Annotated in this window: 42 protein-coding genes, 1 tRNA gene and 1 other RNA gene (1 of these 44 only partly in view); 13 read left to right on the top strand and 31 right to left on the bottom strand. The window is 47.8% G+C overall.

The annotated features are described in order from the left end of the window. On the bottom strand, positions 1–1,479 hold the 5' portion of the coding sequence (locus BCT27_RS08300; RefSeq protein ID WP_102395538.1) for a chitinase C-terminal domain-containing protein. Its footprint begins 1,683 nt before the window's first position; the window shows 1,479 of its 3,162 coding nt (coding positions 1–1,479); its start codon is at positions 1,477–1,479; its stop codon lies off the left edge, out of view. Between the two features lie 354 nt (positions 1,480–1,833). Here BCT27_RS08300 and BCT27_RS08295 point away from each other — a divergent pair, with 354 nt between their 5' ends. The 8 genes from BCT27_RS08295 to BCT27_RS08260 all read left to right on the top strand — a co-directional run bounded on the left by BCT27_RS08295 (position 1,834) and on the right by BCT27_RS08260 (position 12,305). Continuing rightward, complete coding sequence (locus tag BCT27_RS08295) at positions 1,834–2,595, top strand: GntR family transcriptional regulator (protein ID WP_102318625.1); 762 nt, start codon at positions 1,834–1,836, stop codon at positions 2,593–2,595. Continuing rightward, positions 2,592–3,470, top strand: a complete 879-nt coding sequence (gene prpB / locus BCT27_RS08290) for a methylisocitrate lyase (protein WP_102395537.1) — start codon at positions 2,592–2,594, stop codon at positions 3,468–3,470. Before BCT27_RS08295 ends, prpB begins: the two co-directional genes overlap by 4 nt. A gap of 107 nt (positions 3,471–3,577) precedes the next feature. After that, on the top strand, positions 3,578–4,711 hold the full coding sequence (prpC, locus tag BCT27_RS08285; protein WP_102395536.1) for a bifunctional 2-methylcitrate synthase/citrate synthase: 1,134 nt from the start codon (positions 3,578–3,580) through the stop codon (positions 4,709–4,711). Between the two features lie 37 nt (positions 4,712–4,748). Further along, a complete protein-coding gene (locus BCT27_RS08280; protein ID WP_102395535.1) occupies positions 4,749–6,200 on the top strand; it encodes a bifunctional 2-methylcitrate dehydratase/aconitate hydratase in 1,452 nt (483 codons plus the stop codon). A gap of 136 nt (positions 6,201–6,336) precedes the next feature. After that, positions 6,337–8,217, top strand: a complete 1,881-nt coding sequence (locus BCT27_RS08275; RefSeq protein WP_102395534.1) for a propionyl-CoA synthetase — start codon at positions 6,337–6,339, stop codon at positions 8,215–8,217. Between the two features lie 404 nt (positions 8,218–8,621). Next, entirely contained in the window at positions 8,622–9,977 is a 1,356-nt protein-coding gene (locus tag BCT27_RS08270; protein WP_102390257.1) for a multiheme c-type cytochrome, read from the top strand. A 49-nt stretch (positions 9,978–10,026) separates the two neighbouring features. Further along, positions 10,027–10,587 carry a NapC/NirT family cytochrome c gene (locus BCT27_RS08265; RefSeq protein WP_102390225.1) on the top strand — a complete coding sequence of 187 codons (561 nt, stop codon included), beginning with the start codon at positions 10,027–10,029 and terminating at the stop codon, positions 10,585–10,587. Between the two features lie 380 nt (positions 10,588–10,967). Continuing rightward, on the top strand, positions 10,968–12,305 hold the full coding sequence (locus tag BCT27_RS08260; RefSeq protein ID WP_102395533.1) for a glycoside hydrolase family 18 protein: 1,338 nt from the start codon (positions 10,968–10,970) through the stop codon (positions 12,303–12,305). Positions 12,306–12,381: 76 nt separating this feature from the next. On the opposite strand, the gene gltS is transcribed toward BCT27_RS08260, so the two are convergent. From gltS to BCT27_RS08220, 8 genes are all read right to left on the bottom strand, one after another. Continuing rightward, on the bottom strand, positions 12,382–13,611 hold the full coding sequence (gene gltS / locus BCT27_RS08255; RefSeq protein WP_102395532.1) for a sodium/glutamate symporter: 1,230 nt from the start codon (positions 13,609–13,611) through the stop codon (positions 12,382–12,384). Positions 13,612–13,762: 151 nt separating this feature from the next. Further along, positions 13,763–14,209 carry a GNAT family N-acetyltransferase gene (locus BCT27_RS08250; RefSeq protein ID WP_102395531.1) on the bottom strand — a complete coding sequence of 149 codons (447 nt, stop codon included), beginning with the start codon at positions 14,207–14,209 and terminating at the stop codon, positions 13,763–13,765. Positions 14,210–14,273: 64 nt separating this feature from the next. Beyond that, entirely contained in the window at positions 14,274–14,780 is a 507-nt protein-coding gene (locus tag BCT27_RS08245; RefSeq protein ID WP_102395530.1) for a GNAT family N-acetyltransferase, read from the bottom strand. Positions 14,781–15,001: 221 nt separating this feature from the next. After that, positions 15,002–15,499, bottom strand: a complete 498-nt coding sequence (locus tag BCT27_RS08240; RefSeq protein WP_102395529.1) for an SHOCT domain-containing protein — start codon at positions 15,497–15,499, stop codon at positions 15,002–15,004. Between the two features lie 266 nt (positions 15,500–15,765). After that, positions 15,766–16,290, bottom strand: a complete 525-nt coding sequence (gene speG / locus BCT27_RS08235) for a spermidine N1-acetyltransferase (RefSeq protein ID WP_158240019.1) — start codon at positions 16,288–16,290, stop codon at positions 15,766–15,768. A gap of 239 nt (positions 16,291–16,529) precedes the next feature. Continuing rightward, positions 16,530–17,177: a YccT family protein gene (locus BCT27_RS08230; protein WP_102395528.1), complete on the bottom strand. Its 648-nt coding sequence runs from the start codon at positions 17,175–17,177 to the stop codon at positions 16,530–16,532. A gap of 79 nt (positions 17,178–17,256) precedes the next feature. Then, positions 17,257–18,444, bottom strand: coding sequence for a class I SAM-dependent methyltransferase (locus BCT27_RS08225; protein WP_102395527.1), 1,188 nt, complete (start codon positions 18,442–18,444; stop codon positions 17,257–17,259). A 173-nt stretch (positions 18,445–18,617) separates the two neighbouring features. After that, positions 18,618–20,036: a methyl-accepting chemotaxis protein gene (locus tag BCT27_RS08220; RefSeq protein WP_102318613.1), complete on the bottom strand. Its 1,419-nt coding sequence runs from the start codon at positions 20,034–20,036 to the stop codon at positions 18,618–18,620. A gap of 71 nt (positions 20,037–20,107) precedes the next feature. On the opposite strand from BCT27_RS08220, the gene yccX reads away from it, so the two are divergent. Continuing rightward, the gene (yccX, locus tag BCT27_RS08215; protein ID WP_102318612.1) at positions 20,108–20,380 is read left to right on the top strand and encodes an acylphosphatase; all 273 of its coding nucleotides are present in this window, start codon (positions 20,108–20,110) and stop codon (positions 20,378–20,380) included. A gap of 152 nt (positions 20,381–20,532) precedes the next feature. On the opposite strand, the gene BCT27_RS08210 is transcribed toward yccX, so the two are convergent. The 6 genes from BCT27_RS08210 to BCT27_RS08185 all read right to left on the bottom strand — a co-directional run bounded on the left by BCT27_RS08210 (position 20,533) and on the right by BCT27_RS08185 (position 26,192). Next, positions 20,533–20,862, bottom strand: a complete 330-nt coding sequence (locus BCT27_RS08210; RefSeq protein ID WP_074928001.1) for a TusE/DsrC/DsvC family sulfur relay protein — start codon at positions 20,860–20,862, stop codon at positions 20,533–20,535. A gap of 144 nt (positions 20,863–21,006) precedes the next feature. Next, positions 21,007–21,675: a Bax inhibitor-1/YccA family protein gene (locus BCT27_RS08205; protein ID WP_017011474.1), complete on the bottom strand. Its 669-nt coding sequence runs from the start codon at positions 21,673–21,675 to the stop codon at positions 21,007–21,009. A 210-nt stretch (positions 21,676–21,885) separates the two neighbouring features. Further along, on the bottom strand, positions 21,886–22,635 hold the full coding sequence (locus BCT27_RS08200; RefSeq protein ID WP_017011475.1) for an amino acid ABC transporter ATP-binding protein: 750 nt from the start codon (positions 22,633–22,635) through the stop codon (positions 21,886–21,888). A gap of 17 nt (positions 22,636–22,652) precedes the next feature. After that, positions 22,653–23,753 (bottom strand): amino acid ABC transporter permease, encoded by a 1,101-nt coding sequence (locus tag BCT27_RS08195; RefSeq protein WP_017017127.1) that lies wholly within the window; start codon positions 23,751–23,753, stop codon positions 22,653–22,655. Between the two features lie 3 nt (positions 23,754–23,756). Continuing rightward, positions 23,757–24,965, bottom strand: a complete 1,209-nt coding sequence (locus tag BCT27_RS08190) for an amino acid ABC transporter permease (protein WP_102390230.1) — start codon at positions 24,963–24,965, stop codon at positions 23,757–23,759. 84 nt (positions 24,966–25,049) lie between these two features. Further along, entirely contained in the window at positions 25,050–26,192 is a 1,143-nt protein-coding gene (locus tag BCT27_RS08185) for an amino acid ABC transporter substrate-binding protein (RefSeq protein ID WP_017011478.1), read from the bottom strand. A gap of 589 nt (positions 26,193–26,781) precedes the next feature. Between BCT27_RS08185 and BCT27_RS08180 the strand changes: the two genes are divergently transcribed. Together BCT27_RS08180 and BCT27_RS08175 are read left to right on the top strand one after the other, a co-directional pair. Beyond that, positions 26,782–26,872: transfer RNA gene (locus tag BCT27_RS08180), tRNA-Ser, on the top strand. 59 nt (positions 26,873–26,931) lie between these two features. After that, a non-coding RNA gene (locus BCT27_RS08175) (RtT sRNA) lies at positions 26,932–27,078 on the top strand. A gap of 80 nt (positions 27,079–27,158) precedes the next feature. On the opposite strand, the gene BCT27_RS08170 is transcribed toward BCT27_RS08175, so the two are convergent. The 6 genes from BCT27_RS08170 to BCT27_RS08145 form a co-directional block, all read right to left on the bottom strand. Next, positions 27,159–28,460 carry a hypothetical protein gene (locus tag BCT27_RS08170; RefSeq protein ID WP_198597531.1) on the bottom strand — a complete coding sequence of 434 codons (1,302 nt, stop codon included), beginning with the start codon at positions 28,458–28,460 and terminating at the stop codon, positions 27,159–27,161. 241 nt (positions 28,461–28,701) lie between these two features. Next, the gene (locus BCT27_RS08165) at positions 28,702–29,850 is read right to left on the bottom strand and encodes an iron-containing alcohol dehydrogenase (protein ID WP_102395526.1); all 1,149 of its coding nucleotides are present in this window, start codon (positions 29,848–29,850) and stop codon (positions 28,702–28,704) included. A 100-nt stretch (positions 29,851–29,950) separates the two neighbouring features. After that, entirely contained in the window at positions 29,951–30,847 is an 897-nt protein-coding gene (locus BCT27_RS08160) for a sulfite exporter TauE/SafE family protein (RefSeq protein ID WP_198597530.1), read from the bottom strand. 68 nt (positions 30,848–30,915) lie between these two features. Next, the gene (gene hpfG / locus BCT27_RS08155; protein ID WP_102390235.1) at positions 30,916–33,420 is read right to left on the bottom strand and encodes a (2S)-3-sulfopropanediol dehydratase; all 2,505 of its coding nucleotides are present in this window, start codon (positions 33,418–33,420) and stop codon (positions 30,916–30,918) included. Positions 33,421–33,571: 151 nt separating this feature from the next. Then, entirely contained in the window at positions 33,572–34,564 is a 993-nt protein-coding gene (gene hpfH, locus BCT27_RS08150; protein WP_241908533.1) for a (2S)-3-sulfopropanediol dehydratase activating enzyme, read from the bottom strand. A 374-nt stretch (positions 34,565–34,938) separates the two neighbouring features. After that, positions 34,939–35,919, bottom strand: a complete 981-nt coding sequence (locus BCT27_RS08145; protein WP_102395525.1) for a LacI family DNA-binding transcriptional regulator — start codon at positions 35,917–35,919, stop codon at positions 34,939–34,941. A gap of 693 nt (positions 35,920–36,612) precedes the next feature. Between BCT27_RS08145 and BCT27_RS08140 the strand changes: the two genes are divergently transcribed. Further along, the gene (locus BCT27_RS08140) at positions 36,613–38,427 is read left to right on the top strand and encodes a hypothetical protein (RefSeq protein WP_198597529.1); all 1,815 of its coding nucleotides are present in this window, start codon (positions 36,613–36,615) and stop codon (positions 38,425–38,427) included. 63 nt (positions 38,428–38,490) lie between these two features. Here BCT27_RS08140 and BCT27_RS08135 read toward each other — a convergent pair whose 3' ends face one another. Both BCT27_RS08135 and BCT27_RS08130 read right to left on the bottom strand, forming a co-directional pair. Further along, positions 38,491–40,821 carry an ATP-binding protein gene (locus BCT27_RS08135; protein ID WP_102395523.1) on the bottom strand — a complete coding sequence of 777 codons (2,331 nt, stop codon included), beginning with the start codon at positions 40,819–40,821 and terminating at the stop codon, positions 38,491–38,493. Next, positions 40,814–41,866 carry a cytochrome-c peroxidase gene (locus BCT27_RS08130; RefSeq protein WP_102395522.1) on the bottom strand — a complete coding sequence of 351 codons (1,053 nt, stop codon included), beginning with the start codon at positions 41,864–41,866 and terminating at the stop codon, positions 40,814–40,816. The genes BCT27_RS08135 and BCT27_RS08130 overlap by 8 nt, the downstream gene beginning before the upstream one ends. 288 nt (positions 41,867–42,154) lie before the next feature. Here BCT27_RS08130 and BCT27_RS08125 point away from each other — a divergent pair, with 288 nt between their 5' ends. After that, positions 42,155–47,008 (top strand): beta strand repeat-containing protein, encoded by a 4,854-nt coding sequence (locus tag BCT27_RS08125; protein ID WP_102395521.1) that lies wholly within the window; start codon positions 42,155–42,157, stop codon positions 47,006–47,008. A gap of 88 nt (positions 47,009–47,096) precedes the next feature. Here BCT27_RS08125 and BCT27_RS08120 read toward each other — a convergent pair whose 3' ends face one another. The 8 genes from BCT27_RS08120 to BCT27_RS08085 form a co-directional block, all read right to left on the bottom strand. Continuing rightward, positions 47,097–50,348, bottom strand: a complete 3,252-nt coding sequence (locus BCT27_RS08120; RefSeq protein WP_241908532.1) for an efflux RND transporter permease subunit — start codon at positions 50,346–50,348, stop codon at positions 47,097–47,099. A gap of 41 nt (positions 50,349–50,389) precedes the next feature. After that, positions 50,390–51,538: an efflux RND transporter periplasmic adaptor subunit gene (locus BCT27_RS08115; RefSeq protein WP_102395519.1), complete on the bottom strand. Its 1,149-nt coding sequence runs from the start codon at positions 51,536–51,538 to the stop codon at positions 50,390–50,392. Next, the gene (locus BCT27_RS08110; RefSeq protein ID WP_102395518.1) at positions 51,535–53,133 is read right to left on the bottom strand and encodes a class I adenylate-forming enzyme family protein; all 1,599 of its coding nucleotides are present in this window, start codon (positions 53,131–53,133) and stop codon (positions 51,535–51,537) included. Before BCT27_RS08110 ends, BCT27_RS08115 begins: the two co-directional genes overlap by 4 nt. 12 nt (positions 53,134–53,145) lie before the next feature. Further along, positions 53,146–54,501 carry an MATE family efflux transporter gene (locus BCT27_RS08105; RefSeq protein ID WP_102395517.1) on the bottom strand — a complete coding sequence of 452 codons (1,356 nt, stop codon included), beginning with the start codon at positions 54,499–54,501 and terminating at the stop codon, positions 53,146–53,148. Beyond that, positions 54,498–55,610, bottom strand: a complete 1,113-nt coding sequence (locus tag BCT27_RS08100; RefSeq protein ID WP_102395665.1) for an acyl-CoA dehydrogenase family protein — start codon at positions 55,608–55,610, stop codon at positions 54,498–54,500. The genes BCT27_RS08105 and BCT27_RS08100 overlap by 4 nt, the downstream gene beginning before the upstream one ends. Next, positions 55,607–56,239 carry a hypothetical protein gene (locus BCT27_RS08095; RefSeq protein ID WP_102395516.1) on the bottom strand — a complete coding sequence of 211 codons (633 nt, stop codon included), beginning with the start codon at positions 56,237–56,239 and terminating at the stop codon, positions 55,607–55,609. Before BCT27_RS08095 ends, BCT27_RS08100 begins: the two co-directional genes overlap by 4 nt. Beyond that, a complete protein-coding gene (locus tag BCT27_RS08090) occupies positions 56,239–56,997 on the bottom strand; it encodes a hypothetical protein (protein ID WP_102395515.1) in 759 nt (252 codons plus the stop codon). Before BCT27_RS08090 ends, BCT27_RS08095 begins: the two co-directional genes overlap by 1 nt. 134 nt (positions 56,998–57,131) lie before the next feature. Next, a complete protein-coding gene (locus tag BCT27_RS08085; RefSeq protein WP_017009302.1) occupies positions 57,132–57,401 on the bottom strand; it encodes an acyl carrier protein in 270 nt (89 codons plus the stop codon). Between the last annotated feature and the right edge of the window lie 270 nt (positions 57,402–57,671).

The following is a 57,671-nucleotide window of genomic DNA, read 5'->3' as shown; positions in this document are numbered from 1 at the left end:
CATTACTGCTTTATCATCTGGGTTACCCGCGCCCGCCATAGAGGTTGGGTATTCGTAGTCGATGTCGATACCGTCAAACTTGTAGGTACGAATCATTTCAACGGCAGAGGCCGCGAATTTCTCGATACCCGCATGGTTGATTGAACCGTCAGAGTTTGTGGTCATCGAGTAGAAGCCACCATCGGCGATACGGTCGCCGTTTTCAGCAAAGTGACCACCTGTTTCCGCCCAGCCACCGATAGAAATCAGTGTCTTAACGTCATGTTTTTGCTTGTACGTTGCAAGTGCACCGAAGTGACCTTTGAAGCCCAATGCAGGATCAACCTCAACGCCTGGCCATTCTTTGCCTGTTGCTGCGTTGTTTGGATCGTTGACGTTACCCACGTTCACTTTACCGTCAGAGCCAATGCTCACGAAGGCGTAGTTAATGTGTGTGAGTTGTTCCCAAGGAATGTCATCAACAAGGTATTGCGCTTGCGGGTCATCGCCTGAACGCCAGCTTGTGAAGTAACCGATGATACGGCGAGGGTGGTCTGCCCCCATGTCTTCACGGCCTTCAGCATCGTAAATCGTACAGTAAGGCACGTTTACGCCAGGTGTTTGGTAAAGACCTTCTGGGCGACAGTTAGACACGGTTGGAGCGCCAGTGACTTGCACTGAAACCGTGCTTGAATCGGTGGATGCGCCTTTGTCATCTGTCGCTTTTGCATACAGTGCGATGGTGCCTGCTTTGTTAGCAACCCAATCAAGCGTAAATGGCGCAGCGTTGGCGGAACCAATCAACTGACCCGCAGCATAAAAATCAACGTTGGCGACTGAGCCGTCGGCATCTGCTGCATCGGCGCTAAGCGTAACGGTTGCACCTTGGTCTACAGCAGCAGAAGAAACAGCCAGTGAAACAGTTGGGGCTTCATTGTCAGGAATGATGACATCAGCAGCAACGGTGAGGCTTAATGCTGTGCTTTCAGTCACTGCGCCTTTGTCGTCTTTTGCTTTAACAACAATGGAATGTACGCCTTCTGCAGCAGTCCAAGATGCGGTGTAAGGAGAAGAAGCATCTTTCGCAATAGAAGCGCCATCAATGAAGAATTCAACGTCTGTCACTGAACCATCAGCATCGGCAGCAGAGGCACGAAGGGTGACGACATCGCCAGCAGTCACTGAATCAGTGGCTGTTGGTGCGTCGAGTGAAACGGTGGGTGCCTGATTGTCTGGTGGTGTGCCGCCATCGCACACATCAATTTGTTTCCATTCTTTAAAGTCACCAGAAGACGTCGCTGGGCTGTTACCCATGGTCCACCAATTTGCGGTGTAAACCTTATCATTCTGCTGAACTTTAGAACCGCCACCGTAAGCTTTATCCGCTTGCCATGTTTCGATGTTCGTACAGTCGGTTGCAGCCTGCGCGTTGAAAGCAAACATACACGCGACGGCAACTGCCGATAGCGTGAGTCCTTTGCTCTTGCGTGATACATCCATTGTTCTATCCCTCGAAAAATTAAACTACTTATTGATTAGTATTTAAAAAGCGCCACTTAAATCGCGCTTCTAATAAAGTAGAGAAGTTTCAAGAATGAGACATGTCGAAAATGACCAGATTTAGATCTCTACTCACTAAGTGGAGGGAAAAGCTTCGTTGTCTTGGTAGCGATTCACAGTTTCACTTGCTGTGCAAAAGAAGAATTCATCAATTTTGTGCGTTCAAATAGCGCGGAAATGTTAATGCCCTGTAGACTAACGTCTAACTAAATTGTCGACAATCTGTGTTGTTAATTGACAAATTATGATCAATAATTGCTTCATTAGTTGAAATTGTCGACAAAAAGAGTTTCAATGCGACGCAGTGTTAACAAAATGTGTCGACATGATGAGGGTTGCAGATTGAAAGATGTTACGAAGTCGGAAGGGATTACTGAATGGCTCATTGAGGCCATCGTACTCGGCAAATTCGCGTCTGGAATGAAAATTTCGGAACCTGAACTATCTCGTGAGTTGGGTGTTAGCCGAGGACCTTTGCGTGAAGCCATGATGCGATTAGAAAGCATGGGATTGGTTGAGCGTGTGCCGCATGTTGGTGCGCGGGTTGTTACCATCAGTGCCGCTCAACTCGCAGAAATCTATGCGGTTCGAGAAGCCTTAGAAGGCATGGCGATTCGCCAAGCGTGCGCAAACATCACTCAAACCGAGATTGAATCACTCCGGCAGTTGCTTAAACGACACCAACAACACATCGATCATGTTGATGGGGCAACGTATTTTCATCAGCAAGGCGATTTTGATTTCCATTACCTCATTATCCAAGCGAGCCGGAACAAGAAATTGATCAGCTTGCTATGCGATGAGCTATATCACTTAGTCCGCATGTATCGCACCCAATCTACACGGACAGAATCTCGTCCAGAAAACGCCTTAAATGAACATGTTCAGTTGCTTAATGCATTAGAGGAAAGAGACGCCGAGCTTGCGGAAATGCTGATGCGTCGACATATCCGACGCAGCGGCCTACTCGCCGCAAAACGTCTGGAAGCCGAACATGCCAATCGTCGATTCAAAGAATCGGTAGTGAATCACTCAACGAAAGGGAAAGCATCATGAGTGCAGGGAAAAAATTTCGCGATGCGGTTGTGTCCAACAATCCGCTTCAAGTGATGGGTACCGTCAATGCCTATTGCGCCATGCTAGCGGAGCAAGTGGGGCATCAAGCTATCTATTTGTCGGGCGGTGGTGTTGCTAATGCGTCTTATGGATTGCCCGACTTGGGCATCACCACATCGAATGATGTGCTCGAAGATGCGAGACGCATAACAGAGGCTTCAACATTGCCATTGCTGGTGGATATAGATACCGGGTTTGGCGGGGCATTCAGCATTGCTCGTACGATCAGAGAGATGGAAAAAGCGGGCGTTGCGGCTGTGCACATTGAAGATCAAGTCGCTCAAAAGCGCTGTGGGCATCGTCCAAACAAAGCGATTGTGAGTCAGTTAGAAATGGTTGACCGCGTGAAAGCGGCTGTCGATGCAAGGCACGACGAAAACTTCGTCATCATGGCGCGCACTGATGCATTAGCCGTTGATGGCATGGATGCGGCGCTGGAAAGGGCGCATGCGTTTGTTGAAGCGGGTGCCGATATGATTTTCCCTGAGGCTGTTCATACGCTTGAGCAGTATCGTTGTTTCACGGATGCCTTGGACGTGCCGGTGTTGGCGAACATTACGGAATTCGGCAAGACACCTTTGTTTTCGAAACAAGAACTCGCGGAGGTAGGCGTGGACTTAGTGTTGTATCCACTGTCGGCCTTTCGCGCGATGAATCAGGCTGCCCTCAATGTTTATCAGCACATTTTAGAAGACGGTCATCAACGCAATGTTGTAGACACTATGCAGACGCGGGATGCGCTGTATGACTATTTGGGCTATCACGCTTACGAGCAGAAACTCGACAGCCTATTTTCAACGCTAAAAAATAATTGATTGCGCGTCACGTCGTTACATACGTTGAGCGGCGAAGAGAGAAATACGAAATAGAAAAGATGGATATAACGTGAATTAGAGACTCAGATAACGACAAGGAGTGGACAATGGTGGACAAGAATAAACCGTTGAGTGGCGAAGGGTTACGCGGACAAAGTGCAGGCACAACAGCCTTATGTACGGTGGGAAAAACCGGCACCGGATTAACGTATCGAGGTTACGATATTAGTGATCTTGCAACGCACGCTGAGTTCGAAGAAGTGGCGTATTTGTTGCTCAAAGGCGCATTGCCAACGCATTCTGAGCTTCGCGGATACAAAGACATCCTTGTTTCGCAGCGCGGTTTACCAGAACCCCTTTGCCGAGTCTTGGAACAAATCCCTGCAGATGCACACCCTATGGATGTAATGCGCACGGGGTGCTCCATGCTTGGTAACCTCGATATGGAAACGGATTTTTCACAACAAAGTGAAAAAGCGGACACCATTTTGGCGCACCTTCCCGCCATCATTTGTTACTGGTATCGCTTCCACCAAGATGGGACGCGCATTGACACAGCATCCAGCACCCAAGAAAGCTTGGGTGGGTATTTTCTGGAAATGCTGACGGGAAAGGCGCCTTCCGAATTGCACACACAAGTGATGCACTGTTCTTTGGTGCTTTACGCCGAGCATGAATTCAATGCATCCACTTTCGCTGCCCGCGTGTGTGCGTCAACGCTTTCAGATCTTCACTCTTGTGTGACGGCAGCCATTGGTACGCTCCGAGGGCCACTACACGGTGGCGCAAACGAAGCGGCGATGGCAATGATCGAGGATTGGCAAACCCCAGACGACGCTGAATCTCAATTGATGCAGATGCTAGCAAACAAAGAGAAAGTCATGGGATTTGGTCATGCCATCTATCGTGAATCTGATCCCCGCAATGCGCTGATTAAGTCATGGTCGAAGGAATTGTCGGCATCAGCATCAGACGCGAAACTCTATGACATTTCAGAGCGTGTTGAGCAGGTAATGAAGCGAGAGAAAGATTTGTTCGCCAATGCGGATTTCTTTCACGCGTCGGCTTATCACTTCATGGGCATTCCCACCGAATTGTTTACCCCAATTTTTGTTATGAGTCGAGTGACGGGCTGGTGTGCACATGTCTTTGAACAGCGTGACCACAACAGAATTATTCGTCCTAGTGCGGACTATGTTGGCCCTGAACATCAAGACTGGTTACCTATCGAACAACGCTAATTTTTCTATCCAACTTCATAAGGAAGGAACCTAATTCATGTCACAGAATGTTGATATTAACCAACGTCCAGAGCCGGATGCATTGCTCCAAACCATCGCAGACTATGTGTGTGAGACCAAGATTGATTCGGCTGAAGCGTATAACACAGCCAGAAACTGCCTGATGGATACGCTGGGTTGTGGACTTCTGGCATTGCGTTTTCCTGAATGTACCAAACACATGGGGCCGCTCGTGCCAGGCACAACGGTTCGACACGGTGCACGTGTGCCGGGCACATCCCATGAGCTCGACCCTATCACCGCTGCGTTCAACATCGGTTGTATGATCCGCTGGCTTGATTTTAATGACACTTGGCTTGCCGCTGAGTGGGGGCATCCATCAGACAACTTGGGCGGTATCTTGGCGACGGCTGATTACCTTAGCCGAGTTGCAGTCGCTGAAGGAAAAGCGCCATTAACAATGCGTGATGTGCTCACTGCCATGATCAAAGCACACGAAATTCAAGGCGTAATGGCCATAGAAAACAGTTACAACCGCGTGGGACTGGACCATGTTTTGTTGGTGCGCGTGGCATCAACGGCGGTAGTGACGCGTATGTTGGGTGGAAATCGTGATCAAGTGATTGATGCGTTGTCTCAAGCCTGGGTGGACGGCTGTTCATTGCGGACTTATCGCCATGCTCCAAATGCGGGTTCACGCAAATCATGGGCGGCGGGCGATGCGACATCTCGAGCTGTTCGCCTCGCCATGATCACCATGAAAGGAGAGATGGGGCTACCGTCTGTGCTGACCGCTGAGAAATGGGGCTTCTATGATGTCTTGTTTAAAGGTGAAGCCTTCAAGGTAAATCAGCCGTTCAACAGTTACGTCATGGAAAATGTGTTGTTTAAAATTTCGTTTCCTGCTGAATTTCATGCGCAAACTGCAGTGGAATGTGCTGTTACCTTGCATCCTCAAATCAAAGATCGATTAGATGACATTGACCGCATCGAGGTGACTACCCACGAATCCGCGATTCGCATCATTTCCAAAGTGGGTGATTTGGCGAACCCTGCTGATCGCGACCACTGCTTGCAATACATGCTGGCTGTGCCGCTGATTCATGGTGATTTGATTGCAGAACATTACGAAGATGATTTCCACCGCAATGACCCTCGCATCGATGCCCTTCGTGACAAGATGGTGATCCAAGAAGATACCCGCTACAGCGAGGAGTATCTTGACCCAGAAAAACGTTCTATTGCGAACGCAGTTCAGGTGTTTTTCACTGACGGCTCTTCAACCGAGCGCGTAGAAGTGGAATACCCTATTGGTCACCGTCGTCGCCGTGAAGAAGGGATCCCAGTGTTGGAAGCCAAATTCAAACGCAACCTTCAAACGCGCTTCCCTTCAGCGCAAACAGAAAAAATCTATGCGCTGTGCTGTGATCAGGACACTTTGATGACAACACCAGTGACTACCTTTATGGAAATGTTCTCTATCAACTGATACGTATCACGCTAGCCAATGTGTTAGCGACGTAGCGGTGACTTAGCGGTAAGACGTGACATTATCTTGCCGCTAAGGTTATTTCCTCATGGTCATCGTGGGGGAATAGACCCGCGTTCACCCAGAGGCAAGAAACATGACGACGTCCGCCTATCAACACGCTTTTCAGCAAGCCACTGACACTCCTGACTCTTTTTGGCTGCAACAAGCCAAACAAATCCACTGGTTTAAACCGCCAAACGTTGCGTTTGAAAAAGATGCCAACGGCATTGAGCGATGGTTTCCTGACGGTGAACTGAACACGGCGTATTTAGCGTTGGATTATCATGTTGAGAACGGGCGCGGCGATCACAGTGCACTGATTTATGATTCGCCCGTAACAGGAAAGAAAGAGCAATACAGCTATGCGGTTTTGCGCGATCAAGTCGCGAAGTGTGCAGGCATGTTGGCTGCGCTTGGGGTAGAAAAGGGCGATCGTGTGGTCATTTACATGCCGATGATCCCACAAGCGGCGATAGCGATGTTGGCGTGTGCGCGTTTAGGCGCGATTCACTCCGTCGTCTTTGGTGGTTTCGCGCCGAATGAATTGGCTGTGCGCCTTGAAGATGCTGAACCTAAAGTGCTTCTGACCGCATCATGCGGGATTGAAGTTAGCAAAGTGATTCCTTACAAACCTTTGGTTGATCGCGCTGTGATGGACAGTCGCTGGAAACCTGAACATGTGGTGGTGTTCCAGCGACAAGAACTCCCTGCAAATTTGGATAATGCGCGCGATGCGGATTGGTCAACCTTGATAGAGAAGGCGGCACCGCATGACTGTGTGCCAGTGAATGCCACCGACCCGCTTTATATTCTTTATACATCGGGAACGACGGGAAAACCTAAAGGCGTGGTGCGTGATAACGGCGGTCATGCCGTCGCCATGAAATACAGCATGTCTGCCATCTATGATGTAAAGCCCGGTGAAGTGTATTGGGCGGCGTCGGACGTTGGCTGGGTTGTCGGTCATTCCTACATTGTGTACGCGCCTTTTATTCATGGCTGTACCACTATCATGTTCGAAGGGAAGCCTGTGAGAACCCCAGACCCCGGTGCATTTTGGCGAGTGTGTGATGAGTACAATGTCGCTGTGCTGTTTTCTGCACCGACAGCATTTCGTGCCATCAAGAAAGAAGACCCTGATGGTGTTCATGTTCCGCAGTATCCGATGTCTGCATTGCGCCATATTTTTATGGCGGGTGAGCGTCTGGATCCGCCCACGCTTGAATGGGTGGAATCAAAAACAGGGCGTCCCGTGGTTGACCATTGGTGGCAAACTGAAACGGGCTGGGCGATAAGCGCCAACCCGATCGGGCTGGAAACCTTTGCCATTAAACCCGGTTCGTCCACCAAGCCTACTCCGGGCTTTCATGTCGAGATTTTGAATGAGTCTGGCCAGCTTCAACCTGCCAATACCCAAGGCTACATTGCGATTAAACGCCCATTGCCGCCAAGTTGTTTGAGCACGGTTTGGCGTAACCATGATCGGTTTGAGTCTGGCTATTTACAACAATTTCCAGGCTACTACGTGTCTGGTGATGGTGGCTACATGGACGAAGAGGGTTACTTGTTTGTGATGGGTCGAATCGATGATGTGATCAACATATCGGGTCACCGTTTATCGACAGGGGAGATGGAAGAGATCGTCGGGGCACATGAAGCGGTCGCAGAGTGCGCCGTGGTCGGTGTTTATGATGAACTAAAAGGGCAGGTGCCGTTAGGTTTGGTGGTGTTAAAAGACGGTTATGTGTCAGTCAGTGGTGATATTGAAGCTGCGCTGGTGGCGAAAGTGCGCAATGACATTGGCCCTGTTGCTTGTTTCCAACGTGCGATTGTTGTCGACCGGCTTCCTAAAACACGCTCGGGCAAAATCCTGCGCCGCATTATTCGACAAATTGCCGACGGCGAAAGTTACACCGTGCCATCGACCATTGATGATCCCGCAAGCCTTGAAGACATTCGTCAGTCTTTGAGTTAGCGGGCTAAGTTTTGTATTCAAATTCATGTGGTGGGGTGTTGGTTCTTCTGACCAACACCCCCTTTCTCTACTCTCCATTCTTCACTTTCGAATCTCATTCCTAGGCCCTCAAATTTATAAACAAGTATTTCAAATGTGCCTTTGTGATCCTACTGCCATTAAACCACTAAAAAAATGTGGGTATAGATAAGCCTTTCTACGCTTGGGTTGGAGAGTCAGCCAGTCTTCAATTGAACATAAAAACAGGTAGGAAAAAGCCTGAGCAATGTCAGTGTGTAGTGAGGTTCGATATGAGCATGAAAAAATATAACGAACACATGAGGTTAGTTAATCTTATGGTGTTTTTGATCTTTGCTGTGCTGTTTTTCAGCTCAGATGTAGTGGGGGCGCCGAAGGCGCTCGTCATGAAGCCCTTTGATCAACTTAGTGAGCAAAGTAAAGAATGTGCAGCCTGTCATAAGGAGAAAAACCCCTCGATTTACGCCCAATGGGGACGTTCAAAGCACTACGGTGCAAACGTTGGATGTTATGAATGTCACCAAGCTGATCCTGACGACAAAGACGCGATTGTCCATGAGGGACAAAGCATCGCGGTGATCGTTTCTCCCAAGGATTGCGGCAATTGTCACGTCAAAGAAGTCGAAGAGTTTGGTCAAAGCCACCATGCGAAAGCGGCACAAATTCTCGGCTCTCAAGATAACTTCCTTGCCGAAGTTGTGGAAGGCGCAATGACCATGCATGGGCAGTCTGCCGTTGCTGTTAATGGCTGTTGGCAATGCCACGGGGCGGAAGTCAAAGTGCTAGAAAATGGCGACCTGGACCCAACAACATGGCCAAATACAGGCATAGGGCGGATTAACCCTGACGGCTCACTTGGCGCGTGCTCAGCGTGTCACCAACGCCACGAGTTCGATATGGTGCAAGCACGCCGTCCTGAAGCGTGTGGGAAGTGCCACCTTGGCCCCGATCACCCACAAAAAGAAATCTATGAAGAATCCAAACATGGCATCAACTTCTACGCCCATGTCGATCAAATGAACTTAGGTAACGCGAAGTGGATTGTTGGTGAGGATTATGATGCCGCGCCCACCTGCGCAACCTGCCATATGTCAGCCACACGTGAATTACCAATTACACATGATGTTGGCAACCGTATCTCTTGGACACTAAGGCCCGCCATCTCAGAGAAAATCGATGCCAAAGACATTGCATCTGGCACGCCTTCAAAATCGTGGGAAGCACGCCGAGCGGACATGCAGAATGTCTGTCAGTCATGCCACACCAAATCGATGATTGAAAACTTCTATATCCAGTTTGATTCCTTGGTCGAGTTGTATAACGAGAAGTTTGCGCGTCCCGGAAAATCATTGATGGCGGTACTAACGCAAGAAAACATGCTGACTGAGATCAGCTTCGATGAAGAAATCGAGTGGACATGGTTCTACTTGTGGCATCACGAAGGCCGACGCGCGCGTCATGGTGCAGCGATGCAAGCGCCGGATTACGTGCAATGGCACGGCATGTTCGAAGTAGCAGAGCGCTTCTATGTTGAAATGGTGCCCCAGTTCCTCGAAGTGGTGGAAGTGGCTGAGCATAACGGCAATGTCGATGGAGCAAAGCGTGCGAGAGCCGTGCTTGATGAAGTGCTAGCGAGGCCTGAACATGCTTGGTTTAGTGGCAACGAACCGGAAGAAGTGAAGAAAGCCCGGCTGGATGCGCAAAAAGCGTTTAAAGCGCGCTACTTGAACGAGAGTCAATAACACCGTATGCAGGCTGACCTCACGCGCCAGCCTGCATTTAGGAGGCATTATGAATCAACCTCTAAGCCGGTGGCAGAGACTATGGCGATGGCTTAAACACCCGTTGTGGCTAGGCATTCCCATTGGCATATTTGTTCTTGTTTTAATGGGCGCTGGATTTCAGGGCGTGATGGTGGCTTCAAATCAGAATGCGTTCTGTTTTAGCTGCCACCTTTCCATGGACACCATCGTTCAGGAATACAAAGCATCACCACATTACGTCTCAGATGGCGACGTTTACGCTACCTGTGCAGACTGCCATGTTCCTCATCCATTTATCGACAAAATGAAAGTGAAGATCGCTGCCACTGCAGATATCTATTACATGATGACGGGAAAAATCACCAAAGAGAACTTCGAAGAACATCGGCCAGAATTGGCACAAATGGTGTGGGATGACATGGAAGCCGATAATTCCGCAAACTGCAGACACTGCCATGCTGGAGATAACTTTCTATTGTCCGAACAACCGCAACGGGCAAGGTTAAACCATGTCCAAATGGATAAGCGAGGCGAGACCTGCATCGATTGTCACACAGGCATTGCGCACAAACGCATCACTGTTGAGTAAATACCCCTAAGAAACGGCCATTCTTGGCCGTTTTTTTCAACTGATACATTAAGTTACGTTGTCTGATTAGGTGTTTCTTTGGTTGTGCTTATGAGCGACGCAATGATGATGAGATAAAGGTAAATACTCATTAGGTAAGTATTGAATCTGGTTTTTGGTTTATTTGTGATCGTATGGTATTTAAGTATTTTCAGAATGTATGTTTCTTGATGTTTATAGGTTTAATTTATATGGCTAAATAAAAGGCACGGTGAGTATTTAACGTTGACTGTGTTTTATATCGAAAAAATTAAACGTAGTAAATTTTTTCATCAATGTCTTAGAGACGCTTGTGTAGGAGTGTTTTAAAGTACTGGTGAGATTTCTATTGAGTTACGGATATGAATAAATCATTAGTCACACTTTTAATTTTACCTTTTCTATTGTCTGGTTGTGGTGGCTCTTCCGAGAAAAAAGCCACTTTCTCAGCGGCTAAATATAATCAAGACTCAGGAAAAATTGTTGGTACATATTTCACGAGTTGGTCTTCATACAATGGATACACGCCAATAGATATCCCTGGCGGTGATCTAACCCATATCTTTTATGCATTCTTAGCAACATGTGGTGGAGAAAAACCCAAAGAACAAATGAACAGCTCAGATAAAAAGCTTGAGCAAGTGTGCAATGGTAAGAAGTTAGGTGAATTAGTATTCACCGACAGGTCGGCTGCCCTAGGTTATTATCAGAGCAATGGAACACGTTACAAAGGTGATATTGAGGAATTTTCTTTATTGAAGAAAGAGTTTCCACATTTGAAGATAATGCCGTCTGTTGGTGGGTGGGATCTCTCTGGTCCTTTTCATGACCTTATTCAGACTGACGAGGGCATGAATCATTTTGTTAGCTCTACGGTTGAGTTTCTAAAAAGAAATCCCGTATTTGATGGTATTGACATTGATTGGGAATTCCCCGGAGGAGACGGAGCGACCACCCCAGATAGTGATCCTGAACTTGCTTTGACACCAAAAGAAAAAGCCTTTGAGAAGAAGCAGTTTACGGTTTTAATGTCTCGATTCCGCGCTGCATTTGATGTGCTCAGTCAAGAAACGGGAAGACACTACGAGCTCACGGCTGCTGTGAATGGTTTTGAAAAATTTGCTCAGCATATTGACTATGAAAATGTTAGTCAGTACATGGACTATTATCTTGTTATGACGTATGACTTTTTCGTAGTAGGTCGGAAAGACATTGGTCACTTCGCCAACCTTTATGCAGTCGAACCTTTTCCTGAAAGTGGCGCTGATATTATGGTTGAATATCTACTTGGACAAGGCGTGCCTTCAAATAAGCTTGTAATTGGATCTAACAATGCGGGGAGAGGTTGGGAAGGTGTACCTGAGTTTGGGAGTACCGGTGAAGCGACGTTTGGACCAAATCAAGCAACAGGTGCTATGGATGATGCATTTCCTACGTATAAAGACATCTTGAGAAAATATAAAAACAATCCGGATTTTATTGATAAATATGATGAGGTCGCAGAAGCTGCCTATTTGTATAGTCCGAATAGAGAGCAGTATATTAGCTATGATGACCCTCGGTCTGTGACAGCAAAAACTAAATATGTTGTTGAACAAAATCTCGGAGGGGTTTTTTCATGGGACATAAAATCTGATAACTATGATCTATTAAATGCGACCAATGCAGCGATTGGTAATTCAGTAATAAGCCGTGATTAAATGCATAGACTGTGAAGCAATGAGATAGAACAGCGACCCTTAAGGGTCGCTTTTTTTATGAGAAGTAAATGTCGAATTAAAAATTCGACAAGAAAAAGGGAATCATTAGGGCATTCACAAGGTCGATGAAAAACGCGCACACCAAAGGCACGATAATGAAGGCCAAATGTGAGTTACCGTAGCGCTGAGAAACCGCGGACATGTTTGCCATGGCAGTCGGTGTTGAACCTAAAGAGATACCGCCAAATCCACTACAGATAACTGCTGCATCGAAGTTCTTACCCATAGCAGGGAACACCACGTAAATATTGATAAGGATCGCGACCAAGAACTGCGCCGCTAGGATTGTGAAGATAGGTCCCGCGAGGTCAATCAGGGTCCACAGCTGCATACTCATCAAAGACATGGCTAAAAATGTGCCCAGTGAAATGTCAGCAAGTAGGGCGACCGCAGGTTTGCGTGATGGCCATTGAGTGCCTGTGAGCCTTGGCAGAGATTTAGGCACGAGGTTGGTAATGATGATCCCGGCAAACAAACAACTGACGAACAGCGGTAATTGCAAACCGAGTTGCGTAATTGCCTCATTGAGTCCAAAGCCCAAAATAATGCAGACGTGAATGGCGAACACAGCATCGAGAAAATCAAAGCTATTGATCTGCGGTGGTGCTGAGTCGTGTTCGGATCCAATATCAAGTGGCTCAGTGGTATCGGGTTTCAACTGGTGTTTTTGAATCAAAAATTTAGCAATTGGACCGCCCATCAAACTCGCCAAGATCAAACCGAACGTTGCACTGGCAATACCAATTTCCATGGCGTTTGAAATGCCATACTCCTCAGCAATTCTCGGTGCCCAAGCGATAGCGGTGCCGTGACCACCAATTAATGACACGCTGCCGCCTAGCAGACCAACAGGCGCATCTAATCCAAACAAACCAGCAACACTGATCCCTGTTAGATTCTGAATCACCATGTAGCCAATGGTAATTGCTAGCAACACGATCAAGGGCTTTCCGCCTTTCATTAAATCGCGCAGGCTGGAGTTAATGCCAATGGTTGTGAAGAAATAAACTAGGAGGATATCTCGCGCCACTAAGTTGAATGAGACTTCAAGGCTGGTAAAGGCGTAAAACAGTGAAAATAACACCGAGAAGAGAATGCCACCCGTGACGGGTTCAGGAATGCTGAATTCCTTTAAAAACGGAATCGCTTGGTTTAAACGTCTGCCAATAAACAGCACGAGAATGCCGAGTGTTACAGCGAAAAAGGCGTTTATTTGAATTAGGTTTTGTTCGAGTAGGACTTCCATGTGTGTCTGACCCAATGTGAGAAAACAAAGAATATTGGGCTAGCTAAACACAGCGAGAAAGTGAGAAAAAGCGATAATCTTCAGAGGGCTGAGTTGATGAAAACCGACTGCGATTTTTGCGAGTAATGTATCGTTAGGGGAGTGCGTGGGGTCAATTGCGCACCAACGACATAGGTACAAACCGAATGCCATTAAACGCCGATTCTTCTCCCGTCGCTTCAAACCCATGACGCTGATAAAAACCCACAGCATTGATGGAGGAGCGCAGGCTAATTTCCTTTGAATCTGTTGAATTCAAAAGATAGGCGAGCATTTGGTTACCCAAGCCCATACCCTGAGATGCATGAGAAACAAAGAGGTGCGTTAAGTAATCCCCGTCTCTTAGCGCTGCAAAGCCAAGCAATTGGTGGTCAGATACGGCTTTAATAGTGATAAACCGCTCCTCATCAAGTGTTGTTGCGAGGTCTGGCAACACGCGTGCTTTGTATTCTTCTTGCCCTTGAGGGGTAAGCAAAGGCAGTACGTCAATTTCTGACACGGCTAAGACAAGGTCCGTGATTGCTTCTAAGTCTGATGTCGTGATCTTTTGAATGTCCATATGCTTTCTCGATCGGGTATTAGTGCGGTCTTTCACTATGTGTCATGTTCGACGTATTACCTATTTAGGTTGAGAGACGCTTAACCATCAATAGATCAATAATGACCTCGCCCTCGAACTCTGTTGAAACGGCACCCTCTGCAAACTCAAAACCTTGTTTGGTATAAAACCGTATCGCGGCATCATTATTGTCTAAGACATAGAGTGTTATCTGATGAACATGATGGGATGCCACTTCCTTTTCCAAATAGTTCATCAGCAAACTGCCAACGCCTTTTCCATAAGCACTAGGACAAAGGTATAGCTTGCTTAGTTCGATTGCATTCTCATGTGTTTGGCTGATCTTGAAAGAGAGGAAACCTATGACTCTGCCGCCAAACTCCGCGACAACCACGGTTTCTGCATTATTCGTAAGTAACTGATGCCATTCGGTCACTCGGCGTGGCAGGGTATAACTGTCGATATAGTTATCCGGCATACGGCCCGTAAATGCTGCCTTCCACGAGTCAACATGTATTGATGCGATCTCATCGACATCATCTCGTTGCGCTTTTCGGAGTGTAACGGCCACTTTGTCGTCCTTGAATTTGAATGCCTGACGCAACGTTGGCGTGAGGGATGCGCAAGAGATGATGCCATAAACATGCGAATAAATGATGAGGGGGCTCTGGAGGTGGGAGAGAGATCGAAAAGGAAGCCATCGTAATTTGAATATCTAAAACTAGGAATTTTCATATTTAAAGTGATATGGCAACACTTAGACACTGTGCTGCCATACTTTTACCGATATTACTATGTTAGCGAGAGGATCTTTCTTTTCTCTTCTTGATATTCTTTATCTGAAAGAATTCCTTTTTCGTGAAGGTCTTTAATCTTTAACAAATTTTCATATTTATCGGTGCTAGGTTGTGAATTGGCTTTTGGTTTTTCAGAAGTAGAACACACGAATATTATTTCAATTCTAGGAAAGTTACCAAGAATATAAGGAGGCGATGCAGTGTGCTCAGAAAGTGTATACATCTCGGTATTTTCATCCATGCTCCTACAGAATGCATTAGCTCTTTTTGTCGCCGATTTTCTCAAAACAGACGTTAGCGTGAACCCAGTAGAGGCTTGGTGGAAAATACGGTACTGCTCGCCTTCTTTTTGATGAGCTGCAACATAGAAGTCCTTGTTGCCCTCATATACAGCGCCTTCGAAGTGAGAACTGCTGTTGCTTGCTTTCTCAATCGGTGACATTTGCGAACATCCGCTTAAAATAATTGTTGCTAAAATAAGCAATTTTTTCATGTGAAACCTTAAATATTTACTCATGAAAAAACAGTTTGATGGTGTTATTTTATTTAACTGGATTGTTAAACTTTAGCCATCAAAATATTTTTTGGGTTTTATTAATGATTATGTTCAATTTGTTGCCTGGTAAGATCGTATCATTGTGAGTGTTTTTAAAATTTGATTCAGATCGTCAGAATTTAGTTAAATCAATTTAAACTAAAATAAAAAGGGCTTCTCTTTGAGAAGCCCTTTTTCAGAATAGTATTTAGTGACAGTAATTATTACTGATGGCGGCTCTGTAGATAGGTATCTTGAAGCATGTACATGCGCTTGATGTCACAGTACTCGCCGTTGACGAATATCTCTTTTACCAAGTGACCTTCTTCGATAAAGCCACTCTTTTCATAAAGGTGGATGGCTTTTTCGTTATTCACTGCAACGTTCAAATACACCTTGTGCAAGTTCAGGATCGTAAAGGCATAGTTCAGCGCTTTGTTGATCAGTTTGCGTGCATAGCCGCAACCTTGATAGTCAGGGGCAATAATGATTTGGAATTCGGCGTTGCGGTGAATCGAGTTGATTTCAACCAATTCAACCAAACCGACTTGCTGCTTTTCGCCATTTTCTGCGATAAAACGACGTTCATTGCTGTCGTGGATGTGCTTGCGGAACAACTCTTCCAATTCATAGTAAGACTCATACGGCTCTTCGAACCAGTAAGACATGATTGAACGGTTGTTGTTGAGTTGGTGAATAAAGCGAAGGTCGGTTTGCTCTAGAGCGCGTAGTCGGATTTCATTATCCATGTCACTTTCCATTAACAAATAATAATATTGCTTATAGCATCATGTATAGATGCTTGTGCTGAATTTGAAACATATCACCATAATGTGAAGTGGGAAATAAATATTTCAACGCGTTCGTTTCAATGCTGGTTATGTGAACGAATAGGTTAAAAACTCGTTAGGAAACGCAGGGTGAAAGCCAAAAAAAACCACCCAAAGGTGGTTTCTTAATCACGTTATAAATATGCGCTAAATGACAATTAGTTTGCGTTGATAAACGCTCTGAATCGATTTTTCGTTTCTTGGTCGGCTTTTTGGTACCAGTAATGCAATTGGTACTCTTCTTCGTTTTTACCCACGCTATCACCGACAACCACTTTGCCACTGCGAACTGTTGGCACTGGCGCTGCAACTTGGGTCGCTGACAGCTGCAAAGAAGCAGGCTCTGCGGTTTGATTGAAACGTTGTAGTTCCGACACATAATCACGGCTTAACTGAAAGCCGCTTTTTTCCAATGTGCCTTGTGCAAAAGGCACGGCGCTGTCGCTACCATCAAGCAATTTGAATTCTGGCTTTTTGCGGAATTCGCGGGCTTGTTTGGTGGTGCGAACGTCTGGGAAATCAAAGTGGATTTCTTTATCGTCAGCATTGAATTTCGCGACAATCACGTCAGACTTTACGAAGGTAACGTCTTTACCTTCTTCAATGCTCGCCACATAGCGGAACGCGATTTGTTGCGTACCGTTTTCTAACACGATTGGCTCTTCTGTGCCGAACACTGTGCCTTTGTGTGCTTGGCCATTAAAGGCAAGCAGCTCAACATTGTTATTTAGGTGAAGCGTAACATCCGCGTTTGCGCTCATTGGAAGCAGCATTGCGAACAGAGATGCGAGAATAAGCTTTCTCATCGGTATCCCTTCTTGGTCATTTCTTTACGGCTTGGCGTGCAGGAAGTTATTCACTTCATACACGCCAAACAACGTTGTCTTATTTTACGTAACACGCAAACCCTTTCAGGTAGAAACCTTCTGGGTACGCACTGTCAATTGGGTGGTCGGCAGCTTGCTCAAAACGCTCAACGAACTGAACGCTTCTGTGTGCATCGAGTGCTGCATCGGCGATGATTTTCTGGAACAAACCGTTATCCATCAATCCTGAACACGAGTACGTCAGTAAGGTGCCGCCTGGATTCAGAATTTGCATCGCAAGCATGTTGATGTCTTTGTAACCACGGCACGCGCCCGTTAGCTGAGATTTAGATTCAGCAAACTTTGGTGGGTCCATGATCACAACGTCGAATTTCTCGCCTTGTTCGCGGTATTCACGAAGCAGCTTGAACACATCCGCGTTGACGAACTTGGCTTTAGATACGTCGAAGCCGTTCATTTCAGCGTTGGTTTTCGCGATGTCTAGTGCCGGCTGAGAGACGTCAACGTTGATCACTTCAGCTGCGTTGCCTTTCAGCGCGTAAAGACCGAAACCGCCGGTGTAGCAGAAACAGTTCAGTACACGTTTACCGTTAACGTACTTCACCGCAGCTTCGCGGCTGTCACGTTGGTCCAAGTAGAAACCGGTTTTGTGGCCACCCGTGATATCAACACTGATTTTGATGCCGTTCTCTTCAATAACAACGGAAGCAGGTGGCATGTCACCGTGTAGAACGCCTGTGCGCTCTTTAAGGCCTTCTTTTTTACGAACAGACACATCAGAACGTTCGTAGATGCTGCACTCTGGGTAAAGAGCGACAAGGGCATCCACCAAGTTTTGCTTCTGTGCTTCTGCACCCGCACTTAGCAGTTGGCACACCATAAAATCGCCGTAACGGTCAATGGTGATGCCAGGTAGGCCGTCAGATTCCGCGGCAATCAAGCGGTAGCCAGTTAAACCATCGCGTGCAGCAAGAACATCACGCAGACCTTGGGCTTCTTGCAGACGCTTTTGGAAGAAGGCGACGTCGATCTCTTCTTGCTCAAAGCTCCATACGCGAACACGGATTTGAGAATTAGGAGAAAACGCACCACGAGCCATCCATTGACCTTGATGATCATACACGTCCACTGTTTGGCCTAAAGAAGGTTTACCTTCAACACGCTGAATACCGCGAGAGAAGATCCAAGGGTGGCGACGGCGCAGTGATTTTTCACGGCCTTTTACCAAGTAAACAGACGGATTCATTGGTTTTTCCTAATGTCTGAAAGAGAGACAACCGCACGGTGAGAAGCAGCTGACACAATATGGACGCGTATTGTGTGAGATGAGGGGCAAATTTGCAAACGGCCGCTGAGTGAGCGGCCGTTTTTTCATCAAAATGCTGATGGTTTTTGGATCGATTGGTGTCGTAGGCGTGATTACTCTGTGCGTAAACCGTCAACTAACGTAGAGAGGCTGCTTGATTGCTTTTGCAGGTTGCTCACTTCATTTGCTGATTGCTGGATCATTTCGCTCATTTGCCATGCTTGTTGGCGCACTTTTTCCACATCTGAAGAAAGGGTGCTCGCCACGCTGCCTTGTTGGTTTGCGGCAGTGGCAATTTCGGTGCTGCGATCGGTAATACGCAGGCTTCGTTCTGTGACGGAATTGATCTCTGATTCGATGTGTTGCATCAGAGATTCACTTGCAGTCGCGTTATCAACCGTGCCTTGCATCACGCTGCGAAGGTGTCCGGTGTTGCCTTCCAAATCTTGGATCATACGTTGAATTTCAACGGTGGCTTGCTGCGTTCTGCCCGCCAGCGTGCGGACTTCATCTGCGACAACAGCAAAGCCTCGGCCTTGCTCACCGGCACGGGCAGCTTCGATGGCAGCATTGAGTGCAAGCAGGTTGGTTTGCTCTGAAATTGCGCTGATGGTTGCTACCATACTGCCGATTTCTTGAGAGTTATGTTCAAGTGCACACACGGCTTCTGATGCCTGTTGAATTTCCGTGGTCAATGCTTGAATGGCATGCAGTGTCTGGCTGACTTGTTGTGCGCTTTGCTCTGATGCTTCACCCGCGATTTTAATTTCACCAGAGGTGTTTTCTGCATGGGCCGCGACATCTCGAATCGATCCTGCCATTTCTTCTGTCGCGCTAGCCAGTGAATCAAGATAGCCGCGTTGTTCGGTAGACAGTTTTTCGCTTTCAGCGCTGCGACGATTCAGATCGGCAGATAAACCTTCCATTAGCGTGGAGGCATTTTTAATGGCTTTGACTAAGCTGTGTTCGCGGTCAGCGATATTGTCGACGGTATTCGCAATCACACTGAACTCATCACGCACACGGAAGAAGTTCATCCGGCTCGTGAGGTCGCCGTCTAACATGCGTTGAAGCGCAGAGTTCATGGTGAACATCGCGCCGCCGATGAAGCTAGACACATAATGCGATGCCATCAAACCGAGAACAAAAAGTACCGTTAATAGCGCCCATGATGCCGCACTGATGTGAGACCAAAGGCTCGGTGTCTTTACATGGTAAGTGGGGGCTGAGCCATACGCCGTCGATGACACGACACCTTGACCTGCCAGCATGTTTGAAGCTTGCAATGGATCAATGTCGTACTGAGACAACACAGCATTCAGTGCTGCGCTATGTTTTTCTTGTACTTGGTCGATTTGGGTTTGAGATGCGGAGTATAAAATGGAACCCGTTGCGATGGTCAGGGCAAGAAGAAAAGCATAAAGAAGGGTGAATTTTTCTTTAAGACTCAGTTTGATCAGATACTGATCGATCCAGCGAAAAGGCGTTTCTTTCAAGATGTGTGCTCCAAGATGTAGTGTGAGCGAGTGCATATATACCGCATGTCATGTTACACGGTTTATATCGTGAGATATGCAGCACACCAATAGAGGGTTGTTGATTAATGTCACAATTATGCGTCAGAGCGTCAATCTCGGGACACGTTCAAGGTGTCGGGTTTCGTTTTCACACTGCGCACGAAGGATTGAAGCGCTCGCTAACGGGTTACGCCCGCAATGAAGTCGATGGCAAAGTGACTGTGCTGATGTGCGGAAAAGAAGAGGACGTGCATGCCTTGCTTGAATGGCTAGAACAAGGGCCTCCAACGTCGCGAGTGGTAGACGTAACGTATGAACAGGTGGAGTGGCAAGCCATCGACGGTTTTTCAATCCGCTAGTACAAACCGCTAGTACAAACCGTCAGTGCAAATCCGAGCAGGTACGCTTTGAAAAGAACGTTTAACGAGAGCAGTGCGTGTTGCGAGAGTGTTGTGTTAACGCTCATTAGGCTGGATAAAACGAAAAATAGGTGGTTAAACCACCTATTTTTTTAAAGACATTTTGCAGGTTTTGGTAAGCCAGCGAGTTTGGTGGCTTGTTTTGCTGGCCCTTTGGGAAAGAGTTTGAACAGGTATCGGCTATTGCCTTTTTCTGGTCCGTATTTCTTTTCCATGGCCTTCACCAGCATGCGAACTGCAGGTGAGGTATTGAACTCTTTGTAGAATTCCTGCACAAAGTAAATCACTTCCCAATGTGCTTCTGTCACCGTGATTTTTTCTTGCTCAGCGAGCAAAGGCACTAACGCTTCACACCAATCAGAAAAGTTCTTCAAATAGCCTTGGGCGTCGGTATCAATGTGCTTACCGTTTACTTCCAACATGGATTACCTCGTTCTTCGATCGCGCAAAGCATATCGGCTTGTTGCCCTGTCATCAAGACGGAGAGCAGCACAAAGGCAGATCGCAGAGAAATAAAAAAGCGCCCGTAGGCGCTTTTCAAATCTTGCTCTCACGTAGAAGCGAGATTAATCATCACCGCCGCCGAAGATACCCAGCAGCTGCAACAAGCTTAGGAACAAGTTGTAGATGGATACGTACAGGCTGATGGTTGCTGAGATGTAATTAGTCTCGCCGCCACGGATGATTGATTGTGTGGTTAGCAGAATCACGCCTGTTGAGAACAGAACGAATGCGCCGCTAATGGCCACTGAAATCATTGGCATTTGAAGGAAGATATTGGCAATCATTCCCACTACGATAACCACGAAACCTGCCAAAAGCATACCGTTCAGGAATGACAGATCACGCTTCGTTGTTAGAGCGTACGCTGAACATGCCATGAAGGTCAGTGCGGTGCCGCCTAGCGCTGGAGCAATTGCCCAACCGAGGCCCGCGCCAATGTACATGTTAAGAATTGGACCGAGGGTATAACCCAAGAAACCTGTGAACAAGAAGGTGAACACAAGACCCATTGAGTTGTTTTTGTTTTTCTCGGTCAAGAAAAGCAAGCCGTAAAAACCAACCAGCGTGATAATGATGCCAGGGTAAGGCATGTTCGCTGCCATTGACACACCAGCGACAACCGCTGACCACACAAGGGTAAGTGACAATAGGAAGTAGGTGTTACGTAGTACTTTGTTGGTTACTAACTGACTCTCTTGCGAGTATTCATTAGCAACAAAACGATCGTTCATAGCTTTCTCCCAATGGGGTACGAATATTTTCTATTACGACAGTTATTGCGTCTTTGGCTCAATTTTTCAAGTCGCAAGTGTCGCATTAGTGATAATAAAACAGCTTAGCCGTTGAGAATACTAATATATCCCCTTGGCTAAGCCTGTTTGAGTTTGTAAACGGATGTTAATGGCGTGTTGGCGATGTCGCGCAACACGCGCATGAGCGCTTTAATGGCTCAGAATCTGACTCAAGAACAATTGAGTACGGTCAGATTGTGGATTATTAAAGAACTGTTCTGGTTCATTTTCTTCAATAATCTCACCTGCATCCATAAAGATGACGCGATCCGCGACTTCCTTGGCAAAGCCCATCTCGTGCGTTACACACAACATGGTCATGCCTTCTTCTGCAAGCTCCACCATAACATCTAACACTTCACGCACCATTTCTGGGTCGAGTGCAGACGTTGGTTCATCAAACAACATCACATTCGGGTTCATACAAAGTGAACGTGCGATAGCAACACGTTGCTGCTGACCACCAGAAAGCTGACCTGGGTACTTGTCGGCTTGCTCTGGGATTTTTACGCGCTCAAGGTATTTCATAGCAATCGCTTCTGCTTCTTCTTTCGGCATTTTCTTTACCCAAATCGGCGCAAGCGTGCAATTTTCAAGCACGGTGAGGTGAGGGAAGAGGTTGAAGTGCTGGAAACACATGCCGACTTCTTTTCTCACAAGCTCAATGTTTTTAAGGTCATCGGTCAATTCTGTACCGCCAACCATGATCGAACCTTGCTGGTGTTCTTCCAAGCGGTTGATACAGCGGATCATGGTTGACTTGCCTGAACCTGAAGGGCCACAGATAACGATTTTCTCGCCTTTTGCGACCGTCAGATTGATGTTTTTCAACACATGGAACTGACCGTACCACTTGTTCATGTCTGTCAGTTTAATCACTGGGGTGTCTTGTTGCGTCATAATACAATCCTTGTTCTTTATCGCTTGTGGCCAGTGTGAAGTTTATTTTCTAGATAGATGCTGTATCGGGACATCCCGAAGCAGAAAACCCAGAACACCAGAGCGACAAACACATAGCTTTCTGTCGCGAAGCCAAGCCATTTCGGATCCGTATTGGCGGCTTGCCCAATACCAAGTACATCAAACATACCGATGATGAGTACAAGGCTTGTATCTTTAAACAGACCAATGAAGGTGTTAACGATCGAAGGAATGGTAATCTTCAATGCCTGCGGCAAGATGATAAAGCCCATTTTCTTCCAGTACGTTAAACCCAGCGCATCAGCAGCTTCATATTGGCCTTTTGGAATCGCCTGTAAGCCACCACGAATCACTTCTGCCATGTACGCGGAGGCAAACATCACCACACCAATCAGTGCACGCACCAATTTGTTGGTTTCAGATTCGCCCGACATGAACAGTGGCAGCATGACCGATGCCATGAAGAGAACAGTGATAAGTGGAACACCACGCCATACTTCAATATAAACCGTGCTCAGGCTGCGAATAATAGGCATGTCTGAACGACGTCCCAATGCAAGCACAACCCCGATTGGCAAAGAGATCACAATACCCACAATCGCAATGATCATGGTGATCAGCAGGCCGCCCCAAAGGTGAGTTTCCACTTTCGGCAAACCAGCAACACCACCAAGCAGTAGGTAGATTGCCATGAGCGGGAACGCGATAACGAACAGCAGCAAAATCCACGGACGTTTTGGCGTTTTCTCATACACGAGTAAAGCGACAAACACAGCGAGAATTGCGTAGAACAATTTCGGACGCCAGAGTTCTTCTGACGGATAAAAGCCGAACATAAACTGATCGAATCGGACGTTAATAAACACCCAACAAGCACCTTCACGAGAACATGCGTCACGCGTTGCGCCGACCCAGTCTGCATTGATGAATGCCCAATCAATCACAGCCCACACACCATTCAATGCGATGAACGCAAGTACAAGGGTCATGACCGAATTGAGTGGTGACGAAAATAGATTCTTTTTCATCCAACCAATCACACCCACCGTGTTCGGTGGTGGTGGCAGGTCTGGCTGAAACTCATGTTGTTTTGTCATGGGTTACCTCTCTACCAGAGCCACTTTGGCGTTATAAATATTCATCAGCATCGATGTCAGCAAGCTTAAGGTGAGATAAACACCCATCGTCATTGCAATGATTTCGATTGCCTGACCGGTTTGGTTCAGTGTTGTACCCGCAAACACGGAAACAAGGTCTGGATAACCAATGGCCATTGCCAACGACGAGTTTTTCGTCAAGTTCAAGTATTGGCTGGTGAGTGGCGGAATGATGATGCGCATTGCCTGTGGAATAACCACCAAACGCAACGTTCTATTGCGTGGCAAACCCAAGGCCATTGCCGCTTCGGTTTGACCGTGACTCACCGCATTGATACCTGAACGTACGATCTCAGCGATGAAAGAAGCGGTATAAATCGCAAGTGCCAGCATCAATGCTGCCAGCTCAGGGATGATGGAGAAACCACCTCGGAAGTTGAAGCCTTTCAACACAGGGTATTCCAGTGAAACAGGCATGCCTGAAACAAAGAAAGCGATGAGTGGCAAGCCAACAATGGCCGCGAGCGAAATGCTTAATACGGGTGTTTGTGCGCCCGTTGTTTCTTGTTTGCGTTTCGCCCAGCGAGAGAACACAAAACTGAACACAAGTGCCGCAATAAGTGCAACAAAGATGATGGTTGAACCTTCCTCAAACACAGGGCGAGTGAAATACAAGCCACGGACGTTTAGGAAAAGTGATTCACCGATGCTCAAACTTTCTTTTGGTGAGGGTAATGCTTGGAGTACCGCGAAGTACCAGAAAAAGATTTGAAGTAGAAGAGGGATGTTCCTAAATGTTTCGATGTACACCGCGGCAAAACGACTGAGTAACCAGTTGTTCGACAATCGTGCGATACCAATCAAGAACCCTAAAACGGTAGCAAGAAGGATACCCAGCACAGAAACCAGTGCCGTATTAAGAAGCCCAACAAAGAAGGTTCTTCCGTAGGAATATGTTTCATCATATTCGATCAGTGTTAAACCAATGCCGAAACCGGCCTCTTGGCTCAAGAACCCAAACCCGGTAGCGATCCCTCGTGCATCGAGATTCGTCAGTGCGTTGTCTACGATGGTAAAAACAAAGAATACCAGTGCGACAATGGCGACAAATTGAAAGACGACAGAGCGGAAAGTCGGGTTGTAGAAAATATTTTGCTTCTTCTCTGGGCGAGCGCTCGCCTCTGAATTCAGCGCATTTTCTTTAGATGCCATACAACTGCACCCCTATCCGTTGATAGTTAAACAAAGGGGCACAACAAGGTGCCCCAGCGTATGTCAGAGGTAGTAATGAACTACTTAACGGATAGGTGGCGCGTACAAGATACCGCCATTGCTCCATAGTGCGTTTACACCACGTTGAATATTCAGTGGTGAACCTGTGCCCACAGTGCGTTGGAAGCTCTCGTCGTAGTTACCGACTTGTTTGATCACTTGGTAACCCCAGTCATCATTCAAGCCAAGACCTTTACCTTTAGGACCATCCAAACCAAGAATACGGCGGATGTTCGGATCTTTAGAGTTCTTCATCTCATCAACATTTGCTGATGTGATGTTGAATTCTTCACCATTGATCATGGTGTTTAACGTCCATTTAGCGATGTTGAACCAGTTGTCATCGCCTTGGCGAACAACAGGGCCCAATGGCTCTTTAGAAATGATTTCTGGAAGTACAACCGCACTTGTCGGATCGGCAAGCTTGATGCGAGATGCATACAGACCAGATTGGTCAGTCGTCAGTGTGTCACAACGGCCAGATTCAAAACCTTTCACCGTGGCATCATACGTATCGTAAACCACTGGCTTGAACGACATACCGTTTGAACGGAAGTAGTCAGACAGGTTTAGCTCGGTAGTGGTACCTGATTGAACACATACTGATGCGCCATCAAGATCCAATGCGCTTTCTACGCCTAGGTCTTTCTTCACCATGAAGCCTTGACCATCGTAGTAGTTAACACCCACGAAGTTCAGACCCAGCGTGCCGTCACGTTGTAGCGTCCACGTTGTGTTACGTGAAAGCACATCGATTTCACCAGACTGAAGAGCAGTGAAACGTTCTTTCGCCGTTAGCGGTACAAATTTAACTTTCGATTTGTCACCCAGAACAGCAGCAGCCATTGCCTGACAGAACTCAACGTCAATGCCTTCCCACTCACCGTTAGAGTTCGGGTTAGAGAAGCCTGGAAGACCGGTACTTACGCCACAGCTGATAACGCCAGCGTTTTTCACGCGATCTAGCGTGTTTGCGCCTTGAGCAGACGGAGCAGGTGCCTGAGCAGAGCCAGCTTTTGCTTCAGAGAGTTGCTTCTCTAAAGAGGCGACTTGCTGGTTTAGACCGTCAATTTGCTTTTGGCTATCCGCGTTTCCGCCGCTGTCACAGCCCGCGAGCAAAAGTGCTGACAGCACTGCAAGCCCCAATGTCGACTTTTTATTAACCATACCTATTAATCCTTTGTGGGTTATTACTGGTTGCTATTCATGGACGAGAGTCATTTGAGACAAGCTGCCTAAAAAAGGGTGTGAATCTCGTAAAACCATGTCAAAGCGTTCGTTAACGTCAAAAATTTTGTTAATCGAAAGCGCTCCGTTAACACTGCATTAACAAAGCCCAGTATAGGACTTGGGATTTTGGCTGCAAATTGAACGAGTAAGAGGTGTGATCTATGCAATGATCTTCGCGAAAAATCTCAGAATTTCTTAAGAAAATATGAATATATGGTTTTGTAACACATTGTTTTTACATTACTGATGGCGTTTTTGCGCGCTGATTATGCAACCTGCACGAGCATTCGCGCTTTGGCATTGTTTTTATCGGTTTACTTTTGACCAGAATATTAGAGGTATCTTGATTAAATGTTTATGCAGTACACCATGCGTATAAAAAATTAATTTCAATCAACTGTTTGAAATTAATCCAAGATTGGCGCGGGATATGCGCATGGTGGCGTAATAATGCGCGAACGAACAAGAATGCATAATTAGTGGGTTTACAAGCCTCGAACTCCCCATTAATATACGCCTCAACAACGGAGAGATGGCTGAGTGGTTTAAAGCACCGGTCTTGAAAACCGGCGAGGGTTTATAGCCCTCCTAGGGTTCAAATCCCTATTTCTCCGCCAAATTAGATTAAGCCCGCCTGCTCTGACAATAAAGAGCGAGCGGGCTTTTTCGCGTCTGGAATATGCCTTGAAAGGATAGGGTGCAGAACCCTAGTCAGGGTTCAGCCGAGCGAAGCGAGACAACGTTGCTTCGACGCAGTCGGAAAAGGCAACGGCCCGAAGGGCAAGGGAACGAAGTGACCGAGTAAATCCCGCTTTCGCATTTCTCTTGGCTCCGCCAAATAAGAAAAGGCCGCTGATGATTCAGCGGCCTTTTTCATGTTTAAAACTCATTTCTGGCTAGGCGTTAGCGGCCACTGGCCACACTGGGTTTTGCGCTATCTCTTAGTTCTGTCGATTCCAGCTCCGCGGCGATTTCGCTTTCATGTCGGTGGCTTTTACCAAGGTTAACAAATAGACAGAGAATGATCCCTGCACCTAAGCCCCATGCGGCGCCTTTGGTGGCAATGATAGCGGCCATTACGCCTGCAATACCTAAATCATTGACTGTTTTTGATTTCGTCACACCTACGCGGAACGAGACAAACCCCTGTATAAGCAGCGTTGCTGCCAGTGCGATGCCCAAAACAGGTTTCACTAACGTGACGATAGGCAGTAAAAAATAGCCCAGTGTGGTGCCGTAACGATAGGAGATAGCACCACTGTTTATAGAGTTCATGGTCTTGGGACCCAGTTTGAAGCGTTCACACACAACCACTTGCATGGCTGCCGCGAGCGGGCCGCACAAGGTGATCGTCGGGCCGAAAACTCCCATGAGTACATTTCGCATGCCAAAGATCATATTGGAACGGTTGGCATTGTAGTCAATCTTCTCATCAGGGCGCTTTTTGCTGGCGTCTTCCAACAGACATTTTGCTTGAACAACATCACCAAACAAAATGATGTAGGTAGAAATCACGGCAGGTAAACCCATCACAAACATTTCGAGCGGTGGCAAACCAAGACCGAAGATAGTCCAGTTCTGGAACAATTCCCCAAAGGCGAGGGTAGTAAAACCCCATTCAATTTGAGGCCATGGGATTTCGCCCACTAAAGGGCCGACAATAATCGCCAGTAGGATAATCGGCAATGATCCTAAATCGGCCAGAATCTTGGTGAGCTTGTTGGCCTTTCTTTGGCTCTTGAAGTGGCTAGAGAACAACAAATAGAAGCCAACACCGGTACAAACGATGATGGAAATGGGTGCCTGTTCAAAACGACCACCCTCAACCAACACTGAGTTAACGGCCGCGATGCCCGCACCGATAATAATTCCGGACTTCATGGCATTAGGAATGATAGACGCGACACGCTCTCCTAGGCCTGCGACGCCTAAGAGAATAGAGAGCAAACCTAAGGAGATCTGAAACGCGATGAGTGCATGAACACGTTCTACGCCAATATCAAATTGGCTAAGGTAGAGAATAACAATGGGGATTGCTGGCGTTATCCAACCGGGGATGATCGGGTCACCCAGTAGAATGTGTAGAAAATAGAACAAACCATTTAAGACAACAATGGTCACAGCGACTTCAAATGGCATGCCTAAATATTCTTGTAGAATCGGTATCATGCCTAGACACACTGCACAAAGCAGCAGGCCTTGCATAAAGTCTACTTTTTCAAAACCTACATGAACGAAGGGTATCCTGAGTTTAAAGGGGCCAGCCGGTATATATGGCTGTTCCTCTCCATGTTCTCTTTTCATGACAAACCTATCAATAAAATTTCCATATATATCCACTCACACAAACAGTGTTGGTTGCTGTCATGAAAAGTAGTTATATATCGAACTTCTGAGGGTTGGCACTCAAAACTCCTTGAGAGCGAAGAGTGCCAATATAGGTCGATCAGATCGCTTGCTTGTAAAGCTCAATCATATCTTCAAGCTTGGTCTCTCGAGGGTTGCAAAGGACATTGCCGCTTTTCATTGCATCTCTTGCCATCTCCTCGATCAGATCGCTTTTCACTCCGACTTCAGAGAGCGTTCTTGGGATCTTGAGGTCGTCGTTCAGTTGTTGAATCTCTTCGATTAACATTTCAGGCGTGAAGTTTTCTACTGGCGCATCACCTTTACGGATGAAGTTGTAAATCACTTCATAGCGGCCTTTGTCAGCCACCGCGTTAAACTTCATCACGGTTGGCAGCAAAATGGAGTTAGCGACACCATGTGGTACGTGGTAGAAGGCACTCACTGGGTGGCTCATTGCATGCACGTTACCTAGTCGAGCCCATGCAAAAGCGATCCCCGCAAAGTTACTGCCGACCATCATGGCACAAGCCGCGTCTTCATCTTCGCGATTGGCGACGAACTTACGCAAGTTAGCTCCAATCAACTGCATCGCTTTCTCTGCCATGGTATCGGTAAACGGAGACGCATTCTTTGATACGTACGCTTCAATCGCGTGAATCAAGGCGTCCACACCACAAGCAGCAGCAATAGACTCTGGGGCTGTCATGATAAGTTGTGGATCTAAAATCGCGTATTTTGGTAGCGTCTCGTAGCTGACAACAGAGAACTTATAGTTAATCGCTTCATCAGTAATGACAGACGATGCAGTGGCTTCGCTGCCTGTTCCTGCCGTTGTTGGGATTGCGATCATTGGCACGATAGGGCCAGGCACTTTGTTCAGGCCTTCATATTGTTTAATGTCGCCGCCAAATTTCGCAAGAATGCCGACGGTTTTAGCCACATCGAGCGGGCTTCCGCCACCCAATGCAACGATGCTGCTCGCGCCACATTCTTTGTAGAGTGCGACGGCCTCATTAACGATTGCAATAGTAGGGTTAGGTTTAACATCCAAGTAAGAGGTACATTTGATTCCACCTGCTTCGATAATCTCTTGAACTTTTTTTACCACGCCAAGACTTTCAAGTCCGCGGTCAGAAATTAAAAATACGTGGTCTGAATTATTGTTGGTTAGGATCTCAGGTAATTTGTTTAAGCTGCCCAAGCCAAATTCAATATTTTGTGGAATTTTAAAATTAAAGTCTTTCACTGAATGTTCCTCAACAAACAAGTACGCCGATAAGCAGTACTTGTTTGGAATGTAAGATATATCTGTAGCAACAGTTGCCACTTAAAAAGGGTGCGGTGAATTAGCGAGTCTGAAGCTTTTCAACGTTTACTTTACGTTTTTTGAATACGTTGAATGTGTAACCCGTGAATACGATGGCGGTGCCGATCATTGACAACATTTTTCCGTCAGCCGTCCATGGGATGTTACTGAGCAACATGTTGGAACCGATGATCAGTAGAACCACGTACACAATGCGTAGGAATTGTTCGCGGTTTATCTTCTCAAGGAAGCGCATACCGAAGAAGAAGCCAATACCCGCCAGAGGAAGGCCAACCAAGAGTGCGCTGTTCAGTTCGTTGGTGAATGCGCCGTTTTGGTGTTGGTTAAAGAGGTTCCAAGAGTTCAGTACGACCCAAAGCATGGTCATGGTATTACGGAATTTCTTCTTGTCTTTTACTGCTTCCAGTGTGTAAACAGTGATAAGTGGACCACCGATGTTAAACGCGCCGTGCACAATACCGCCAAGGATCAAACAGCCATAACGGAAGGTGCGTTTAACAATCGTGTCAGCCACTTCAACGTCGTCAATTTCTTTGATGACAAGCGGCTTAATGACGTATTTGTGAAGGTTCATTAAGGCAATCACGGTGACCATGGCACCGATGAGCACTTTTGCGGTTTCTGGGCTGATTTGGTAGAACAGATATTGACCAATTAAAATGCCCGGAGCGCAGAGTACGACAATCTTACCCAGATCTTTCCAAGAGATATCTTTTCTGCCTTTAACGGCCAAGTAGTACAAAAATGGGATGGTAATAGCCGTACCGTAAGGCACACCCATAGTGGTACCCAGTAAACCGTTGGTTATAGGGGCGGCGATAACGGTACAGCCAAAGCCTGTTGTGCCTTGGATAAAGAAACCAATTACTTGCATTAATCCAACAAGCAAGTAGTCAATTTTAAACGTGAAATCCACGAGAGCGTCTCCAGACGAGGAGGATAGACGTCCTATCCTCCTGAGTTAATTTCGGTTGATTTGCGTGATTAGAAACGTAGCTCGGTGCGGTCAATCAAGTCGTTTTGCAATGGGATACCCAGTTCCACGAAGTAAGCACTGTAACCTGCAACGCGCACCAGCATGTCTTTGTACAGTTCAGGGTTCTTCTGAGCCGCACGCATTTTGTCAGCACTCATGATGTTGAACTGAACGTGCATTCCTTGCTTTGACATGTATTCATCAATGAAGCTGATTAAGATGTCTCGGCCTTCAACGCCAGCAACGGAATCTTCAGGGAAACGAAGGTTCAACAGCGTGCCGTTAGTGGCTTTGGCATGGTCAACTTTAGTGACTGAGTTAACCACGGCAGTTGGGCCTGCATAGTCATGGGAGCCGCCAGCTGTATGCACTGGGCCCATGTTGTCTGAAATTGGCTCTTGGGCTTTGCGTCCGTCAAGAGAGGCATTCATAAAAAGTCCCATCCCCACGTTAGCATTCACTGTGTATACGCCAGGGCTGAATGAGCCACCACGCAGGGTTGGACGACCGGAAATGTTCTTGCAGTAGCATTCAAACATGTATTTGAATAGCTCATCCGCCTCGTCGATATCATTACCGTAGTGAGGGATCTTGGTGCTGTTTACCAACGCATAAAGCTTGTCGTGGCCTTCCCAGTTATCGCGAAGTGCAGCGAGAAGCTCTTCACCTGTGTAAGACTTGTCTTCGAACATCAGTTTTTTGATGGTCGCTAACGAGTCTGCACAGGTCGCAATACCTGCCGCTTGAGGGCCTATACCGTTGTATTTCACGCCGCCCGCAGTCATATCACGACCAGATTCGATACAGCCTTCGAAGAATGCTGAGATAAATGGCGTTGGTTTGAGTGCTGCATGCACTTTATCGGTAGTGTTTAGCGTGCTGCAGAGTTGGTCACACCAGAATTCGAACTGTTTATCGACGCTGGCAAGCACGTCTTCAAACGATTGGTAAGTTTCGAGACTTCCAGTGTCAGGCCCCAACTGAAGATCAGTATTTGGACCCGCCACAAGACGACCGTGGTTAAGCACCATTTCCATCATTTTGGCGGCGTTAACATAGCCCGCATCTTGCCAGCCATGCTCTTTACCTGGAATGGTTGGCTCTACACAACCTACAACGGCGTAATCAAGCGCTTCTTCTTGTGTCATGCCTTTGGCAAGCATGGCTTTAATCGCAGGGCCGTCGTTAAACAGTTTCGGGTGACCGTATCCAGCACGGATACATTCGGTGACTTTAACTTTCAGTTCGTAAGGCGTGTTTTCGTGCATGCGAACACACACCCACGGGTTCATCATGCGGGTATGAACAGAAGCCTCAAGCATGAGCATGGTGAGGTCATTCGTCGCGTCATTTCCTTTTGTATCAACACCACCAATTGTTAAGCTTTCACCACCAAACCCGCGGCCGTTACGAACGCGTACGGTGCCTTTGTCTTTCAGTTTGGTTGGGTTGTTCATTTTGACGTAGAGCACTTCAATCAGCTCTAGAACGAATTCTTTTGATACGCCGTTGTTTTTAACGTCTGCAAGGTAAATAGGGTGCAGCCACTGGTCCATGCGTCCGTAAGAGATAGAGTGACCATTGCCTTCAATTTGCGTCAACGTCGTCGCAAAGTTAAACAGCTGAACAGCTTGCCAGAATGTTTGCGGCGCGCCGCCAGCAATCTGGTAACAGTTTTCTGCCATTGCTGCGAGTTCTTGCTTTCTTTTCTCATCTGATTCGCTTGCCGCCATTTGGTTTGCAAGATCGGCGTAACGAGTAATGTATTTCTTCGCAGCGTTTTGTGTAATCAACGTCGCTTTGTAGTAGTCACGCTTAGCTGCATTATCGGCGTCTTTCTTCGACAGTTTCGCCAGTGCCTCTTCTGCTTGTGCTATGACCCCGTCAAAGCCTTCACGCATCAAACGCGCGAAATCCATGGCGAAGTGGCCGATACCGGCAAAGTGGTAGTTATTGGTTTGGAAGATCTTTTCACCGATGTGTGAACCATTTTTCTGGTCTTGGTCTAGCGTGGCAGTGATCATTTCGTTCACTGTTTTGCCTTTCCAATACGCGCAAAGCTCTAATATTTCAGCACGTTCTTCATCGTTGCGAATATGGAATTGGTCGTTGGTACGCTCTTCAAAAGGAGAATTAGTGATTTCATCGATGATCCAATCTACAGAAAATTCTGGGTAGATAGGCGACGCTTTTGCAGGAGCTGCAATTTCACCAAGAATCAGGTCTTCTTCGTAAATATAAAGCGTGGTATTGAGGAGAATGTTTTCGAAAGCATAAGCACTTTGCAGCATGCGTGGTGCGACTTCATGCTTCTTAAAGGCCTCGGTGACTAAGCGTAGTCGTTCTACATCGATCTCATAGGGACGATCTAAAAACGTTTGGCGTAAACGGTTAACACGTGGAAATGGAGACCAATCATCGTGTCCTACTTCGTAGCCTAGACCATAGACTTTATCAAACGTATCAACGCCACGAGCGGAAGTCGATTGCGTATTTGCTACAGATTCGTACATGTAACATCCTTATATTTAATCAAATACAAAAACAAAGATGATTGGGTGAAAGATCTTTGTTTTTATATTTAAAAACGGATTGTTGACGTGATAAGAAAAAGAGCGAAGATGCTCTTATCTCTCATCTGCTATATACATTATGATGTGAAGGCTATTTCTCTCTTGTCCCAACAACACAATGAATACCTCTGCTGTTGAAATAATCTGCGATGTTATTTATCTTTTGTTGGAACTCATTTCTTTCAAAAAAAACATCTTCCATTTGATAGGGCAAACCCAATGACCGATATTTTTCCTCACCTAGGCGCATGAAGCTCAATAGTTGAAGCGTCCTGACTTTGTTATTTAACTTATTAACAATAAAGTCTGCGGTGGCTTGGATGTTTTTCTCATCATCATTCACATTTGGAATGACGGGGATTCTCAAAATAAACTCAATGTTTTTGTGCGCTAGTTTCGTTAGGTTCTCTAAAATTCTTTCGTTATAAACACCGGTATAGGATTTATGCACATCCGTATCCATGTGTTTAATATCAGAGATAACTAAATCAGTATGAGGCAGTATTTTTTCGAGTTGAGCCCATTTGCCATAGAAGCTGGACTCCAGACAGGTATGGATCTCTTCTGCTTGGCAGGTTTTAAATAGCTGCGCGACAAAATCCGCTTGTCCGATGGGATCACCGCCAGATACTGTCACACCGCCGCCAGAACGCAGGTAAAACCCTTTGTCTTTACGAATCACTTTCATGCATTCGTCGATAGACATAGTGTTGCCCCATTTCTTTATTGCGTCAGAGGGGCAGGCATTATGGCACTTCATGCAGTTTGTACATTTACTGCTGTCAATTTTAGCCAGCTTCTCGTCGACAAACGTCAGCATGCTGCTGTCAGGGCAAACATCGATGCAGGCGCCACACTTATCTTTACCAATGCACTTGGTCTCATAAATGCCGGGTTGAATATAGTGTTTAAAACTTTCTGGGTTTCCGCACCACTTGCAGCGAAGCGGGCAGCCTTTTAAGAACAACTCGGTACGAATGCCAGGGCCATCATCGATAGTAAACAACTGAATATTGAACACATTTCCATGCTGTTTGTTATTTGAGGGGTTGTTACATAAGTTCATTTTCAGTGGTGCTTCCATGCATACGTATTCAATGAAATCTAGACGATCGCATTTTGTCGTTTATTGACATAAATCAGAATTGCATGATTTCCGGCATCACATGCCGTAGTAGTGCGACATTTATCACTTAATAGTTGGGTTGATGCGATATTTTTGAGTATTGGGTAGGGGAGGTCGGTGGATTAACCGTGTTGGGAAAACATACGCAACTTTATCAGAAAGGGGTGCATGTGAATGCTATGTTGTAAATCTGTTACTCTAATTCGACTGGCTTTATCTAGTGTCATAAATAGATGGGTAGCCGAGTCAAATGAGAAAAAAGAGAAAAAAGAGAAAAAAGAGAAAGACTAAACGATGCTGACTACCCTGGGGGAATGGATGATGGTGAACTGTTAAGATGCGCGCTCAACTAAGGTGCCTTTAAACAATATGTAGTGACCCGTTCGTTCGTTGTTGCCGTTAATACGGCCGAACAGATCTTCGACGGCAGACTTACAAATGATTTCAGTAGGTGGTTTTATCGTGGACAGTTGGTAAGAAGGCCAAGAAGCCATAGGAATATCATCGACACCGATAATTTTATATCCCCCTTGATTATGCACTTTCAGACCTTCGATAAAGCCAATACCAATAATGTCGTTTGCACAAAAAACGGCGTCAACCTTAAGCGTACTGTTTATCAATTGTTCAGCGGCTTGCATCCCTGAGTCGATATCAAATGATGCGGATATTCTCATCGGTTCGGCTAAACCCAACTCAATCGTTCTGCGATGAAATGCGTTCCAACGCAGCTCACAGGTCATTGACCCGCCTTCGCTACCTACAAATGCAAATGACGAACAGCCTTTTTTGAAAAAGTAGTCTGCGGCTTGGTTGCCTGCATCATCATTATCGAGGCCGACACTGTTGGCTCGGAAGCCATCTATGTATCGGTTAATAAAACTTAAGCAAACGCCATATTGTTCGCATTGTTCAATAACATTACTGCTCAAACGACTGGTCGCAATAATCAACCCATCGACTTGATACTCAAATGCTCTTTGAATGGCGGAATCGAGGTCGCCGTTTGAGATAGGGCAGAGAATGGCTTGCCCACCGTTCGCCTGTATTTCTGAAGCCAATATACGTGCTTGCAAGTCGTACATTGGGTTGGCACTGCTGTCCAATGCGATCGCAATCAAACCGGAACGATTGGAAATCAGACTGCGAGCTAGTGCATTAGGTTTGTAGCCCAACGTTGCAGCACCTTCCAAAATATAAGTACGCTTTTCATCGCTGATACTGGCCTTAGGGTTAAAGGCTCGAGATACCATCGATTGGGAAACGCCTAGATGTTTGGCTATATCATTGGACGTCAGGTTAGGCTTCTTCATGGGATTTTTCTGCTTAAGTTTATGTATTTATTCTAGATTTGTGGTGTGATTTTATTCTTTATTAACCCTTACATCAATCATTGTCATGTCTATGAAGATATACCCCACTTTTAGCGTATGCACTAACGTGTTTTCCCCTATCTATTTCGATGACACCTAGGCAACAGACAATGTATTTTCCTCTGTTTGGGCAGGCTCAATGACGATTGTTAGGGACAGGCACCCGATAAGTACTTCAATTCAGATAGGTGAAGACTGAGCTCTAATGTGGCTCTGCCGAGCGACATTATCGAATAACCCCTAACTTCTCCGCCACATTCGTATTGGAAAAGCCCTCGGCGTTAAATCGGTATTTTCCCCTTTCAAAGAATCACCTCAAACCAAAGAGGTAAGCCAAACGTGCGTTCACACGAGCTATGTTGAAGATGATGACTGCGGTCTCTGTCTGCCAAGCAGAAATTTGCGCCTAAACAACACATTATCTAGTCTCATTATTGATGTGGTGCGTAACATTTGAATACTCATCGCCCGTTTTTGGCGTCTGCCATAACGGTGATATCAGGTGGGTCTTCCTTTTTCGTTTTAGCTTTTTGTTGGGGGAGCACCAACCATGCGTAAGGTGTACGAAGGACGTCAGGGATGGTGATATCAGGTTTGCGGCGTGTGCGTGTTGGGATGTTAATAGGGATCAGCGTGTGTGCTCTCACTCTGGGTGGCTGTTATTTGGGGGAGGGCGGTGATACTCAATCTGATGGTGTAGCGGCGTCAACAGAGCCACCACCAGCACCATCCGCACTGAATTTGCTGCCATTGACGTTGACCAGCACTTCTGGAGTAGGTGCTGTTCCGGTGACGTTTAATTGGGATGTCTCAGAGGGAGCGTCGAGCTACACAGTGTGTCGTCGAAATGACACCCTGCTAAATAAGTGTGACGCTATTGGGGGTACGACCGACACGTCTTTAACCCTGTCTTTGGGTGGACTAAGAGACCACCTGTCAGCGTTTTTTGTGCTTGCGGTCAATGAAGGTGGCGTCGCGTCATCCAATGAGCAAGCGCTATCCTCTGCTGATATCACGGCCCTTGTTACCTATTTCAAAGCATCGAACACTAACGCTGATGATCTTTTCGGCCGTGCAGTTTCTCTGTCTGCTGATGGTAGCACTTTGGCTGTCGGTGCGTATGGAGAAGACTCTGATGCCACGGGTGTTAATGGCGACCAGACAAACGATGATGCACTTGGATCGGGGGCGGTGTACGTTTACCGCCATAATGCGGGTGTTTGGGCGCAGACGGCCTACATCAAAGCATCAAACACGGGTGCAGATGACTTTTTTGGCTTTGCCATTTCTATCTCCTCGGACGGCACTACTCTGGCGGTGGGCGCTTACGGAGAGGATTCTTCCTCCACGGGTATTGACGGCGACCAGACAAACAACAGTAGAGGTGATGCAGGGGCGGTGTATGTGTATCGTAATGACGCGGGCACTTGGGCGCAGACTGCTTATATCAAATCACCGAGTACAGGGGTGAACGACCTTTTCGGCTATGCCGTTGCACTGTCTTCGGATGGAACCACCTTGGCGGTAGGTGCATATAGAGAAGATTCTTCTTCCACCGGCACCAACGGCGACCCTGCGAACAATGCTAGAGGTGACTCTGGGGCCGCGTATGTGTACCGCCAAAGCGCGGGCGCATGGGCGTACGAGGCTTACATCAAAGCATCCAACACAGGGGGAAATGATTTTTTCGGCAATGCCGTTTCTCTGTCTGCAGATGGTAACACTTTGGCAGTAAGTGCCTACAGAGAGGACTCTGCTACCTCGGGGATCAATGGAGACCAAACTAGCAATGGTGAATCGGATTCAGGCGCTGTGTATGTGTACCGCAAGAACGGGGGTGTTTGGGCACAAGAAGCCTACATCAAAGCATCGAACCCGGGGACGGTGGACTTATTCGGGAACGTCGTTTCCCTATCAGAGGACGGTAACATCTTGGCTGTCGGTGCGTTCAGGGAGGATTCCGCTGCAACGGGCATCAATGGTGACCAGTTGAGTAATAGTGCACTTAAATCCGGGGCTGTGTATGTGTATCACTATACCGCAAGCGCGTGGGCGCAGATGGCTTACATCAAGGCATCAAACACGGATTCGGAAGACTATTTTGGTCATGTTGTTTCTCTGTCTGCGGACGGAAGCACCCTAGCGGTAGGGGCGTACGAGGAGGACTCTGATGCCACAGGCATCAATGGTGACGGTACGAACGATAATGCTGTTGATACAGGCGCGGTGTATGTGTACCAACAAAACGCAGGCATCTGGACACAGACCGTTTATATCAAGGCGTCGAACACGGGTGCGAGTGATTTCTTCGGCTATGCTGTTTCACTGTCTGAAGACGGCACTGCCTTGGCGGTGGGTGCGCATGAAGAAAATTCTGCGGCCACTGGCCTCAATGGTGATGAGGCGGACGAGAGTGCCCTTAAAGCAGGATCGGCCTACCTTTTTTAGGATTGATACGGCTCTGCGCGCTTCGCGATGAAGCCCGGTAGCAAGGGTGTTCACGGCTACCGGCTATGCGTCGCGTTTAACGTCGCTGTCCGAAGAGAGTGAATCGAAGCAGCGATTTGCTTGATGAATATTTACCGACATCAGGTTTAGGATTTTCTGCAAGGTTGTCGATTCTGGTGCGATGTTCATTTTCGCTTTTTCTTCGTTCTCCTGCGCGATCTTTGCAAGATTGGGCATGTCCAATTCCCATGCCGTGCCTTTCACCACGTGTAACGTATTGAAGAGCAAATCAAGATCGCCATTGCTGAAAGCGGCAATGAGGTTATCAGAGGCTTTTTCAAACTCCTGCACCATAAGCATCATCAAGCAGCGCTGTTCTTCTTTATCGTCATCGAAGGCTGCCAACGTTGAGCTAGACGACAATTCTTCCTCTGTCATGGGGAGGGCGCTTTTGGGCATCCTCGACAAGCAAACGACATTTGAGGTCTCGGCACCTTGTGTGGCAATGTTGCGAGCATTTCGCAGGCGTTCGAAGTCATTCATAAAGCGCTGAATTGCACTTTCTATGCTGCTTTTTTGGAGAGGCTTTGTAAGGACATGGTTTGCGCCAATGTTCAGAAACTCGTCGTGTGCTTCTCGAAATACATCGGCAGTGCAGGCAAAAATGATGACGGGAGAGTGCATTTTCTGACGAATAAAATGAATGGCACCAATGCCGTCGAGTTCTGGCATGTGTTTATCCATTAGAATGAGATCATAGGGTTTCGCTTCAAGTGCTTCGATGGATTTTTGCCCGTCTACAGCAATATCAACACAATGCCCCATTTGTTCACACAAACGCTTGGCGACCATGGCATTCACCGCGTTGTCATCAGTGATAAGGATATCAAGCGATTCAATGAGGGGAGCCAGAGGTCTGGCTGTTTGTATCTCGATTTCTTCCGCATATTCGTCAATGATATCCACGGGCACGGTGATCACGAAGGTGCTACCTTTGCCTTCATCACTGACCACGCTGATCGCGCCTTTCATCGTGTCGACGATATTTTTCACGATCGACAAACCCAGCCCTGTCCCCCCAAATTTGCGTGTGGTTGACGCCTCGGCCTGACGGAAAGGTTCGAAAATATCAGCGAGCTTGTCCTTCGAAATACCCACCCCTGTGTCTTGTATCCAAATCCCCAATTGTTTTTCGCTTAACTTGTAATCGCAGATGATTTTCACGCTGCCTTTATTGGTAAATTTGATGGCATTGCCAACGAGGTTAAAAAGCACTTGGCGTAAACGGGAACTGTCACCCGCAAAGGTGATGTCATCGGGGATGTTGTTTTCTACCTCGAATGAGATGTCTTTTTCGTCGGCAATCGGGCGTAACGCATTGGTCACAGGGTGAATGAGTTGGTTGAATTTGAAAGGATGGCGTTCAAGTTCGATAAGCCCTTGCTCAACTTTAGAAAAATCCAAAATATCATTGAGAATGGTCATCAAGTGCTCGCCGGAATCGTTGATGATCTGAATGTTTTTCTTCGTCGTCACTTCCTGTGTTTCATCCGCAATGAGCTGTGCCATGCCGAGTACACCGTTCATGGGGGTTCTTAACTCATGACTCATGGTGGCCAAGAAAAGTGATTTGGCTTGATTCGCACGTTCTGCATTTTCCGTCATTTCAGTCAGTTTGAGGTTCAATTCACTTAACGTGTCAACGCGTCGCCATGATGCTAAGAGAATGAAACCAATCAGGCTGAGGAGTGAAAGGCTGAATAACACCACAGATGTTTGGAATGTTCGAAACTCTAATTCTTTTAGTGCATTCTCTGTTGTCTCTACAAACTCCCCTCGATGACCGAGCACCATGTCATTGATCAGTTGCGAGATTTCATTGTTCAATGAAGTATATCGTTCAATAAACATTGCGTTTTCTGCGTTCGAAAAACGCAAATTAGCCGCTACTTCTGCGGGTAACGTATTTGACGAGGTATCGAGATTTGAAAGGGTGTGTAGCGCACCGTTTCGGGTAATGATTAATGCGATAAGGTTGTCGATGGATTGTGTGAGGTGCTGAAATTCTTTGGCAAAATCATCAAGGGCATCGTCGATATGCTGTGTGTTTTTATCAAAAATATCGACATGGGTTGTGTGTGCTTCTGCCACAAAGCGCTCTAACGCTCTTTCCGTGTTTACTACGCCAAGGGTGATGATGTAGGGCGTTACGGTATGCCCTGAATTGAATGCGATAGCTTCATCCCTTAGATACAGAATTTCATGGCCTAGGGATGTCACTTCGATGTTGAGGCGCGTCAGCTGATTTTTAACGGCGTAACCGTTGCCGGCCATTAACAGCAACACAGCAGAGATGAAGAGAAAAACATATCGGAGGTTAGGGAATTTATTCACGTTCTAATATCTCCAGAATCTGCGGCCTTGGCGCACTCAGTGCGTGAAGGAATGCAGATAAATCGCTTATCACTGATTGTTCTAAGGATTGTCCTATTTGGATGTTCGCCATGATCTTGATGGCTTCTTCTAGGCTGTTCGTTCTGCCGTCATGAAAATAGGGCGGCGTTTCGGCAACATTTCTCAAACTGGCAACGCGAAACAGGTATTTGTCTGCGTCATTTTCTGTCACCTGGAATCGCCCCATATCTATGTTCTTGGCTTGTGTTTTGTCTCGAGTGTCGTTGCCGTAGTAGCCAAAACGTTGCATCAAACTTCCACCGATGTTTTGCCCTTGATGGCAATTGATGCACCCCAAGCGTTGAAATGCCATCCAACCTTGTTTGGCCGGGTAGTTTATGGCGTATTGGTCACCGTTAAGATACCGATCGAAAGGCGCATTTGGTGTTAGGAGTGATTCTTGAAAGGCAACAAGCGCATACTGAATCGACGCTGCACTGATAGGCAGAATGTCTGCATCTTCAAACAGGGTTTCGTATTCAGGCTTAGAGGCAACATATGCCACAATGAGTGCCCACGACGACGCCATTTCTAACGGCGCATGGACAGGGCCGTCCATTTGTTTCTTCAGGCTATTTGTTCTTCCATCCCAAAAGAATCGGTAGTTCAGCGCGGCATTGAAAACCGTCAATGCATTTCGTGAGCCTGCGCCACCCACGCCAACAGAGACGGGCGTGATTTCAGCGCCGTTTGTTTGTAGGTTATGACAACTTTCACAGCTCACACTGTTGTTTGACGAGAGGCCTTTGTCTCTAAAAAGTGTCCAGCCAGCCCTGATTAAGGGCAGATCATAATCAGAAGGGGACGGAATAGGGAAAACGAGGGCGTTTTGATGTCGGGAGTCTTCGTCACCTTTTGCTCCGTGGCTGTGTGAGTCATGACTTTGTTCGTCTATAAGCGAATGGACAGGCAAAAAGATACTACCTACACCTATTGCGATGACGATAGACAGACACCCGATAAGCAACGTTCGACGATTAACCATAGACTCTATATGTATGAAAATTCATGCATAAAGCATAGTTCAGCCACAAGGTTTGTCGAATCTCTCTTAAACGACTAACTTCCATAAGCAATTCTAAAATAATGACTTTGTTATCAATGCGAAACCACTCTCTGCTTTTTCACGTCAATGCCTCCCTCAATACGCCAGATATGCAACAAATGAACTATTGTTAAAGATGTCATTAGTTATGCCTCAAGTATCATATTATTGATGCTCGGAACGCATTTAGTGGCAACGCTTATTGCTGTGCGAAAGAGAGGTTAGAGAATGATCATCGTCTCTAAGGAAGGGGAAACGCATTTTTCCGATGGGACAGGAGTCGCCAAAGTCGGTGACCTTATTGTCGCGATTCAGGATAGTGACGGCGCTCCACTCTTGGGTGAGGCGGCAGCACAGCTTGGAGGCAAGATAGCCTCAGTGATTTTGATTACACAGTCTGGCCCTTCGGTGTTACTCGACTCCGTGCCTGCCGAAGAGCTAGAGTTAGTCCTCTCAGAAATGCGCCCCAGTTCTAGTTTCCCTTCTCTCGTGTCCCAGTTAAACCAAGAAAAATTTATAACGCTGGAACCGAGTGCTGGCCAAGACGTGCATGATCATACGCATGTGCCGATGTTTGTGATCCTAAGTGCCCTTAAAAGAGGGGTGCCTCTCTCTGAGATGGCAGGGTTCGACACGCTCGGGATATCTACCCCCTTATCTGAATCTCAGCGTTCTGTGGTCTCTCGATTCCTTCCTGTGGGAGAGCTCATTGACAATGATGACGCAAATAATCACCTCAACGAGAATGCTCAAATTGGAGATTTGGTGGGCGTTTCCGTCGCCAAGGCGTTTGCTGATGGACACGGCGACGTCACTTATTCGCTAAGCAATGATGCGGGTGGGCTCTTTGCTATCGACCCTGGCACTGGTGTGGTGACAGTCGCTGGGAACTTAGACTTTGAGGTCGCATCGGAACACACCATTGAAGTCATGGGGACATCTGCCAACAACCAATCCACAACTCAAGAATTTACAATTGTTATTGCGAACAGCTCTCCTGAACAAGGAGACATGGACCATGCGATCACAAACATCTCCGCCACTGATGGGGTTCAAGGTGAAGTCGGTGAAAGCATCAGTAATGGGGTATCTACGGGATTGATTGTTTCTGCCATCGATGAAGATGGCGACACGATCACGTACTCGCTAGTCGATGACGCCAATGGTGCTTTCACCATAGACAAAGACACGGGTGAAGTGACCGTTGCAGACAGCAGTTTGCTGGATTTTGAGAACGCACAATCTCAAACGATAGAAGTGCTCGCGGTGTCGACGGATGGCAGTTCGACAACGCAAACGTTCAGTATTGCCATCACTGATGACAATACTGAATTTAATATATCCGGATTGACTGATATCGAATCCGGGACGAATACCGTCAATGAAAGCGCAGCACTAGGGTCAACCGTCGGTATAACACTGCAAGCGACCGATGATGATGGCTCGGATTCCATCAGTTATAGCTTGTCCGACAATGCGGGCGGTTTGTTCGCGATCGATGCAGTCACCGGTGTTGTTACCGTCGCGAGTGCTTTGGATTATGAAACGGCAACCAACCACAACATTACTGTTGTCGCGACCTCGACAGACGGAACAACATCGAATCAAACCTACAATATTGCCCTCACTGATGACACCTCAGAATTCAGTGCGAGCGCATTGACCGATTCAGATACTGACGCGGACGTGGTCTCTGAGAGTGCAGCGATTGGCACTTCCGTTGGCGTGATATTTAACTCAGAAGATGCCGACGGCACAGACAGCGTTTCTTATTCCTTAACGGACGATGCGGGCGGTTTGTTCACCATTAATCCCAGCACGGGAGAGGTCACCGTTGCGGGAGCATTGGACTATGAAACCGCGTCATCACACGCCATTACGGTGCTCGCCACATCCACTGATGGTTCGACATCAAGTAAGAACGTCACGATAGGATTGAGTGATGACACCTCTGAGTTTGCCGTGACTGCAATTGCAGATACCGACGGATCAAGCAGTGTTGTGTCGGAGAATGCCACGATGGGTAGCTCGGTAGGTATTACTGTGCAAGCAACCGATGGTGATGCCTCTGATTCAGTGACCTATAGCTTGCTAGACAACGCGGGCGGTAAATTTCTGATCAATGGCACGACCGGTGTGGTGACCGTTGCTGGCAATTTAGATTACGAAACAGCGACAAGTCACGCCATTATTGTGCAGGCTCGCTCGACAGATGGCAGCACCACGACGCAGACCTATACGATCAACGTGGCCAATGTGGATGCGTTGACCGGTGATACGGATGCCAGTGTTGGCGCCATTACTGATACAGACACCGATATGGACCAAATTTCGGATGTTGCCGCGATAGGCACAACCATTGGCATTGATGTGTCTGCGGTCGATGCCGATGGCGATAACATTGTCTATTCGCTTTCTGATGATGCCAGTGGCTTGTTTACGATTGATAGCAGCACGGGTGTGGTGACGGTGGCCGCGGACTTGAGTGGATTGGCAGGGTCTTCTCAAAGCATCAATGTGGTGGCGACATCCAGTGACGGTTCCTCGTCGAATCTCGGTTTCGAAATCGATGTGATTGACGGTGGCGCGGGGGCAATATCTGATGCTGATAGCGCACAGAACATGACGGGTGACGCAAGCAATGGAAAATACATCAACCTGACGGCGGTGAGTGTCGATGGCACGGGAGATAGCGTGACATATAGCCTGACCGACAGCTATGGCGGCGCGTTCGCCATTAATGCGTCAACCGGCAGAGTTACCGTCAGCGATCATACCTTGCTTGATGCATCCACCACCCCGAGTGTGAACATCGAGGTTACCGCAACGTCTTCTGATGGGAGCACAATGGCTCAAACCTACGCTATCGCAGTGACGGCAGAAACGGATGGCGATGACATCTCAAGCATCACTAACTTTAACAGTGCGGAATATAATGTGGTGGGTGAAAGTGCCGCAAATGGCTCGACGGTAGGCATAACCGTTTACGCCGCCAGCGAATCGTTTGCAAACTTGATCCACAACCGATCGTATTCTGCTGTGGGTTCTGTAAACACTGACCTTCGAGGGCTGTATGTGTCTGGGCTGCCACAAGGCACGGTGCTTAGAACGTATCTCAATGGGTCGTTGATATATACAAGCACCGCGACCAATGCAGTGAATACGCCGATGAACCCCGCAGACCCCAGCAATACGGTGGTGTCTTTTGCGCAAGGCGATCTGCTCACAGGCACAGCGACATACAATGGACAAACCATCACCTTGGGTTATGGGGTAACGACCAACGGCGGCACAACAACGGCAACTCGCGTGTCGTCATCCGCTGAAACCATTTCTTACTCGCTAACTGACGACTACAACGGCGCATTTGAAATCAACGCATCCACGGGTGTGGTTACGGTTAAAGACGCAACAAAGTTGGATTATGAAACGGATCCCAACCCCACCGTCACTGTGCAAGCCACGTCATCTGGCGGGGCCGTATCATCCAAAGTTTACGGTATTGCACTTGAAGATGATTATGTGGCAATTGCTGATAGTTATGCCGTGACGGAAGAAAATTCACTGGTTGTGAATGCTGCATCGGGTTTGTTGGCAAACGATACGGGTGACACCAATCAATTTATTGAACTTGCGTCAGACAGCAATGGCACGAACGCCACCACTGTATCAGGGGCTGTGACGTTTACCACTGTGCTTGGTGGGGTCGTGGTCGTGAATGCAGACGGTTCTTTTACCTATACCGCGCCGAATCTCGACCACTCTTCATCCAACAACATTGAAGACAGCTTCTACTACCGTGTCGGTGATGGCAGTTGGGTGAAAGTGGCGCTCGATGTGTCGGATCAAAATGTGGTTGCCAATGACGACACTGACAGTGTGGGTGAACTGGGTACCGTTTACGGCAATGTGATCACCGACAATGGTGGGGCAGATTCCGGCTCATCAGACATGAAAGTCACGTCTGTTGTTTACAGTGGCACCACGTATGCAGTGTCTGGCGCGACCACGATAGTGGCTGCTGTAGGTACACTCATTATCAGCCCTGACGGCAGTTACAGCTTTGCTTCATCAGCTACAGGCGGTGGCGCTCATGCTGATGAAGTATTTACGTATACGGTCAGTGATGACGATGGTGACAGCGATACCGCCGTGTTGACGGTGAGTCACGATAGCGCAATGACGGCGGTGGCCGATGTGGTCTCAGTGTATGAATCCAGCCTGGTTTATGGCTCGGAAGCTGGTGCGAATCTCCATGATCGTGTTGGCAACGTACTTGATAATGATTTGGGTCTCACGGGCGATGCGCAAATCACCGGCATCAATTGGGATGGTTCGAATTATACTCCCGATGGCAACGGACAAATCACGGTTACCACAGACAATGGTGAATTCTCGTTATACACCCAAGATTTTGGCGTTCATCGAGCAGGGGAATACCAATTCCTGCTGACCTCCGCGAGCAATGGCAGCAATGAAACCGAGGTGTTCACGTACACCCTTGAGAATGCCTCCGAAACGGTAAACGCCTCGCTGACAGTGAGTATCGTCGATGACCCCATTATTTCATTTGCAGGTGTAGAGACGGATGAATCTTTCACCGGCACTGCTGCGAACGAGACGATTTACGGTGGTGGCGGTGCAGATACACTTGACGGCGGATTGGGTGACGATCTTATCGTCGGCGGAAAAGGGGATGATACGTTAACGGGCTCGACGGGCGCTGATACCTTTAAGTTCCTTCATGCTGACGTGGAAGGTCAAGCTGGCGTTACCATCGATCTTATTACGGATTTCGATTTCACGTCTGATGTGCTCGATTTGTCCGATTTATTGCAGGATGAAACCGAAGCAACGCTGGAAGACTATTTGTCGGTGATTGATGATGGCTCAGGCAACGCCGTGATTAGCGTTTCGAGCGAAGGTGATGGCAATGTTGATCAACAAATCGTGTTGGATAACACCAGTGTGAATGACATGGCAGCGGCATACTCTCTTGATATTTCCGGTAAATCAGACAGCGAAGTGAGCAATATGGTGATTGAATCTATGTTGATGCAATCCCAGTTGTATATTGACTAGCTCATGTCTCTCTTGCAGGAAAAGATAACGGTGATCTGGTACTAAAACGGCAAGCTGAGCTTGCCGTTTTTTTCGTCGTTTCGCTCTGTTATACGTGCACGGGGTTGTGCTCTTTCGTCGCGCTTCTCGCATTGTTGTTCACATACCCTAACAAGGTGCAGTACGCACGTTTTGGCAAGCTCATCATCACCAGCGGCACGAGGTACAACACGGTGAAGAACGACGTGGTCATGCAGAACACAATCACCACCGCGATGTTGTATTTCGCCACTGCACCAAAGTTGAACTGAAACACCAACGGCAGCACGCCGAGTATCAGAGAAAACGAGGTCATGAACACCGCATTAAAACGTTGAGAACAACCTTCGATGATCGCGTCTTTCAGCTTGGCTGGGTCTGCATGCTCACGCGCAATACGAATCACTTCGTACACCATGATCACCGCTTGTTTAGACGACAAACCCACCGCCGTGAGAATCGACAAGCGTGTATAAATGTTGTCGGACAGACCAAACAAATCCAGCGCGATATACCCCGAAAAGTAGGTCACAGGTACAGTGGAAAGCACGATGATCAGCGGTGCGACCACAGAATCAAACAGCACCGTCAGCAGCAAGAAAATCAGCAGTAGCGAGAACAAGGTAATGTTCATGTGCTCGGTGACTGACGATGAAATCGAACGGCTTGAGCCAATGAAGGTAATGTTGTGCTCGGCAACGCCCTTAGACATTAGAATGTCTTTCAAGGTATGTATGGCATCGTATTTGTTGACGCCAGACAGTGTAATGCCGCGAATTTGAACACTTGGCAGGCCGTTGGTTTTATTGATGTTAAGCGGTTCAAAAGACGGCTCAACATGCTGAATCGCACTTTTCATGATTTTACGGTCGCCATCATCATACAAGGCGTAATCATCGATGGTGGTTGTGCCGTCTACCATGCTTTGACGCTCTGACGGGCTGACGCCGAGATACACCTTCACATTGTCGTTTGCATGTGGCGTTTTACCGATGTAATTCGGTTGAGAAAATGCCGCAACCAGCGAGGCGAAATAACGGCGCTCTGCGCTGCCATAGGTTGTTGTATCCACCAAAGTGTCGATGTTGAATTGGTTCGACACGTATTTGGCATCGTGTACCAAGAACTCATAAAGCCCGGTGGCGCGCGCTTCTCTTAATGCCGCTTCCACCTTATCCAACAACTGCTCGGTGTCGCTGCCCATGATCGCCATGTCGATAGGGAAGGTCGATGCGCCTGGAATGTCCGTTGGCAAAATCACAAACGAGCGGCTCAATGTTTCTTGGGCGAGCAGTGACGCCAAGCGCTCAGATTGCTCCACCAGAAGGTTATTCTTCTGCGGGTTATCGACGAACTGTTGCAGCGTGTTTTGAATCGGCTGGGTAACGTGTTCCCACCACGCCAGATTGTCGTTGTTTTCTTGCGAGCCAGAGACTGACTCTTTCAGGCGGACATAATGGGTGATCATATTGCTGTCAGGCAGGCCAGTGACATAGTTGGTGGAATCCACCCAATCTAGCGCCAAAATACGTTGCGTCAGTTTGCTGGCTTGCGCCTGAACGTCGGATGACGTTGCATTCGGGCTGACTTCACTCAGTACCAACAACAAACGTTTGTCTTCCGGTGGCGCGACTTCGCTGTCGCTGTTTTGCCATGAAAAGAACCCCGCGACTAACACACCCATGATGACCACAGCAGTCAGCGACCGGATCACGCGGCTTTCTGCGAAATGGCACAGGGATTGGTGATACGCGCGTAACACTGGGTTTTGGTACGCCTCGCTTTTGGCGTTGCTTGCTGTGTTATTTGCCACTTGATTTACATGAGCGCGGGCGCTCGGCAACAACTTGGGTGTGATAAGCACGGAAACAAACAAAGAACACAGCAAGGCGATGGAAATGGCGATGCCGAACTCTTTGCTGACCACACTGTAATCGGCACTTGAGAAAATATACGGCAAGTACACCACCACCAATGTCAGCGTGATAGCAACCAATACCATCAAGATGGCGCGTAATCGCATCAATTGGCTGCCAGATTTTGTGTGGGCTGTGGTTGGCGCGGCACTGTGTCCGTTTAAGTAATCTGTCACCACAATGGAATCGTCCACCACGAGGCCAATGGCGATGATAAGCGCGGTAATCGTGATCAAGTTGATGGAGTCGAGTGACACGGAATAGAACGCAAAGGCCAACAGCAAAGAAAGGGGAATCGACAGAGAAATGGCAAAGGCCGAGGCCACAGAGCGTGTCGTGAAATACACGATCAAACAGGTCACGGCGATAGACAAAATAATCGACAGCAGCGTTTCCTTGATGGAGCCATACAGCATCACGGTGCTGTCCATGATTTCTTGTGCTTTGATGTCTGGCTCACCGACCAAGAAATCCGTGATCATGGTTTTCACGTCGGTTGAAACGGAAAGCGGGTTTGCGCGTCCATCGAAGGTCGCCAACATCACCACGCCGTCTTTGTCATTAAACTTGGCTTTAACGCGGGTGTATTCGTTGGCGACACGAAACGTCGCAATGTCCGACAGCGCGTGAACCCCTTGCGTACCGTCGTCTTCAAGGCGCAAGGTCGCCATTTTTTGAATGCCGTTATCGACGGCTTTGTGGTGGTAAATCTCGTAGTTTTCACCGTCCACCAAATAGCTGGCTGGCTGAGTAAACGCAGATTGTACCGTGTCATACACTTGGTTGAGGGCAAGACCTGCGGCGTTTAGGCGGTCTTGATCCACGTCGATGTAAATCGCGTCACTTGGGCCATACAGCGCGACTGATTGAATGCCGGGTAAGCTGCGAAGAATCGGCGTGATTTCGCTTTCAAGCAAACGGCTGACCAAAGAATCTGAGCGCGCGTTAGAGGTGAACACATACCCCAAGTCAGGCGCGAAATCGCCTTTGTCCAAGCCGGATGTCAGCTCATTAAGGTTGTTTTGCACCATAGGGCGGTTAGTGAGTTGATTGCTGATATCACGGGCGACGGCATCAATGTCGACACTCTTATCGAATTTCCCGGTGACGCGCAGCGAGTTGTTGCCCACGGTTAAGCGGGTATATTCCAGCCCGTCTTGCTCTGCAAAAATGTCCTCAATGTCGCTCGCCACATGGGTGGCAATGTACTTCGCAGGCTTATCGTAAAATTGGGCGGAAACAAAAATGGTGCTGCTGCGAGAGTAGGGGAAAGACGTTAGCGTGACGAATTTCAGCGCCGCCAACCCACACATCGTGATGAGCAACATCAGAATGATGTAGCCCATGCGCGATTCGAAATAGCGTCCTAGCCAAGAGGTTGCTGGGTTATCTATGCCTTGTTTCATCGTTCCCTGTTTAGTCACATCAGGTCTCATCACATCACGTTTCATCGGATCATTCCCACCAGTTGTTCCGTCGGCTCCGCGTCAGACATTGACGGCGTTTTAGGCGCAAGCTGCGGTCTTTTCACGCGCACCAATTCGTTATCAAGTAACTTGAATGATCCTGCGGTGGCGATGCGGTCGCCCTCGGAAACACCGCTTTCCAGCTCCAACACACCGTCGTCATACCAACTGACTTGCACGTAGTTCTTCTTCACGCGACGTCCATCAAGCTTGAACACATAGAAGCCTTTGTAATCCAAATGCACATACTTGTTTTCAAGGAAAATGCCTTGGTCAGCCCGTTGCAGCGGCAGGTTGGACGTGCAGCGTTCGAACAGCGAATGGTTCACTAAATTCGCGGGTGTCCCCGTGCTTTCCATCATCACATCGTCTGGGCTTAACGTGCCGTATAAAGTGACAAATTCGCCGTTGTCTTCTGGCTCGTGGTGGCTGTATTGCGCCGTGGCAATCACGTCACCGTTATCGACGGAGCGCAGGGCGATTTCATCCCGTAGCGCGATAGACGAAAAAATGTGGAGCGGGATTTTTGAGGTGAACTCGAAAGTTTGGTTACCGTAAAACGTCAGGACAGACACGCCAGGGTTTACGCGATCATATTGCTTCACAGACGGCGTTTCGAACACCCCGTCTTCTGGCGCGTAGAACTTGAAAGACTCAAACAGTGAACGTTGATACGCCACTTCAGCGCGAAGGTTATCGACTTTCAGTTGTAACTCGTCGGTTTCTTGTTTCGAATTTTTCACGCGAAGTGAGCGATAGCGTTTCAGGTTCAATTCGTTCAAGCGCAGGTTGTTTTGCGCCACTTGGTAGTGGTAACGCACCGAATCGTTTTCAATCTCGAGCAATAACTCGCCCTTCTTCACCTGATGGCCGCCTTTGCGCACATACACCACTTCGCCTTCCACTTTTGGCGCGAGGTGGTAGATGTTTTGCGGGGCAATCATGCAAGCCGATTGATAGATCTTGTTGCGGTGTTCCGTCTGCACCAACAGGCTTTCCACGGTTTTCATTTGAAAGCCTGCGGGAATATCGGTGTCAGGCGCTTTTTTCTTCACGCCCGCCACAGAATAGACGGAGACACCGAGTGCCACGGTTAAAACAGGGATAAGAAGCGCGAGTTTATTGTTCATAATGTCTCTGCTAACTGTCTTGGTTGAACATGAGTGATGGGCTCTGGCAGTTGCCATTCCACGAGGTCACCGTCGAGCAGGGCTTGTTTCAGCTTCTGCTTGTTGTGCTTGCCGTTGTCGTTGATAGGAATGTCCACCAAGCGTTCAACGCGCTTCGGTAAGTGCGATGACAAGGCAGAACGTTTCAACAAGCGCTCGCGCAGCAATTCGTCAGACATGGATTCACCGACTTCTTCCACGATGAAAGCGGTGATCGCCATGGTGTCCGCGTTCACCAAAATGCAGGCATCGCGAAGTTCAGGCTGCGATTTCATCCACTGCTCGTGTTCTTTGCAGGAGTATTTCAAACCATCAATCTTGAACACCTCGTCTTTGCGGCCGCTGAGGTAGAGATAACCGTCGCTGTCCATGCGGCCAAAATCGCCGGTCGCCAATTTCTTCTGGCGATCATTTTCATCAAAGAAAATCGCTTTGCGGGTCGCGTCAGGGTTATCCAAATATTCCGTCATCACATGGGGGCCAGACACCACGATTTGCCCTTCGGTACCAGCGGGAACAGGTTGGTTGTTCTCATCCAAGATCTCGATGCGTGTACCTGGAATGGCAATGCCCACGCTGTCCGGTTTGTTCGCGTACTCGTCTGGGTGCAGCCATGTGGTGCGTTTGCACTCGGTTAAGCCGTACATTGAGAAGAAGCGGCAGTTCGTGAAAATGGTCTGCATGTATTCCACTTCACCGCGGTGAATCGCTTCGCCGGTATTGGTGATGGTGGTGACAGATTCCAGTTGCTTGGCACTGCCAAATTGTTTAATCAAACGCGCCATTGACGGCACGATAGGGAAATGGGTCGCGCTGATTTTCTGCACTTCCATCAAGTTCTTCTGCGGGATCATAAAAGAATTGGTCAAGAAGGTCTGACAGCCCGTGAACAGCGGGAACAGGATTTGGTAGAAGCCATAATCGAAGTTCAGCGGCAGCGCGTTATAAATCACGTCATCGCCATCAATTTCCAAATACTCGATGATGGACTGCGCTGCAAACAACACGTTGGAATGGCTCAGTGCCACGCCTTTAGAACGGCCTGTAGAACCTGACGTGAAGAACACCAAACCAATGTCGCTGGCGACAGGTTTGCGGTTGCGTTGCTGCGCAGACACATTGGTTTCGTTTACGCCAGTAGCGCGGTCATTTCTGATCCAACTAGGCGCATCCAACGAGGTATCCAGCTCGCGATAGTAGCTCAACTGATAACTGGCTTTCGCTGCATGCTCAGGCGCAATCAGCAGCATGTCCGCTTCGTATTGGTCGATGATGGATTGGTTTTTCAACTGATCGGCACGTGCATCAATGGTGGCGAACAGCACACCGAGTTTGTTGGCGGCAAGCAGCAGCGGCAAGGTGTTCATGCCACGCCCAGCGATGTACAGCAGGCGATCGCCCAGCCCTAAGCCTTCTTTTGCGAGTGCTTCTGCATGGCTGTTGGCTTTGTCGAGCAAATCTGTGAACGTCCAATCGTTCTTCGCGTCGCTCATACAAACCTTGCTCGGTTGCTGTTGTTGGATGTGTACCAACTGATCGTAAAGTGTCGTTTTCATTGGGATATTCCTTTAAAGAGTCACAGACTGCATTTTCTGCATGAGATGGTATTCGTAGCGTGAGCGACCGATTTCAAACAGGATGAAAATAGCGGACGCGAAGAAAGCCACGGCAAGTAAGGCATAAAGCTCAGAGCTGGTGGTGCAATAAGGACGCACCATTTCAATCAGGGCGACTTCTCCGCCAAGGTAGAGCGCGTTGTAGATAAAGGCGCGACGTGAGCGGAAGGTTTGTTCCATGTATACCGTCATGCCGACATAGGTGGAGAGCACCAAAAGTGCAGGCGAAATCATGCGAAGGTATTCGGCACATTCCGCGGCAATGGATGGCTCGTTAACCAGCCACAGTGCAATGTTTTCGCTGAAGATAAACACCGCGAGTAGCACAGGGATTTGGTACAGAATCGATTGGCTCACAAACTGCGTCACGCTGTTTTTCAACATGCTGTAGTCGTAGTCTGCCGAGTTCTTGTTGAAGCGAATCGCTTGGCTGACACCCACCGCAATCGACAACATGATGATGAGGTTCTGAATACGTGCATAAAGCGGGAAGGCAGAGGCCGCAGCATCGCTGTATTGCAGCAAGATGTAAGTGATGTAGAACAGCCAAGCAATCAGGAGTAAGTAGCTGGAAAATATAGGCACAATAATGGACAGCAGCTGCTTAACCTGGGCCTGCATGGCAGAGAAATAGGCCAGTGCACGAGGCGCGATAATTTGGCGTAACGTGGGTGACAGTGTCAGCCCCATTGTGATGGCAACCAATGTTGAACATGCCGCCGCATAAGGCATAGACATCACGCCGTGGCCTTGCTTGGCGAAGATGAAAATCAAGCTGAGTTGCAACACGTTGGCGACAACCACAATGCTGGTGGCGAGCGCGTTTTTCTCTTTCGCAAACAGACAGGTCGTCAGAATCGAAGAGACAGTGATGGGCAGGAACACCAAGGTCATGGCGAGCAGCAAATCAGAGAAATCGAGATAGGCGACGATAGGTAAGTGGAAATAAGATTGGAGCAGGGGCATCAGCCCCCACGCCATCGCGCCTAACCCACCAAACACCACGAGAGCCATGCCAAACAAGGTGGCAACCGCGCTGTGAACCTCGGCTGATCCTGCATCTTCGTGGCTCGATACGATAGGCAGTGCGCCCGCCCGCATTGCGTCAGATAACGACGACAAGGTGAAACCGAACGGCATAAACACCGTCAGGATCAGCAATGCGCGTTGGTCTTCTTGGCTGATTATCCATACCGCCAACAACTGCGTGACGAACGTGGACGATGACGACGCGAAAATGGACAGCGTCGATGCAACCGAAGAGAAGGTCGGGCCAACCGAAGAAAGGATAGAGGCGATATTTTTCATAGTCCGCTCCATGGGCTCACGTAATCGTTCCGCTTCAGGATGTTGACCAAGTTATGCTTTTGAATAACGTGCGTGCCTTCCATGAAATCAAAGGCGTAGCTGTCACGCATAAACTTGCGAACATGAGTGAAGTGGTCAGATTGCAGCTTGCTGAAGTGCTGGAACAAGAACGGACGCATTTGTTTCACCAAGTCATCCAGTTCGATTTTCGCCAGCGACGAATACGCCATGTTGTCAGGCTCTTTATCCGCCGTTTGTGCTGCCACCAAATTCACGTCACGAATGGTGGCGAGAATGGTGTTGAAGTGGCTGCATGCTTCAAGCGGAATGCCTGCGTCTTTACCGTGATCGAGCAACACATCCACCGCCGCTTGCGCATAGCCGATGCTCAGACCGACCACACACGGGCGCATTTTGTTGAAGGTGCGGATCATAGAAAACAAACCGCGTTCACACGGGTGAAGGTGTTCACCGAGTAACTGTTCCTGCGGGATGGGCAGCCCATCAAATTTCAAGTAAGACAAGCGCGCACCACGCAAACAATGTTGCTTCAACAAGCGGCGTTCTACTTGCGGAGCGTCAATCATTTCTTTGGTGAGTAAAGCTGCGCGTGTCGCCAGTGGACTCGCCCCTGTTTTGAACAGCACCACGCCCATGTCGCCTTTGGTGCCGTTGCCAATCAACCATTTTTCGCCGCTGAGCGTGCCTTCGGTGTAGCGAGATTCCAAGCGTCCCGCATCACTGCCTTTGCTTGGCTCTGTTACTGCAAAGAAGGTGCGGCAGTTATGTTCTTTCAGGTAATCGTAGAATTGGGCTTTCTGTTCTTCCGATCCGGCTTCATTCAAGATGACGCCAGACAGACTTGGTCCAGGGGAAAACAGCAACGCACCAGGGTCGCCGTAAGAAAGCTGTTCAAACATGCGCACGCGATCTTCCGTCGTCATGGAGAAACTGCTCAGGAGCAGCGCGTCCAATTGTTCGTTGCGAAAATCCGTGTTGCTGTGAATGTCTTGGTAGTTATCGACCGCGCTGGCCACTTCGCGAAGCCACTCAATGTGCTCGCCGTATTTCTCGCCGTAGGTTGCGGCATATCTGTCTAAATTGATCATCGCCATTGCTCCAAATCGTTCAGTAAAAGGGCATATTGCAGGTGATGTTCGACGCCGCTTCCGGCAAGAATGGAAATGCCGCCTTGCAGGTTCGAAATGATGTTTGAAGCCAAAAGCACGCGCTCTGACAGAGGCACGAGCGAATCAGGCAATGTTTCCGAGGCAAACTGGAGTTGGAAAAGAAAACGGTGATAGTCGGTGACAGACATACTCACGTTTTCAATGTCTAGCAAGGTGTTATCGCCGACCTTTTTGGTTTTTAAACGCGCCACGAGGTGGCGGAAAAACACCGACATTTCCGTGTGGAAGCAAGAAAGGGATTGTTGAACGAAACCCTCCCAAGAGAATTGTTGTTTGCTGGAGGATGCCAATGCAGACAGGGCAAGGGCGGGTAAGGCTCTCCCTGAACGTGTTGAAACCTTCACGATGTAAGTGTTGGGAAGGGCGATGAGGATTTCAGCCTCAATCGCATCCATGCTGACGGGTTGACCGTTGGCATTCCCTCGGCGATCTATCATCACGAAGGTGCTTTCCGCACCGTGAAACACAGAGACCAAGGTTCCTTTTAGCTGCTCTTCTTGCAGATCATCAATGATGCTGCAATTGTTTTCGAAATCGAGACGATACATTACAACGGCCTCAACAAGCTGATGGTTGTGTTTAGCGATTCGGCATCTTCATCAATGAAGATCCAAATGCTGCTGCGGAATGAATCGGGGTTTTTCTGATATTCATCCAAGAGCTTCGGTAAGGTATTTACGGAATACTCTGGCGATAAATAGTGTGCGTTCTTCAGTAAATCAGGTGAGATTTCACGCTTGTCAGACAAATAATCCAACTGCTTAAACGCCGCGGTATTTCGGTGAAGAAACAAGGTGCAATCGCCCGCGCCGAGTTTGTGTTTCTCCAGCAGGGTTTTGATTTCTTCTGCCAGCGCAAAGCTCGACGAATAGATCTTGTTTTCATTCAAGAACACAGAATCTTCAAGTTTGAACAGCGCACCGTCGCTGTTGGCTTGGCTGACGAACAACGCAGAGCCACTGGAACTGACCGGCATGATGTTGTGATCAGGCAGGTAACGCGGCACAGCGTTTTGCTCCATGCCCACCAATATCTTGGTGCGGGAATCGTCCAAACTGTCGGTGTTGAAAAGGATGTGAAGTGCCGTGGTGGTTGCGATTGAACCCACATCGCACACATCAATGATCTCAGCCTCTAGGTCGCTTTTCCAAAGGAAGTAGGTCGCAAAGGCGGAGTACTCTGGGTCCCACTCGGGTGTCCAATAGCTAAAGGCCACATCAGAAATGTCAGGATAAGCTGCAAACGGTAAATCGCTCTCAAGCACCGTATCAATGATGTTGGTGTAGCTATATTGGTCACCCGTCAAAAAGGTTTCTTGCGACAGGTCCTTATCGGAAATTCGGTATAAATCCTTAAAGTAGGTCGTATACCGATCCCGCGGTTCCTGTCGTAGGCTCCTTTTTTCAAGTGGGAAATATTGGCAATAATTAATGTACATAATTAAGCAGCCGGTGCGAGTTCTACATTTTCAACAATGTAATCAACCATTGCGCCAATAGAACTGAAGTGACGTTCTTCCAAGCTTTCAGGGTTAATCGAAAAACCGTCAATGGATTCTTCAAGCTCCATTAAGAACGTCAGTGACCCCAATGAATCCATCCCCAGATCGTCACGCAGGCTCGTGTTTTCAGTGAGCACCACATCCTCTGGAATCGTGATGGTTGATTTCAGGATGGCTACCATATTTTGATACGCGTTATCTCTTTGCATAATTAACTCCATTTACGTGCTTTGGTTAGGTTGTGTGTTGCCATAAATCCATGAGTTCAAATTAAGCGTGGGAGGGCGATTTGATAACCTGACACTTTTAACAGTAAGGGGGCAGAACGGGAGATTTGAACGGGTTATTCGCTTTTATTTGTATGAAAAATAAAGGAATAAATAAAAATGATGGTTGGTGTGGGTTGGGGATGAAAGCGGTACTGTCATTTGTGACAGGCGAGCGGGTGCATAATGCGTAAGAGCAGGGAGAGCAGGGAG

Origin of the sequence: Enterovibrio norvegicus (assembly GCF_002876705.1) — a bacterium.
Lineage (GTDB): Bacteria > Pseudomonadota > Gammaproteobacteria > Enterobacterales > Vibrionaceae > Enterovibrio > Enterovibrio norvegicus_B.
The sequence above is the reverse complement of the archived record's forward strand: the minus strand, read 5'-3'. Positions and strand labels throughout refer to the sequence as shown.

Coding starts and splice junctions, on each gene's coding strand:
- BCT27_RS08295 (WP_102318625.1), top strand. CDS start 1,834: ATGCGACGCAGTGTTAACAAAATGTGTCGACATGATGAGGGTTGCAGA.
- prpB (WP_102395537.1), top strand. CDS start 2,592: ATGAGTGCAGGGAAAAAATTTCGCGATGCGGTTGTGTCCAACAATCCG.
- prpC (WP_102395536.1), top strand. CDS start 3,578: ATGGTGGACAAGAATAAACCGTTGAGTGGCGAAGGGTTACGCGGACAA.
- BCT27_RS08280 (WP_102395535.1), top strand. CDS start 4,749: ATGTCACAGAATGTTGATATTAACCAACGTCCAGAGCCGGATGCATTG.
- BCT27_RS08275 (WP_102395534.1), top strand. CDS start 6,337: ATGACGACGTCCGCCTATCAACACGCTTTTCAGCAAGCCACTGACACT.
- BCT27_RS08270 (WP_102390257.1), top strand. CDS start 8,622: ATGAAGCCCTTTGATCAACTTAGTGAGCAAAGTAAAGAATGTGCAGCC.
- BCT27_RS08265 (WP_102390225.1), top strand. CDS start 10,027: ATGAATCAACCTCTAAGCCGGTGGCAGAGACTATGGCGATGGCTTAAA.
- BCT27_RS08260 (WP_102395533.1), top strand. CDS start 10,968: ATGAATAAATCATTAGTCACACTTTTAATTTTACCTTTTCTATTGTCT.
- gltS (WP_102395532.1), bottom strand. CDS start 13,611: ATGGAAGTCCTACTCGAACAAAACCTAATTCAAATAAACGCCTTTTTC.
- BCT27_RS08250 (WP_102395531.1), bottom strand. CDS start 14,209: ATGGACATTCAAAAGATCACGACATCAGACTTAGAAGCAATCACGGAC.
- BCT27_RS08240 (WP_102395529.1), bottom strand. CDS start 15,499: ATGAAAAAATTGCTTATTTTAGCAACAATTATTTTAAGCGGATGTTCG.
- speG (WP_158240019.1), bottom strand. CDS start 16,290: ATGGATAATGAAATCCGACTACGCGCTCTAGAGCAAACCGACCTTCGC.
- BCT27_RS08230 (WP_102395528.1), bottom strand. CDS start 17,177: ATGAGAAAGCTTATTCTCGCATCTCTGTTCGCAATGCTGCTTCCAATG.
- BCT27_RS08225 (WP_102395527.1), bottom strand. CDS start 18,444: ATGAATCCGTCTGTTTACTTGGTAAAAGGCCGTGAAAAATCACTGCGC.
- BCT27_RS08220 (WP_102318613.1), bottom strand. CDS start 20,036: ATGCACTCGCTCACACTACATCTTGGAGCACACATCTTGAAAGAAACG.
- yccX (WP_102318612.1), top strand. CDS start 20,108: ATGTCACAATTATGCGTCAGAGCGTCAATCTCGGGACACGTTCAAGGT.
- BCT27_RS08210 (WP_074928001.1), bottom strand. CDS start 20,862: ATGTTGGAAGTAAACGGTAAGCACATTGATACCGACGCCCAAGGCTAT.
- BCT27_RS08205 (WP_017011474.1), bottom strand. CDS start 21,675: ATGAACGATCGTTTTGTTGCTAATGAATACTCGCAAGAGAGTCAGTTA.
- BCT27_RS08200 (WP_017011475.1), bottom strand. CDS start 22,635: ATGACGCAACAAGACACCCCAGTGATTAAACTGACAGACATGAACAAG.
- BCT27_RS08195 (WP_017017127.1), bottom strand. CDS start 23,753: ATGACAAAACAACATGAGTTTCAGCCAGACCTGCCACCACCACCGAAC.
- BCT27_RS08190 (WP_102390230.1), bottom strand. CDS start 24,965: ATGGCATCTAAAGAAAATGCGCTGAATTCAGAGGCGAGCGCTCGCCCA.
- BCT27_RS08185 (WP_017011478.1), bottom strand. CDS start 26,192: ATGGTTAATAAAAAGTCGACATTGGGGCTTGCAGTGCTGTCAGCACTT.
- BCT27_RS08170 (WP_198597531.1), bottom strand. CDS start 28,460: ATGCAAGGCCTGCTGCTTTGTGCAGTGTGTCTAGGCATGATACCGATT.
- hpfG (WP_102390235.1), bottom strand. CDS start 33,420: ATGTACGAATCTGTAGCAAATACGCAATCGACTTCCGCTCGTGGCGTT.
- hpfH (WP_241908533.1), bottom strand. CDS start 34,564: ATGGAAGCACCACTGAAAATGAACTTATGTAACAACCCCTCAAATAAC.
- BCT27_RS08145 (WP_102395525.1), bottom strand. CDS start 35,919: ATGAAGAAGCCTAACCTGACGTCCAATGATATAGCCAAACATCTAGGC.
- BCT27_RS08130 (WP_102395522.1), bottom strand. CDS start 41,866: ATGGTTAATCGTCGAACGTTGCTTATCGGGTGTCTGTCTATCGTCATC.
- BCT27_RS08125 (WP_102395521.1), top strand. CDS start 42,155: ATGATCATCGTCTCTAAGGAAGGGGAAACGCATTTTTCCGATGGGACA.
- BCT27_RS08120 (WP_241908532.1), bottom strand. CDS start 50,348: ATGAAACAAGGCATAGATAACCCAGCAACCTCTTGGCTAGGACGCTAT.
- BCT27_RS08115 (WP_102395519.1), bottom strand. CDS start 51,538: ATGAACAATAAACTCGCGCTTCTTATCCCTGTTTTAACCGTGGCACTC.
- BCT27_RS08110 (WP_102395518.1), bottom strand. CDS start 53,133: ATGAAAACGACACTTTACGATCAGTTGGTACACATCCAACAACAGCAA.
- BCT27_RS08105 (WP_102395517.1), bottom strand. CDS start 54,501: ATGAAAAATATCGCCTCTATCCTTTCTTCGGTTGGCCCGACCTTCTCT.
- BCT27_RS08100 (WP_102395665.1), bottom strand. CDS start 55,610: ATGATCAATTTAGACAGATATGCCGCAACCTACGGCGAGAAATACGGC.
- BCT27_RS08095 (WP_102395516.1), bottom strand. CDS start 56,239: ATGTATCGTCTCGATTTCGAAAACAATTGCAGCATCATTGATGATCTG.
- BCT27_RS08085 (WP_017009302.1), bottom strand. CDS start 57,401: ATGCAAAGAGATAACGCGTATCAAAATATGGTAGCCATCCTGAAATCA.